Consider the following 44,053-nt stretch of genomic DNA (forward strand, 5'->3'; position numbering starts at 1 on the left):
TAGATATATCTAAAACGATAAATAATATATTAATTCAAATCTAATCACGCCCGTGTTACTTACATCAAATGATAAAAAATTCGTGAGATTGACTAAGCTGACAGGAACGACGGATCTAGTCGCAACCGGCTTCGTCGAGTTGTGGCCGGGGGGGCTCTTCTAGGTTGCCGGGCATGCACAGTGAGACCGATCATTTTTCTCGATCTCACCATGAGTTTTTAGCGTCAGCGCCCCGCCACCATCCCAAGGAGCGCCACGCCAGCAGCTGCTACGACGTTGCCCGAGCCACGCCAGGGCAGGGGCGCAAACAAGGCCACTAACCGTTCCGCCACCACAATCGGCAGCACGGCTTCCGGCTCCTCGGCCTTCCGGTCCGCATCGTTGCCCCCCATCCACACGACCTGACTGCCGTGGTGGTTCTCAGGGGCACCGAGGGTGGGTTCAGCGTCCCTGCTGTCCTCGGCATCGGCGTCGCCGTCCATGCGGTCAAGAATGGCGAGGAGGCTGTCGGCGGTGTCGAGGGCGGCTTGCGCTGCCTCCTCGATCATGCGGCGGGTCTCGGCCGGCGAGGGGGCCGGCGGGACGTGCGGTGCTATGGCGCGCGGGCGGAAGGTGACGATATCGCCCATCGGTCAAGCTTTCACGCGGAGGCCACCGGGGGCGCTTTTGGGGTCCGCGAGCCAGCCGCGAATTTCATCGGAGGTCACTTCAAGCCGCGGGATCGGCGAGAGCCCGGCCGCTGCGATCAGTCCGCGCAGGAGCGCCTGACAACGCAAATGGTCCAAGTCGTCCTCGCCTCCGTCCCAGATCGCAGCCGCATCGTGCTCTAGGATCTGAGCTTTGAGCCCGAAGCCGAGAAGCGTGGTTGCCGGAAGGGCCATGGCGTGACGGACAATGTCCTCCCGGCCTTGGTTCGTGAAATGGCGAACCCGATCGATTGCGTTGTACAAATCATCGGGAAGCGGCAAGCCGACCTCATCCTCACGGGTCACAGCCTCATCGCTGACGCGAGCGAACCCTTCATATTCCGCGACGAGGGCCGTCATCCTGTAGGCTTCGGCATACAGGCGTTCCCCGTAGGCTTGCGTATGCCTGTCGATCGCGGCCGACACGGCGTCAGCCAGGGGGGCGGAGGCGGGATTGGCGGCGGGGGAGGCCGGGCGGCCCTGGCTCGTCTCGGTCGCGAGACCCGCGGCCTTGGCCTTCATCGACGCGAACCGCTCGCGCAGGGTCGGCTTAAGATTGGTGGTCGGGAGCTTTAAGGGGTTGCGCATATCTAATCCTACGATGCTGTAATGCTACAATGCTGTCGTGCGTTAGCGGGATACCGTTGCTTGTCAGATCAGGGACGCGAGGCCCGTGAGGACGCAGCCGCCCCCGATGATCGCCACGGCGGCCAGGAATTCGCCGGCCGCGCTGATGAAGCGACGGGAGCGGACGAACGCGGTATCGGGACGGACGGCGGTCACGGCCTGCCAGGTCTCGTCCTCGCCGGGCAGGGCTTCGTTCGGCGGGGCAAGCGCGGCGTGCTGGCTGTAGCGATCGACGCCCGGCAGCAGGCGGCCCGAGGGGAAGGCGGACGAGATCGCGACGGGCGGCAGGTTCGTGCCCAGGAACAGCGTGAGGTCGGCGACGCGGGCCTGAACGATGCCGAAGCCGGGCTGATGCGCGGCTGAGAACTCGGCTTCCTCGCCCAGCCACCAGCGCAGGTGCCCGAGCAGGGCGAGCGCGCCGAAGCGAGAAGCGCAGGGCGTCGTCGTCAGGGCGTCGGTCGCGGCGTCGTAGTCGTCGCTCGCGATCACGGAAGCCTTGCCCTCGGGGGCGACCTGATAAGCTTCGTAGGCGGCGCGGTGGCGCTGGATCGCGGCGTGGATCGGGTCGGCGGCGGTGTCGAGGGCGAGGATACGGGCGTGCGTCATCGGTCGGGCTTCAGAGGGCTCGGGGAGGAAATCAGGGAAAGCGGAGGGGGAAGGGGCGCCGGTTAGGTCGGCCGGGGCGGAAGCGCGGCACCCGGCCGGGCGAACGCCTTGCGGAGCCGGCGGCGGGCAGCTCGTCGGGCGCCTGCGCTACCGGCCCGCTCGCCGCGCGCGGTGTGGTAGGCGGCCAGGGCTGCGGCGGTCTCGGGCGTGGTCGGCGTCAGGGCGTAGAGGTCGAGGCGAGCCAGCCGGCGCACGCGGGCTAGAGAAGCGCGGTAGGCACGCCAGCCGGAAGGCATCGGCAGGCCGGCGGCGGCGAGATCCGCAGTGACACGCCCCGAGGCGGAGTAGGCGGCATCGGCTTTCTCGGCCCAGCGGATCGCCGGCAGCACACGGTCGGAAGCCATGGCCGGCACCCGCGAGGACACGAGAACGAGGAAGGCGCCGAGGACGCCGCGGCGGGACAGGGCGGCCATCAGCGCCCCTCGCTCAGTTCGGCGGCGACGAGGCGCCAGCGGCGGGCGTTGCCGAGCGCCCAGGCATGGGCCTCGCGTTGATCGGTCTCGCCGGCCGCGATGCGCTGCCGGTAGGAAGCCGCCAGGCGGAGGCAGGTCGCGTGATCCTGCCGGGCGTGGAGCAGGCGAACGACGGGCGGGCGGATGAGGGTGGCGGCCATCGGTCTGGCCCTCAGTGCGCGCGGTAGGGGCGGGAAGCCTTGGCAGCGGCCCAGGCGCCCTTGAGCGCGTAGGACATGCACACGCCCCAGGCGTCGCCGGTCACTTCCATGCGGGCCTGAGCGGAGAAGATCGCGGCGCGCATGATGGCGGAGCGGTCGAACGTGCCGTCGCGATTGACGAGGGGAACGGTGCGGTTGAAGCGCTTGGCGCTCTGGGTCGAGGCGACGACGGCGGCCTTCGTGGTGATGAAGGCGCGGCGGGCGTCTGCGGTCAGGCGGGGGTCGGCGCTGCGGGCGATATGCGAGGCGGGGATGAGATTGGCGTAGCGCATCGGGGCGGGCCTTGGCTTGAAGTAACCTTGCCCTTTTGATATAACCTCCCCATCTTGTAGTCAACTCCAAAAGCGCAAGGTTTCCAAAAAATGGTAATGACACGGGACCAGTGCCGTGCCGCCCGCGCACTTTTGGAATGGACCCAGGACCGCCTTGCGGAAGTCTCCTCCGTCTCGAAAAAGACGATCGCTGATTTCGAGGCAGGAAAGCGGACGCCCTACGACCGGACGTTGGCTGATATTCAGCGCACGCTTGAGACCGCCGGCCTCGAATTCATCCCCGAGAACGGGGGCGGGGCCGGCATCCGCTTCCGAGAGCGCAAGGCATGACCTCCTCGCCCGAGCGCCTATCTGAAGTCTCGCGCCTCGCTGGCCTCCTTGCCGATCAGGTGCTGGACGCACAGATCATGAGCCGGCCGGTCCCGGAGCAACACATCCGGGCGCTACTCAGCGCCGCCTTCCTCCTGGACGAGTACGGCGTTCCGCTTCCCTCATTGTTGCAGCAGATCGTTCATGAGGTCGACAAGGGGACAGACCAGATGGCGGCGGATGAGGTTGAGCAGGCTGATGTGGAGGGATGGCTTGGCTGCTTCGGCCCTTCCAGGGGCGGAAAGAGCCCTAGTGGCGCAGGGTTGGAACGATCGCGCCTAGATTGGTTTCCTTCCGGCAATACGATCCGGAGGAAACATGACCAAGCTTGCAACCCTTTCAGGCGCTGCTGCCATCCTGATGCTGACGGCTGGCGCATCTTTCGCCGCTCCGTGCGCGGTGGGTACGACCACCAACATGGAAGGCAAAGCATCCTCGGGCGATAAAAGCTCGATGGTCGATGGTACATCAGCTGCCCCCAAGAGCCCTGGCGCCAAAGCCGAGTCTCCCGGAACTGTCGGCGCGCTGAACAACGTCGGCGCCGGCACCAAGGCCGCCGACGGCGAGAAGAAGCCTACCGAGGGTCAGGTGATGAAGCCCGGCAGCAACGACTGCTGAGGTTTTTCGGGATCTGATGCTCGGTATCCGAGAGCCGGCAACGCCAAGCTGTTGACGTCCGAGTAACCGATCGCGGGCAGCTTGCCCCCAAGCCGGGCTCAGGACCGGTTCGCTGGTGACACATGCGAAGAACCCGTCCTCCGTGTTCAGAGCGGAGGACGGGTCTGCGTCCCTCGGCTACGCTTGCGGGGAACTTGTCAGATCAGCCCGCCTGGCATCCGCCGCGGCGTGCTTTTTCGTGTCATGCATCCCGATATTGATACCGCACATGTGAACTCGAAGGCCGCCCTGCCGTTTGTGTTCCTTATTTGCGCGAGAGCGTCCTGCCCTCGACACACCGGAAGTACCCCATGAAGAAGCTTTTGTTTGCCGGCGTCGTGCTGTTCGCAGCTGCTCCGGCGTTCGGTCAGACCGAAGCGCCTCGCCAGCCCGGTACGAGCGGCACGGTCATTCAGAACCAGCCGAACACCACAGGCAATGACGGCGCCACGTCTGTTTCTCGCGGCGCTACCGGTGCAGAAACGGTGACGAAGGACTCGGCGGCTGGTGGCAATGCCGGAAAGCCTGAGCAAGCGGTCCCGAACGGCAGCGCCGGCAGTGGCGGTAGCCAGTAGGCGGGCGTCTCTCGGCGGGTGGAACAACCGTTCGCGCTCGCCGCCTTGTCCACTAGGGAACTCGTCAGATCAGCCCGGCCGGAGAGATCCGCGCGGGGCTTTTTCGTGCCTGCACTACCCCTCGCCGGGGCAGGCCCCGGTCGCTCGCCATATCCGGATCCGCAGCAACCGGATCTGTGCCCGGCGAAGGACCGAGTGTGCGTAGTCCCGAAGGAACGGCTCGCTCGTCAGTCGCAGGATCTTTCGGTTGTTTCGGCAGGTCCGAATGGCTCGGCGGCGATGCCAAGCGATCTGCTCCGCCAGTGAGGCGCGGTCGTACCAGCAGTGGAAACCCTCGACGATCTCGCGGATCTCGGGGTCCGGTTCGTCCGTGAGGTCGGGCCTCTCCATCCTCATCGCGGCTTCCCCTGCGATCTCGGCTGGTACACTCGCTCAGCGAGCCTCCCCGCGCCAGCGGCGCACGGCGAAACCTTCCAAGAGGATGAACGTAGTTGGCTTGAGGAGCTCGTTCGGCAGGCAGCAGAGGTAGCCTTCCAGATCACGGGAGAAGCTGATGGATGGCAGCACGAAAAACGAGGAGGCCGAAGCGATGCGGCTCGGCTCGGAGGCCGGAAAAGTCGAGAAGCACTTCGCGGGCGAATGTCCGTACGACTACTCGGCGTTCGGCCTTCGGTTTGCGTGGCTGGACGGCTTCTCGAAGGGCCGCGCCGAGTTGCAGAAGGCGACGGGGACCGAGCCGGCAACCCGGGTTGAGAGCTGTCAATGATCGTGGGACGTAGATCGCTTAGCGTCTCGTGTGAAGCGTTTCGGCCTGACGCTTCCCTACCCGAGATCACTTCGACCAACCCGGCACTGCCGCGGCGGGTTGTTCCATTTGGGGCGTGATCTCGGCCCAAGGAACGATAGCATCGTGCCCGTGGTTTCACGCCGTCGCGCCAATCCGGTGCGGCAGCAAGGACCCGCCACCGATGACCAAGACCCGTCTCACAGCCTCTGCGATCGTGGCCGCGGCCTTCGGCGCCGTCCTGATGTCGGCCGGCGCCGTCTCCGCCGCGACGCCGGCGCCCGCGCCGAGCCTCGTTCAACCCGAGGCCCCGACCGTGCAGGTGCGGATGACGCGCCGCTCGATGATGCGCCACCACACCATGCGGCGCCACATGATGCGCCGTGGTAGCGGTCGGACCATTGGTACGAAGAAGGGGCTCTAACCAACAGTTCGTTGGTACACTTCGTCGCTAGCTTTTTTACGAGGACTCATCAGAAAAGCCCGCCCGGGACTCGCCGCGGCGGCCTTTCCCTGTCGTTATGGGACAACCGTGCTGAGGAGCGTGCGACCTACGTTCTTGAACGATACCCCAATCTCGTCCGACAGGTTACGGCGATATAAATCGTTGTAGCAATCAAAAGATAATCCAGCCCAATCAAATGTGCGCTTTAGTCGCACAATGACAGATTATCCGCCCTCAGACGCCCCGGGATCCAGTTTCTATAGACGACTCTCTCGAGACGCCCTTAGCCAGAACCACTCCCAAGACGGCGTCAGCGATCTCAGCCAAGACAGTCGTGATCTGCTCATGCTCATTCGATTATGGACTGCCATCACTGAGCAGCCGGCGAAGGCCCGCGTCCTCAGTACTGCGCGACAGGAAGCGGAGAGATCAGGCTACCGTGAGTAATGCGTCTGAGCGGTCACGACGGAGCACATAATCGTTCCATACTCTTGTGGGCGGTGATTGTTATCGAACGCCAGATGCTGGCACCCAGGTAGCTCCCGCAGCCTCGGTACGGGTGGCCGCCTCAGGTGACAAGCTTCGGAAGGAGTCTGCGCCAATGATATGTGTCGCGCCCCCACTGGATGCGGCCTTCACGCCATGGCTCTCAAGCCATCCCCGCATTTGTACGATCTCGCGCTGTTGCTCCACTATGATCGACTCTGCGAGCTGGCGGCTCCAGGGGTTCTTGGCGCGGCGCATCGCGGCCTTCGCCATATCGATTGCACCCTGATGGTGGGGGATCATCTGAAGGCGGAAATCCACGTCCGGGTCGCCCGTGTAGGGTACAGCCATATTCTTCATCATCTGCTCATGCGACGCCCTGAACTCGCGCGTAGCAGGCGCGTCGGCAGCGCCGCCCTTGGCGGTATGATCCATGTGCATGTGGTCATGGCTTTGGGACATCGCGCTTCCGGCTACTACCACTGCGAGCGCTGTTCCTGCCAACCAAACGATATGCCGCATATCGCTCTCCCCGCATGACATCACGCTAGTGAAATCGGGCCTAAGCCTTCCAACGATAGGAAGGTCAAGAACGGTATGGATCGGATCGGTGCAGGTGATGCCGTGGGTCTCGCCGGATGTGGGCCTGCGGGGATTGGAGCGTGCGCGGGGCGGCGCAACGCGGTGTCCGGCCGCCAGCGGCATTCGATGGGCTACCCGTGATCCCCGCCTCCCGCCACGGTTAATAGCTCTCGCCCGGTGTGAGTGATGAACCACGCCCGTTCGAGCGGCTCTGCGCCGAGCCACCGTGCCTGCCGTTCCTCGACGTAGCCGAGCTCAGCGAGGGCCCGCATCGCCTTCGGGTGAGCCGTAAGCCGCATGCCGAGCGGGTACAGCGCGACGGCGCGCAGGGCTTCGAGTGCTCGCCCACCGATGGACGGGCCCTTATCTCCGGTACTCACTGAATGGTCGCCGAGCTGGGTACGAGGCCCAACAGCGCAGCGAGCTTCATCGAGCCAGCGTCGCTCATCTCCTCACCGTCCACGAGCCACAGGCTCAGGTCGTCGCCAGTTGGCTCGACGTACAGGCCGAGCGCGCGAAGGGCTTCGACGGCTTCGTGGAACGGGTCGTCGCTCACGGTGCCGTCAGTCGGCCCAGCAGGATCGCGGTCCGCGCGGCCAATCGCCGAGCGCCATCCTTCGCCGTGGGTTCGGACAGAGTGGCACTGGCATGGCGGCTGGCTTTCACCGTGGCAGCAAGGTCCAGCGTGTGGCCGCTCGCGAACCCAAACAGGCCCACCGCGCCACCCTTCAGGAACGCCTCCACCGCAGCGTTCACTTCGTCGGAGGCGATCGTCTTGGCCTTGATGAGGTCGCCGGTCGTTAAGTCAGTCATGGGGTGCGTATCCGAGCATCCCGATTTGATCGACGGGTTTGCCGAGGGGCAACAGATTGGAGCACCACTTGCCGCTTGAGAAGGCGGTGCGTTGCCTCCTTATCTCGCCTGCGCCTCGCCGAGCCCTTACCGTTGACTTAACCGTGCCTGCCGGCCGACATGCCATGTCCGGCTATGGCGCGCCCTGTGGCGAGTCGTGAGCCGGCATCAGGAGAGATCGCCGCGAGATAGACCCCTGAAAAGCCAACAGCCCCTTCCCGGCAAGGAAGAGGCTGCTGAAAACCCAGAGGCGCTGTGAGGCGCGAGTCGCTTCCCCTCACAAGCCACATGCTCCCGGTGGGAGTCAAGACGGAACGTGTTTCCGTCAACGGGAAGGCTTTGCCTGGACCCTAGCCGCGGCCCGTGAGGGACCGGGTTCGATGAACTATGCCTATGAGATCCGCCGTCAGGCGGAGGCGGCTCCGCGCGCCGCATTGCCGGCTGTCGCGTCCGCGCTGTGGAAGGCGTTCGGCGAGGGGTACCTGTCAGAGGTCGAGGCGGAGGCGTTGGCCGCCGTCATCGAGGCGCGGCAGGCCGATGTTGGAACTCACACCCCAAAGCCCACAGGAAGCCCCAGGAGCGGCGCCGGCTCCCGCCCGCGCACGGATGCCTCGATGGAGCGCCGTCGCCGCTGGGCGGCCTCTGGGCGGCTTCCGCCGGGCCTTGCGGCGCGGTTCACGCTCGCCGAACAGGCGGTGCTCTCGCTCGTCGCGGCCGAGACGGTCCGGCGCAAGGATTGCCGCCTCGCCGTGGAGCACCTGGCCGCGATCGTCGGTGTGTGCCGGTCCACCGTGAAGAACGCGATCCGCGAGGCCCGCAAGCTCGGGCTCGTGACGGTCGAGGAACGCCCCGTGACAGGCTTCCGCAACCTGCCGAACGTGGTCCGCATCGTCTCGGCCGAGTGGACGGCCTGGCTGCGGTTGACGCGAAAGGGGGGAGCGGATCGCGCCCCCGTTGCCGAAGGGAGAGGGGTCAAATCTGCAACCCGCACGCCTACTGATGTTTCATACCCTGTGAAATCAGGGGCTCGGAACCCTCGAAAGGGCTGCCGACAAGCAGCGGGCGACCCTGCCGTCAGAGCCTCTCCCCAAATCCGGGAGGCAGGTAGAGCCGGTCGAGCCATGCGGTAGCCGCAGGCAGGCGTTCTGCATGGCGGACGAGGCAACTCCATCCTTGCAAGAGGTCGATCGGCTACGCGCGCCACTTTGGCGTAGGGATGCCTGTCCTCAGCCTGCTATCGACCTCTGCCGCAAATCGAGGGAGGGGGGCGTAGGGGGACGCAGGATGAGCGACAACAGGGCCAACCTGATCCTGTCGCTTACAGCAGTATGTCCAATATATCATAATTTAATATCCCAATACACACCCAAATTTCCAATAGGAACGGAAGTTCGATTTACAGCTGTATGTTATTCAATGTCTAAAACGATACGGTTTGTAATAACGCGTTTTGATTTGGAATACTGTCGGCTACTTAATAAGGAGTATTAGATTATATTATAAACCATTCATAATTTATTAATATGACAAACCTAATAATAGATCTGTATTAGCTCTGATACTCATACAGAGTAGAGTAAAAATGTCTGATAGACGCCGTATCCAGCGACAAGCCTGCAACCTTTCAGCAAGGATATTTGTTCCTCGAACAAATACTGTAATAATGTGCGAGGTTACAGACATATCCAGCTATGGGTGTTTTGTCAAAACACCAGAGTATGAGTTAGTTCCTCCAAACTTCGATCTTTCCATTGGTATGAGCAACTTGCCGCGCGCCTGCCGCATTGCGCGTCGCGAAGCCAATGGCTTTGGCGTCGAGTTTCTTGACCCGGTGCGCCAGGAAATTGAGGGAATTCTGATTGAGCATGCCTTCAAGGAAGAACTAGTTTTCGAAGCGCTCGACCCCGCGTTAGAGGGCACGGTGAGCATTACTGAGGTGCGACTTCACCAGACAGTAAGTGCGATAATGGAATTGATCGAGCGTCGCAATGCCATGATTTGGCAGCATACTGCCACAAACGAAACCCCACCCGGGAATGTAAGGGCTTCTGCTACCCCAATGCCGGTGCGATACAGCCATACGCCGCTCAAGGATCTTTTAAAGTCTGCTTAGTGTCGGGTAATCTGATGTTAATACGCATGGCCAACAAGTACATCATATATATCTAGCGCTAAGTACAAAGCTACAACAAGGCCTAATTGCCTCGTTGTAGCTTTGATCATGAACTACAGGCGGATTTGGTGGAGGCACGAGCTGAGCGTGATACGTGGCGGATCGAAGCTGGCCAACGACGAGAGCCGATGCTGCGAAGTGGCCGACGGTCTGCTATGCCGCCGGCCTCTCGACGCATGCGCGTCGGCGGCGGTCGCGAACGCCGTCAGGCCGCCCAGCATCGAGAGCACGCGATGATAGGTCGGTGCGGGCCAGTTCCCTGCACCGTGCCCGTGAAGCCTTGGGTCGGGTGGTTGCGTGAAGGTCGGTGCTGCGGGGAACAGGAACCGCCGACGCCGGCTTATGGCCCGCTTGAAGCCTCGAAGAGGTGGTGGCCCTGCTTGAAGGGGCAAACAGGGCCACCGCAACAGATCGGGCGACCTGCTGGCCGCTGATGCAGCGCCTAGCACGTTGCAGCATCCAGGTTGCCGAAGGATGACCTTCAGGTCCAGGTCGCGACACTGCGGGCTGAGCGAACTGCTCAAGCTCGTCTGTTGCGGGCCAGACACGGCACGAGGGAGGGCTTGCCACTATGCTCGAAGACCTACCTGCCCCACTCCGAGGATCGCAAGATGCCGATCCGTCCCGAGCACCGCTTCTTCTACCCGATCGACTGGCGCGAACTGTCGGCCATGGTCCGGTTCCGGCGCGCTGGTGGCGCATGCGAGGGCTGCGGCCGGCCGCACGGGCGCATGATCTATCATCTCGGTGATGGGCGTTGGTGGGACGCCGAAATCAGCGCCTGGCGTGATGGAAGGGGCAAGAGCCTCGCCGAGCTGCCGACCTTGGACGACCTGACTGAAAGGCTACGAACGACACGGGTGGTGCTTGCGACGGCCCATCGGGATCACGACACGGCCAACAACGCCGATGCCAACCTCGCCGCCTTTTGCCAGCGGTGCCACGTGAACCACGATCGGCCCGAGCATCAGCGGCGGCGATGGCGAACGCTGTTCCGCCGCAAGGCGCTGGGGGATCTGTTTGGGGGCTATCCGCCATGACGGGAGCTGGGCAGATGCCAAACATCAGCGACCCCTACGCTCACCCGCCTCAGGGCCTCGATCTCGCTGCCAAAGCGCCCCGCGCGGCCGGCGCCGGCGGGGCGAAGGTGGTTCGGGAGGAGACGCACAACGGGTCATCTCAGATCATAACCCGTGAGCGATCGAAACGACCTGAGCAAAGCCGTCGCGACGACCCTACGAGGCAAATTCTGAGCATAGGCGCCTTATAATATGATGTAATAAATCCACTATTGCCTCTTATTAAAATTCGGTGCGAATAAATATGCTTCTGATTTGATCTTTTGATGAATTTGCAATTGTAGACCTATGCAACGTTCTGTCGTCGTCGCTGCCAGTCGGTAACTTCGGCACGCCCGCGCTGGCGGAATTTTCCCCCGATCGGCTGGCGCGGGCGCCAACTGCTGGAGGGCACGCGATGGCTTACAGTGTCAGGGTGCAGCAGATAGGTTCAGCCGGCACACCCAGCGGAAAAACTTTGCTCTACGAAGCCGAGAGCGAAATCGAAGCTGTCACAATCGCGGCTTACGAAGTGGACGCCCACAGGTCCACCAAGCGGCGCATCGCAATGGTGTGGAACCCCGCCGGGCACCTTATGCTCTCTTACACAGGTCGCGCGAGGGCCAGGTCTGATGCAGACCGAGGCTGAGCGGCTGGCTCAGATCATCCATGATCGCGATGCGAAAATACTGATCAGCGCCCTGCTCACTTTACAGGTCATGATGCTCGGGGTGCTGCTCTGGTTATGAGGGAGGGCTCGCTTTGGGCACACTTACCTCCGCCGACTCCGTTCCTCGTCAGCTACCGCCTCTACTGCCGCGATAGCGTTTTCAAGCTCCGCAATCCGCTTCAACGTGCTATCGGCCGGCATCGTATCGTACTGAGCGGCCTCCATGATGAGGTCGCGCTGGCGGGTCTTGAGACGATCCAGAAGGGCTACGAGCTTGTCCATGGCGCGCTGTAACGAGGCGTGCCTTCCTCGACAACATGGCGTTGCGAGCCGGTAGTAGGTCAGTTCAAAATCCTGCCGAAGTTGCCCCGGCCATAATGGGCCCGCACCGGCGTGGCATGACCCAGGCATGTCAAATGTTACGAAAAGGCGACCATGTGATCTCGGTGTTCCCGAGCGAGCAACAACCGGACTCCTATCGGTGGAGCATTACGGCTCTGTCTACCACATCGGTAACTCAGTCACCCTACGCCTTCGCGACAGCGTTAGGAGCCAGGATGTCAGCCGAATGCTGGTTGCGCGTGATCGTGGAGAGGGGCAGCGAATGACCTTGTCGTCGCTGATCATTGAGGAGCGGATGGACCAAGGTCTGGCCTGAGCCAGCCCTCCCACTTGCCCCCAGCGACATGTCTGGGAAACAACCGTTTTACCGACACCCACGACTGCTTGCGGCACAGTCCGAGAAGGGTGGATTGCTGACGTTCCGCCGCTGGGCAGATCTTGTGGCGAAACGGACCTCGCAGCCGGAGCCATTCACAACCGTTCCAGATAGTTGGAAAGGTCGACCCTGAGTGAACCCCACAAGCCCGGACTATCGCTCGCAGAGCCGAAGAGATCCTGAGTTGGACCCGGCGTTCGCCCGCCGCGTTGGCCATTGTGGTCGCTCGCATCAACCGAACGGCTCGAGTGGTCAGGTCTGCCAAACAGACATTGAGCCAAGAACGGCGAACACGAGGCGTGAAACGATGTCAGGGAACCGGCGACTTTTCGAGGACGGGTTACATCTGCTCTACGAAGCGCATCGGCAGGGGGCGGCACAGGCTGCACGCAACGACAAGACGTCGACGCTGCCAAAGCTCAAACAGATGCTGGAGGCCGGATCCAAGCAGAACATCGTTCAGCAGAAGCGGTTGGACGAAGTATTTGATCTGATCGGCATCAGGACCGATCCCAAAAAAGATCCAGCCATGCAGGGCATCTGCGATCTTAACGAAGCAGAAATAGCCAAGCACAGGAACGCCGTCGACCGCGATCTCATCAACATTGAGTACGGTCAAGTTGCGGCGCATTTCTACATCGCCCGGTATGGGACGCTACGTAGTGCTGCGCACGCGCTCGGGCACGCCAAAGCCGCCAAGCTTTTAGATCGTACGCTTGTCGAGACCCGCGCGATCGATCAGGCCTTCACACAGCTCTACGATCATCTACTGACACGCCGCACCTCGACCCGCTATCCGGACGAGACCGCGCTCGCCACCACGGCGTACATGCACCCCCGCCTTACGGTTGGGCTAGCGCTTGGCGGTATGTTGGTTGCGGTCGCGCTCTCGGAAGCCGGGCGATCCAAGCGACGCTGACGGGTGGACGCAGCATGCCTCTTATGTGGGGCCTGCTGCCGTCTTCTTCAGGGGACGGGCGAATATATCTCGAATGGCCGGGTTGGGTCGGGGGCGGAACGTCCGCTTCAAGACGAAGGGTCAGGGTCCGCTCACCACCCAAAGGTGACGCTCCTGAACGTTCCCAACCGCCGCCCGTTCTCATGGGTGACGCTGGACAAGGAAGGCGTGTGCTCTCGATCTTCGATCTCGCCGCCCTTCTCCTGACACTGTCGGCCCTATTCGGCTGGATCAACCGGCGCTTCGTCCACATGCCGCACGGCATCGGCCTGCTGGTGATGGGGCTTGTCGCATCACTGTTGCTGGTGCTCCTCGACGTCGCCTTCCCCGGCCAAAACCTCTACGGCGCCCTAAGTGACGTGCTGAGGCAGATCGACTTCACCGACGTGGTGATGAACGGGATGCTGGCGTTCCTGCTGTTCGCGGGCGCCATGACCCTCGACCTCGGCGCCCTGCGCGACCGGGCCTGGCCGGTCGCCACGCTCGCGCTGGTCGGTACCGTCATCTCGACGGCCGTGGTGGGCGGCGCCTTCTGGGCCGTGGCGCAGGGCATCGGCCTTCCGGTCACCCTGCCATGGGCGCTGGTGTTTGGTTCGCTGATCAGCCCAACCGATCCGGTGGCGGTACTGGCTACCTTGAAGAACGTGAAGGTGCCCCTCGCCTTAGAGATCGAGATGCAGGGTGAAGCGCTGTTCAACGATGGCGTCGGCATCGTCCTGTTCACCGTTCTCCTCGGCTTCGCGGCCGGCATCGGCGGTGAAGCATCCGGCCCGACGGGGATCGCGCGCCTGCTGGTGCAGGAGGCGGGTGGCGGCCTCTTCCTCGGCGTCGTGACCGGCTACGTCGCCTACCGCGCCATGCGCACCATCGACGACTTCCCCGTCGAGGTCCTGATCACCCTGGCCCTCGTGACGGGCACCTACGCCCTGGCCCAGAAGCTCCACACCAGCGGCCCCCTTGCGGTGGTCGCGGCCGGGCTGCTCGTCGGCGACAGGGCTCCGCGTGATGCCATGAGCGAGCGCACTCAGGGCTATGTCTCGTCCCTGTGGACCCTGATCGATGAGGTGCTGAACTCGGTGCTGTTCCTGCTGATCGGCCTGGAGGTGCTGGTCCTTCGCTTCAGGCCCGACACCCTCGTCCTCGCCGCGGCGGCCGTCCCCATCGTGCTCGTCGCCCGCCTACTGGCGGTCTCGGCGCCCTTGCTGGTGTTCCGCTGGGGCGGGAACCTGTCGGCCAAGAACGTGCCCTTCCTAACCTGGGCCGGCGTACGCGGTGGCATCTCGGTGGCGCTGGCCCTCTCGATCCCGGAGAGCGACGCCAAGCCCGTCATCCTCGCGGCGACCTACGCCGTGGTGCTGTTCGCCATCATCGTGCAGGGCTCGACGCTCGGCGTGGTGGCCAAACGTACCGTGGCGAGACCCGCGCCGGAAGAACCCGACCGATAGACCAGGGGGTAACGCGCTGCCTTCCCTGCTGATGAGGGTGCGGGTGCCCTCGGCGCCCCCCGGTATGCCGGTCGCATGCGGAACGTCTGCTTCCGAATGGAGTGCGAAGGTCCGCTTCCCACCCTGAACGGACATTCCAAGTCGCCCCTGTACCGGTATGCCTCACAGGCGCCTTGTGCGCACTCAGCGCATAGCTCAGCGGTGTCAGGTATCCGACCGTTTTGCCGACATTTGCGACTGCTTGCGGCAAAGTCGGAGAGAGTGGGAAGCGGCTGTTCGGTCCTTGCGTTGTGAACGTCTGGAATGCGAACGATCCGGACGTGCAGCTGCCAATCAAACATCAAACTGGGTGTCGGGCTTGTTCGTGCTGCGCTGCGTTTGGGCCGCGATGTTCAGTATTCGAGAGAGCTGCTCGACCGAGTACGGCTTCTGCAGCAACTCGAAACCGTGGGTTCCCTCCCTTGCCAGCACGTGGCTGTAGCCCGAGGTCAGGATCACAGGCAGATCGGGATACAACCGTCGGATCTCTATGGCGAGGTCGACGCCGTTCATCCCTGGCATCACCACGTCGGAGAACACCACGTCGAAGCCGTCAGCGTCTTTCGTAAGTTCGGTTAGGGCCTCCTCGGCGTTTGCGGCGAGGATCGGCAGGTAGCCTAACTCAATGAGCGCCTGAACCGAGAAGCTGCCCACGTCCGCGTTGTCTTCGACCACCAGAACACGCGTGTCGTGGCCTACGATCAGGACATCGGGCATCTCAGCCTTGACTGGCTTACGCGATGCGCCGTGGACACGCGGCAAATACAACGTGAACGTCGTGCCCTCGCCGACCTCACTCTCGACTGTCACCTCGCCGCCCGATTGCTTGGCGAACCCTAACACCTGTGACAAGCCAAGGCCGGTGCCCTTGCCGACCTCCTTCGTCGTGAAGAATGGCTCAAAGATGTGGTCCAGCCGCTCCGGCGGGATCCCGCTGCCGGTATCGTTGAGTGAGACCGCTACGTAGGGACCTTTGATGGTCGGGTGGGTCCGCACCGCCGGGATCGCCTCAACCGGCGCGACGCGGATCGTGATTGCCCCCTCGCCCGACATCGCGTCGCGGGCGTTGACCGCCATGTTGACCAGCGCCGTATCGAACTGGCTCGGGTCGACATCGATGTAGCAGCGCCGCGCTGGCAACTCGGTTGTGAGCCTAATCCGGGCGCCGGTCAGCGTCCCCACCATCTCGTTGATCGCTCGGACCCCATCGCAGGCGGCGAACACCTCAGGTTTGAGCGCCTGCCGGCGTGCGAAGGCGAGGAGCTGAGCGGTGAGCCGCGCGGCGCGATCCACCGTGTCGGAGATCGCATCGACGTAACGGATGCGGCGTTCCTCGGGGAGGTTCGGCCGCTTCAGCAGGTCGGTGGACGACTTGATGACCGTGAGCAGGTTGTTGAAGTCGTGCGCGACGCCACCGGTGAGCTGGCCGATGGCCTCAAGTTTCTGCGACTGACGCAGGGCGTCTTCGGCTTGCAGAAGGTTCTGTGCCTGCTCGATCTCCAGCGTGACGTCGCGCCCGTAGCAGAAGATCAGGCCGTCCTCAGGCGTCGTGACCCAAGCGATCCAACGGTGGCCGCCGTCCTTGTGCCGGTAGCGGTTGCGATGCAGAGGCAGCGACTCGTGCGCGGCTTGGCGCAGCGCCGCCCGCGAGGCGGCGTGGCCCTCTGGATCGGTGAACGCGAACAAGCTGCGGCCGACCATCTCCTCGGGCGCCCAACCAAGCAACCGCGTGGCAGATGGACTGACGGCGCGGAACACGCCGTCCGCATCGACGACGACCTGTAGATCCTGGGCGTTGCGCCAGACTCGGTCGAGATCGGCGCTGCGTTGGGCGACCTGTCGTTCGAGCGTCTCGTTCAGCTCGTGCAAGTCCGCCTCGGCGCGCTTGCGCGCCGTGATGTCGGAGGCAGCGCCGAGCCAGCCGGTGATACGACCCTCGGCGTCGAGCTGCGGCACGGCGCGAGACAGCGCCCAGCCGACCGTCCCGCCTACTAGATTGACCCGGTGTTCGAGCTGGTAGGTTGAACGGGTCTTGATCGCCCGGTCGTATTCCGCGCGCACGGCCTCACGGTCCTCCAGCGGGATGTACTCGGTCAGCCAGTTCGGATTGGCCGTAGCATTGTCGGCGATGAAATTACCGCCTGCGAGCTGATAAAGCTCGCTCCAATCCGCACTAAGCGCGTAGCGGACCTCTGACGAGGAACGAACCAAGGCATCGAGGTGCTGCCGCGCGCTCACCCCGGCCGTGGTTTCGACCACGGCGCAGAACAAGCCCTGGATCGTACCGGCTTCCTCGCGCAGTGGCGCGAAGGAGAACGTGAAGTACGCCTGTTCGACGCCCGCGCCGCGCTGCACCTTCAGGGGCAGGTCGACAATCTGGACCGGATCGCCAGCGAGGCTGCGTGCCACGAGTGGTTGCACCTCTGCCCAGATCTCGGCCCAGACCTCGGCCATGGGGCGCCCCAGCGCCATCGGGTGCTTGCTGCCGAGCATGGACACGTAAGCGTCGTTGTACAGGAACGTCAGCTCCGGCCCCCAGACCAACCAAGTCGGCCCGATGCTGTCCAACACGAGCGTCAGCGCCGCACGAAGGGGCGCCGGCCATACCTCCGGCGAACCGAACAATGACGTAGTCCAGTCGTGCGCGCGGATGGCGCCACGCATCGTGCTATCACCAATGGGAAAGATGGCGGCTCGTGATGTCCGGTCAGGCACGCCCACCCTCATGCTGTGAACCAGAAGCTCGAATGGCTGCGACCGCGGCGGCTTCGTCGCGCTCCAACAAGCGCAGAGCAGCCCGCATCGCCTCGCTGATGCTCCGGTAGCGGCCGGATCGCAGAAGGGTGTTGAGCAGCGCATCCTGCTCGGGCGTGATCGAGACGGTGACGGTGCGGCGCGCGGACATGGCTAAGCTGTACGCCTTAAGAATTGTTCTTACAACCAGCTGCTCTGTCTGGCCTGCTTTCTGAGAAGTGCTCCTCCCCCAAGCTATGGATTTTCGACCACAGTCATGCGGATTTGTCGCTCGCAGGGGAACAGCCCTCGACGGTCACGGATTGCGGTCGATGGAATTGTGCATCTGCACAAGCCTAGCTAAGGCAGCATGCCCGACATTGCCGGCCGTGAGGTGCCGTGTGCGGGTCAACGTCCAACCCGTTTGAAGGGTCGCACCTGTGCCGAACTCCCGGCAGCCACTCCAGTCCGTTTCTGCTGCGATTGCCCCCTTATCGACGCTGCGCCGGGGGGATCAGCTGTTCGAGACGGAACGGCGCCTCAACGCGGTGCTGAACAACGCCTCGGTGGCGATCTTCCTGATGGATGACCGACAGCACTGCATCTACATGAACCGCGCCGCCGAGCAGCTCACCGGCTGGACGCTGGAAGAGGTGCTGGCTCGCGACTGCCCGCTGCACGACATCGTCCACCACACCTATCCGAACGGTCGCCCGTTCCCACTCGCCGAATGCGCCATCGACCGGGCTTTCCCGGAGAACAACCAAGAGCGGGGCGAGGAGGTGTTCGTCCACCGGGACGGGCATTTCTATCCGGTAGGGTTCACCGCGAGCCCGATCCGCGACGACGCAGCCAACATCATCGGCACGATCATCGAGGTACGCGACATCAGCGAGGAGAAGGCGGCGGCCGAGCGCCAGCGCCTGTTGCTTAACGAGCTGAACCATCGGGTGAAAAACACCCTGGCCACCGTTCAGTCGATCGCTGCGCAGACGTTCCGCGGACGAACCGACCCTGATGTTCGAGCAATCTTCGACGCGCGCATGGCAGCTTTGTCCGACGCCCACAACGTGCTGGTGGCGGACAACTGGGAGAGCGCCAGCCTGTGCGCTGTAGTCGAGCGCGCGCTGGCACCGTACCTGCTGGCCGAGGTCGATGTTAACCGGTTCCAGTTAGATGGACCGGACGCGCGGTTGCACCCAAAGGTAGCGGTTACGCTGGCGATGACGCTACACGAGCTGATGACCAACGCGGCCAAGTACGGCGCCCTCTCGATCCCTGAGGGACAGGTTGGCGTGATCTGGTCTCTGCGCGAACTTGACGACGGTCGGCAACGGCTTGACCTCACCTGGACGGAGTGCGGCGGTCCTCCGGTTACCCCGCCGACGCGCAAGGGGTTCGGCTCGCGGCTGATCGAGCGGCAACTGCCGCTAGAGTTCGATGGTAGCGCCGAAATCGACTACCGCCCCGCAGGGGTGGTGTGCCAGCTGCAGATCCCGCTCACAACGTTGGGCTGGGTGGGCCAGGATGCGATCGAAGGGCACCCGGCTTGATGAGCATCTTGGGGGGGCGCCGGGTCCTGTTGGTCGAAGACGAGAGCCTCGTAGCGATGCTGGCTGAGGACATGCTGCTCGACCTCGGTTGCGAGGTCATGGTGGCGATGCGCTTGGACAAGGGGCTCGCCGCCGCGCACGCGGAGCGGTTCGACGTAGCAGTGCTCGATGTGAACCTCGGCGATGCGCGCAGCTATCCAATCGCAGACCTTTTGTTCGAGCGCTGCACACCGTTCCTGTTCGCCACCGGTTATGGACAGCAGGGGTTGGAAGATGCCTATGGGGCAGTGCCGGTGATGCAAAAACCCTATCAGGCGACGCAACTGGAGCACCTGCTGATCCGCCTATTGACCGGCGAGTTGCCCGACCGGCAGCGGAGCGTGCTGCAGCATCGCTCTCATTGCAGCTGTTGCGGAGGTGGCAGCTCCCTAAAGGTTGGTCGGTCTCGGCCCGAAACCCTGAGCTAGGGACTGGCGGAGAGTACCAACCGCAATCTGTCAGGTCGAGGCAAAGGGTTTGTCGGCTAAGAACGCCCACGCGGCCGCCTCCTCCTCCAGATCGAACGTCTTGGCCTCGACCGGCAACAGCAGGCCCGAGAGGTTGATCATCGCCTTGGCCAGCGTCGGTGCCCCAACGACCACGTAGCGGTTGATATGGGCCACCGAGCGTGCCTTGACGCTGTTGGCATAACCGTCGAAGCTCGCGCCCAACTCCGAGCCTTCGTAGTTCGACATGATGATGAGCATATCGATCTTGTCATGCTCTTTCATCGCCCGATCAGTGACCGACGACATCCATTCGATATCGTCCTTGGTTACTTTGTGACGGATCTCGAACGCGATCAGATCGGGGCGGGGCGAGGTACGCTGAACAACCGATCCTTCCGGGGCACCAGCTATGATTTGAGTTTCCATGGACGTTTCCCTCCCGCGACGTGGCTGTCGATCCCTGTTCAGCCCGCCGGGGAAACCCCTCGTCGCGACAAGCGTTGCCGAGGTCCTGCAAACTCCCCAACGAAGAGACATCGCCATGCTGGACCGACTTATGCTGTCTGCCGGGCTGCTCGCCCTGTCGGCCGGGTTCGCTGCCGCTCAAAGCACCCCACCGGCCGTTGGCACGCAGACGCTGATGCCGGCCACGCATGCGGATGACAACATGAAGGAGTGGCAGGTCGCCAAGACTGCCAAGGTCAGTCTGCCGCAGGCGATCAGTACTGCCGAGATGCAGGGGGACGAGAAAGGCGGTCGTGCCATCGACGCCGACTTCGAGAAGGCTGACAGCAAGGACCCAGCACACTACAGCGTCAAGGTTGTCTACCCGAGCGGCAAGTTAGTCGAGTACGGCATCAACGCTGACACGGGCGCGCTGTACAAGACCGAGAACCAGCCGATCGAGCGCTACTTCACCTTCCTGAAGCCAGCCAACTTTAACGAGGCCAAGACCTCGCTCAAGGAGGCTCTCGCGATTGCCGAGCAAAAGGCGGGCGGCGGCAAGGCCTACGAGGCGTCCGTTTCGAAGGACGGTAAGGCGGTGCAGTACCAGATCAAGGTCGCGGGCATGGACAAGGAGCAGACCATCAACGTCGGGGCGGACGGCAAAGTCATCGACTGAACGATCGAGCGGCCCCGGTACGCGCCGGGGCCGGCCACGTGCGCTCACCTATGATGGTGGGCGTGCTGTTCTCCGCCATGCTGCTGGGCATGGTCGTGGCCTCCGTGGCCGTGCTGCATCGGATGCTTCCGGCTGACCCACCACAAGTAGGCGCCAAGCGTACCGAATACGAGGTTGAGCCAGAAAGTGTAATTCATCGAGAAATGGGTCAGGTGCGCGCGTACGTCGGTGTCATGCGACGGCACCAATCCTAGCCCCGTGAACGACAGATCTATGACCAACGAGGCGATCACCATCGTCGCGTAGAACACCCCGCCGATGTAGGCCGCCATGCGCCAGCCGAAGTAGCGGCGGTAGGTGTCGAGCAGCGGCAGCACGATCAGGTCGGCGTAGAGGAACGCCAGCACCCCGCCGAAGCTCGCCCCCCCGCCCCACAGCACCGCCGCGAGCGGCACATTGCCGATCGAGCAGACGAAGGTCAGCACGGCAATCACCGGCCCGAGCAGCGCGTTGAGCGGTATCTTCACCCAGGGCGAGGCGTCGGTGAAGAACAGGGCCTTCCAGAACGCATCCGGCACGAAGGCTGAGAGGAACCCACCGACCAGAAAGCCGATGGCGAGGTCCTTCCACAGCATCGTCCATTCCATGGCGAAGTTCTGTGCTACGCGCACACGGGTCTCAGGATTGGTGAGCCGTTGACCAAGCGTATCGCCCTCAACGGTCATGCTCATGTGGTTGTGTCCGCCGGACGCCTCCTCGTGCTGGCGCGCCTCCTTGGCAAGCCGTTTTGGGTAGGTCAGTTTCACTAGTACGCTCATCACCGCAACCAGCACGATCCCGCCGATCCACTCGCCGGCCATGAACTGCCAGCCCAGCAGCAGGTAGAGGATGATGCCGAGTTCGAGCACGAGGTTGGTAGAGGCAAACATAAAGGCGAGCGAGGTCGCCAGCGCGGCGCCTTTCTTGAATAGGGTGCGCATGATCGCCGCCGAGGCGTAGGAGCACGAGGACGATGCTGCGCCGGCCAGCGAGGCCAGTACTAGTTCCTTCGGTCCGCTTCGGCCGAGCGCCCGCTTCATTTGCTCGGTCGAAACGATGGATTGCAGCAACGCTGAAATTGTGAAGCCGAGCACCAGTGTCCAGCCAGTCTGCCACGCCATGCCGGCTGCCATCAGCAGCGCTTGGCCAAATTTATCGATGATATCTGGCACGTTCGCTTCACTCCTACCCAAGCGAAAAGCACAAGGTAATCGTGCTGTTCCTCGTCGCTTCCTTGATGTCTGGGAAGGGACCGTTTGCCGACACCCACGACTGCTTGCGTTAAAGTCTGAGAGAGGGAAACAGACACTCGCATGCCAGCGGTCGAACGTCAGCCGTTACCTACATGCGGACAATGGATCGGTCGGTCACCTTCTCGTGGCAGGGTCAGCCATCTGTGGCATAAGGCGTGTCAGTCATTCACATCAGATCCACAGGCCCGCAAACCCGAATGTCGGCCTGGGATCAACGCCGGGTGAACGGGTGGCCGTGGAACAGACCGACTGCACAGCGCAACGCCAAGCGGCGCTTGCCGCCTACGACATTCTGGACACGCCGACTGAGGCCGAGTTCGACGGCATCGTGAGAGTGGCGTCCGAGACCTGCGGCATGCCGGTGTCCCTGATCTCCCTGCTCGACGGCGAGCGCCAGTGGTTCAAGGCCGAGACCGGCTTCGGTCAGAGCGAGACCCCGATCTCGCAGTCCATCTGCGCTTACGCCGCCCAGCAGCACGACGTGTTCGAGATCCCCGATCTCACCCTTGATCCGCGCACTGCCGACAATCCCCTCGTGACCGGCGGGCCAGAGGTGCGGTTCTACGCCGGCGTGCCGCTGAAGACGGCGGATGGTGTCGCTCTCGGCGCCCTGTGCGTCCTCGACACCAAGCCCAACCGGCTGAGCCCGTCGCAGGCGTTCACCCTGCGCACACTCGCCCAGCAGGTCATCACCAACCTGGAGCTGCGACGTGTCCTTAAGGAGCGTCGCGAGAGCGACCGGCGCAACAAGGCGATCCTGGAGAGCGCGATCGACTACGGCATCATCGCGATGGATCTGAACGGCCGCGTCACGAGCTGGAACGTGGGGGCCGAGCAGATCCTCGGATGGACCGAGGCCGAAATGCTCGGACGGCACGCCAACGTCTTCTTCACCGAGGAGGACGAGCGCGAGCAGATCGCCGAGAGAGAGATGGGCGCGGCCCTGTTGCACGGGCGCGGCACCGACGAACGTTGGCACTTGCGCAAAGACGGCAGCAGGTTCTGGGCGAACGGCGAGATGATGCCGCTCAAGGATGAGGACGGGCGCCCCGAGGGCTTCATCAAAATCCTGCGCGACCGTACCGAGCAGCGCAACGCCGCCGCCCGGCAGCAAGCCGAAGCCAAGTTCATGCGCGGCGTGCTCGCCTCGTCGGCCGACTGCATCAAGGTGCTCGACCTTGACGGCGGTTTGACCTTCATGAGTGAGGGCGGCATGCGGGTGATGGAGGTCAGCGATTTTAACTTCATCCGCGGGTGCCCGTGGCCGGACTTCTGGACGGGCCAGGGTCATGACGATGCCGTCGCGGCCTTCGCAGCCGCCAAGGCCGGAGGCGTCGGCCACTTCCAGGGACCGGCCGATACCTATCTCGGCACCCCGAAGTGGTGGGACGTGCAGGTGACGCCGATCCTCGGCTCGGATGGGCAGCCGGAGAAGGTCTTGTCGGTCTCGCGCGACATCACCGATCAGAAGTCCGTCGAGCGCCAACTCGCGGTGAGTGAGGAACGCTGGCGCGGGCTGTTCACCGGAATGCAGGAGGGCTTTCTCAGCGCTGTGTTGATCCGGGATGAGGCCGGACACCCCGTGGATTTTCGGTTCCTGGAGGTCAATCCAGCATTCGCCGGACTGACCGGGCTACCGGCTGACACTGCTGGACACACCATGCGCGAACTTGTACCGGCCATCCCCCAGTGGTTGATCGACACCTACGCCCGCACCGTCGATACCGGCCAGCCTGAGAAGTTCGAGATCCACGTCCCTGAGCTGCACCGTACGTTCGAGGTCCGGGCACACAAGCAGAGCGGCCAGCAGTTTGCGGCGCTGTTCCTGGAAATCTCGGACCGCAAACGGACCGAGGCTCGCCGTGCGGCCATGACCGAACTGGGCGACCGGCTGCGCGATGTGGGCGATAAGGGCGAGATCAGCCGGGTCGCTGCTGAGGTTATGGGGCGCACGCTCGAACTGAGCCACGCGGGCTACGGACAGGTCGATCCCGACGCCGAAACGGTCTTAGTGGAGCAAGGGTGGACTGCACCGGGCCTCGCCAGCATCGCCGGATTGCACCGTTTCCGCGCCTACGGCTCGTACATCCGAGACCTGAAGGGCGGGCGCGATGTCGTCATTGACGACATTGGCAGTGACCCTCGGACCGCGGACGATGCTGAGGCATTGGCAGCCATCAGTACGCGCGCGCTACTCAACCTGCCCGTGCTGGAGCACGGCCGGTTTGTGGCCTTGTTCTACGCCGTGAGGGCGGAACCGGGGGAGTGGACGCAAGAAGACATCGCCTTCGTACGCAACGTCGCCGACCGCACTCGGGCAGCCATCGCGCGCGTCGAGGCCGAGGCAAAGCAGCATTTGCTCAACCACGAGCTGAGCCACCGCATGAAGAACATGCTGGCGATGGTGCAGTCCATCGCCACGCAGACGATGCGCGGAGCTGCCGATCTCGTCACCGCTCGGGATGTGCTGGCCAACCGCCTGATTGCCCTAGGCAAATCGCACGACCTCCTGCTCGGCGGCTCGTTGTCGCAAGCCCCGCTGACGAGCGTGATCGAGAGCGCGCTCGACATCCACCGCGACCGCCCAGACCGGTTCACGCTCGATGGCCCGACTATAATGGTCGGTTCCAAGGCAGCGCTGTCGTTGTCGTTGATGCTGCACGAGCTGGCAACCAACGCCGCCAAGTACGGCGCGCTCTCGAACGCGGACGGTCGGGTTACGATCACCTGGCGCATCGAAGGCGACGGTGACGAAGCTCCGGTCACCTTGCGTTGGATCGAGGCAGGCGGTCCGCCGGTGGTGGCGCCAAAGCGGACCGGGTTCGGCACCCGGTTGATCGAGCGTGGTCTTGCTGGAAGTTTCAATGGGGAGGTGGAACTGAGCTATCCGTCCTCCGGTGTGGTCTGCACGATCGTCGCGCCGCGACGCGGGCTCATGACGAGCTAACTCCCAGATACCATCGACGGCAGCATGTTGGACGATCAGTCCGTCCCACCAGCCGCATCCAACTGTGCCAGGAGTTGGTTCAGGCGGTCCGGCGGTGGCGTTGTAGGGATCTGAGCGTACATGCCCTGTAGCTTGCGTCCAAGGTGGTGCTGGATCGCGTGGGGTGATCCCGGCTGCATCCATATGACGGCCCTCTCGGGGAGAGGTTGTCCGTTCTCGTCAGTGATAGAGTCAATCCCAGCCTCAGAGGCACGTTCATTCACCTAACAGCCTCACTGGCTCCAGATCGCACAATAAGGGTGCAAACGGCCCATTTGGATTAGGTTCCTGTTAGGACGCTGAGTAATCGACACAATGCCATTGGCGCCACACCAACATGGCTCGCACCGACCACAGCATCTTCTGCTGCTCGAATGCAGACCTTAGGCTGGTTCTAATTTTTGTCCGAGAAGGGTCGATAGCAACCTGAACGACATGTCGGGTATCCGACCGTTTTCCCGACGGTCGGCATGATCGCGTCGTGGGCAGTCGGAAACAGCCTCGTTTCTGTCGGAAAACTATGACCGGTTTTCTATTGCGGATAAAACGTTCCTGTAGCACTATCCCGACATGCTCGTCGGATATGCCCGCGTTTCCACTCTCGACCAGAACCTCGACCTGCAGCGCGACGCGCTGAAAGGCGCCGGGTGCGAGAAGCTGTTTGAGGAGAAGAAATCCGGCAAGGCCGGGACCAAGCGTCCGGAGTTCGAGGCGGCGCTCGCCTACCTGCGACCCACCGACGTGCTCGTGGTGTGGAAGCTCGATCGGCTCGGCCGGTCGCTCGTCGAGATGATGCGCACCATCGATAGCCTGCGATTGAAGGAGATCCACTTCCGGTCGCTGACCGAGCAGTTCGACAGCGATACCGCTCACGGGCGTTTTGCCCTGCAGATGCACGGCGCGATGGCGGAGTACTTCCTCGACCTCAACCGCGAGCGCACGATGGAAGGGCTCAAGGCGGCCCTGGCCCGCGGGCGCAAGGGTGGCCGGCCGAAGAAGCTGACCGAGGCCGACATCGAGGTCGGTCGGGCCCTGCTGCAGTCGGGCACCATCTCGATCGCGGCGATCGCCAAGCGCCTTGGGGTGAGCCGGGACACGTTCTACAGCTACTTCCCGCAGGCCCGGGCACGCAGCCAAGCCTCGGCCGTTGGCAAGACAGGCTGAGCCGATGCCGATCCGTCCCGAGCACCGCTTCTTCTACCCGATCGGCTGGCTCCAGCTCTCAGCCACGATCCGCTTCGGACGGGCCGGTGGCGCTTGCGAAGGTTGCGGACGCCCACATGGGCGGACGGTCTACTGCTTGAGCGATGGCCGCTGGTGGGATGCTGCTGCCGGCACCTGGCGTGATGGGAAGGGACGGACACTCCCTGCCCTGCCGACGATCGAAGATCTCGGTGCGATCCGTTCGACCCACGTCGTGCTCGCCACGGCCCATCGGGACCACGACACGGCCAATAACGCAGCCGCGAACCTCACCGCGTTCTGCCAGCGCTGCCACATCAACCACGACCGGCCCGAGCACCGCCGCCGGCGCTGGCGAACCCTGTTCCGTCGGCGGGCAATGGGGGACCTGTTCCGGGGGACATATGCGCCCTGAGTTTCTGGCACGGGTCGCCGCCTCTACCAGCGCTCCTTTTTTATAGACGGGAAATAGTCCCTCCGACCGAGCCGGCAGCCGCGAGGATTTGGAGCGCCCAGAGCAGGCACCATAAACGCGGAAGTGGCCTATGGACTCCGCACCCAAGCCGCGCCAACTCTCGTTGGACTTGGAGGTCCGATGAACCGCCGGCCGCCCCTCGATCACCCCGACCTATTCCAGCAGCTAGACCAATGGGACCGCCTCCACGCCCAAGTGGCGGGCGAGGCCGAGGCCAGAGGCAGGGCTATCAGCCGAGCTCTAGAACACGAACGGCAGGCCGGACGGACGAAGCGGCCACATGGCACCTGCAAGCGCTGGAACATCAACAGGCAGCGGATCGCGGAGATCGGGAAAATCATTCGGAGCCGCCACGACGGCCCCTGCGATACCGACGATGCCGAACTCTATCTCCAAGTGGCGCTGCCCCATTTTTTGAAACTGCACTCCATCGCGGCCGACCTTCGCGTTGCCGTCGATGCCTGGACTGCTACGCTCCTGCCGGGCCTAGCGCGACACCGCGTAGTGGAGATGGTGGATGAGAGCGAAGCTCGGGAATGGCGCTTCGCTACCCATGACCAAGTGGCCCGTCTTCTCAATGTCGTGCTGACAGAACGGTCCAACCTCGGCCTTAGGACCATAGGCGCGATCGACCGCACGAAGGCGCAGAGGGCTAAGGATCGCAAGGCTCAGAACGCCAAGCACCAGCGTGCGAAGCGCACGTTAAACGGAGCCACGCCCCGCTCGAAATCCAAGGCTGCGATGAAGCCTTGGGAGGCCGATGGGGTCAGCCGATCGACATTCTATGCCCGCCAGAAAGCGGCGATGGAGGCACCGTCCATCGCACATGTCACGGAGGGCTGGACTGTTTCGTCAGCACTAGTGCGTAGCACTTACCTAGTGGTGACGGATCAGTCCGACGCAGCGGAACAGAACGATCAGGGTCCAGCGAGATCCGCCCGCCCGAGACGCAGCGTCAGCGCTGACGGGCCTTCGCCCGGTGCCAAGATGAGGGCTGTTCCCCCTGGACGTGCCGTCCCGCTGCCGCTGCCGATCGACGGTGTTTCCGAGCATCCTGATCTGATTGGCGGGTTGGGCGAGTGGCGACAGGTTGGGGCGCCACTTGCCGCCTACGAGGGCGGTGTGCTGCCTCCCGAGCTTGCCCGAGCCGTCCGCGAAGCGTTGCGGGTTCGGATGCTGACGCAGCAGGCGTTGGCGAACCAAATCGGCGTCAGCCGCCCTCAGATCGTCAACGTCCTGCGGGGTCGGTTCGGTCTGAGCCGAAGCGCGGCCTCGAACCTGATGCAGTGGCTGGCAGCGTGACCTCGGCAACTTCGGCGCCATGGCTGCGCATCGAACGTGACGAACTACGAAGGTGATGGCGTGCTGACCGATCCGTGGAGGCTTCGGTTCAGATCGTCCGTCGGATTTTGGTCTAGACGACTTCCTCGGCGCTCCGCTGCATGGCCCTGATCCAGGCACTGAGTTCGCGTCGCTCCGCCAGGGCCTCGTTCGTATAGCGCCCGTGCCTGTACATCCCGTTCGCCTTGCCTTTCGGGGCACCGGGTGAGGAACCACCGTGCATCCGACAGCGGCCATTCGGCATCGCCGGTGAACGGCATGGGCTTCCGCTTCGCGTCTTCGCTCCACAGCGAGGGCTAAGGTGCATTGAAAGAACGTTTTGCATGGGGTTGCCTTTGATTTCCTCCTGGTGCCCCACCCCCACCCATCGATGCCTCGACAGACCCGACGACGGCTTGGCCGCCCGAGTGGACGTGGACGTGCTTGACCGTGACCTTCTGCTGGCTGACCTTGCCGCGATGGCGGTTCAGTGCCTCCAGAAGCGTGACGTAGGTCCGTGAGAGTTTGTTGGCCTGGGTGAGGTTTTCCTTGCGCCCCTCGAAGGACTGCTCCGGGAGCATGGCGCGGCGGTAGCACTCCATGGCGGCAGCGTTGGCAGCGACGAGCTGCCCGGCGAGCATGCCTTCGAGTTCGTCCTGGGGCCCGATGCCGGTGAGGGCGGCGGCCATGGCAGAGACCTGCCGGTCGTGGCCCTCGGGGTCGGCGTTCTTGAGCCAGAGGGTCCCAAGGACCGAGTTGGCCAGCGTGTTGTTGAAGGCATCAGAGGCGGAGCCACCGATGGATTTGAGGCGGCCTGCGCGGTCCGCGGGATCGTCCATCACCACCGTCGTCACCTGGGTCTTCGTCATGGCCTACCTTGCTCTGAACGGAAGGCGGATAAATCCGGGCACTTGTACTAGTCTCTGATTTTTTTAGGGCCGGTCTTCTCGACCCCTCAAATCGATAAATCCTTTTTGTAGCTCGCGTTTCCGAGCACGGCTAAACAAGGTGCCTGGGGTATCCGAATAAAAAATCAGCTCCTTTTAGAAGTGCCGCCTCGTCAGGCGACAAGCGCCGAGGCTGATGTGTCTTTGGGTAGAGTGATGCGGTACCGCTCGCGGGCGGCGCGGCTGAGGTTCTCCGTTACCCCGCAGCGCTTGCCATGAACGCGCCCCTGCGGCTGGGGCCTGATGGCGAGCAGTCCGTCGCATTCCATCAGGCGGGCTGCTCCCGGCGCGGTAGACTTGAGGAGGTAGGCGAGGGCGCCGTGACGTGCCGGCATGGTCCAGCCGATCTGGTCGACGACGATGGCTTTACGGCCTAGCGGGAATGCGGATCGAGGAAGCAAGTCAGCGGCGGCGGCCGGCAGGCGTTCGGCAAGGTCGGCCGGGACGTGCAAGTGAATGTGGTCGTTTGGCTTTGCTGACGCACCTGCCGGCCGCTCGCGGACGTAGATGGCGTATAGCGCGTGCCGACCCTGGTCCGGGCTTCGCAGCCAGCGGGCGATCCGGTTGCGGTAAGCGGCTGCTGCGGACCCGTCGGCGTCGTCCTCCAGTGCGGTGCGGCTCCAATTCAAATGGATGCGGTAGAGCAGTGGGCGCCCGATCTTACCTGCGAAGGCATCCGCCGCGTAAAGCTCGCGCGCCTGACGGCCTGAGATGAAGTCCGACCAGCCACGTCGCGGACCGTAAGGCATCGAATGCCCTCCTCTCTACTGCCACCGTGTGGGCCTACATTTACGATCATAGCACGCGCGCGCGAGGACTGCACGGACCTGATTGTGACTAACCCCAGGCAGCGAAAAGGGTTTCGGCGTTGTCCGTTCGCGATTTGGGCTAATTAGGAATGTTGAAGTTTGTGATGGTACTTCAACCCTGATCCTCCCCGATCGTCCTTCAGGCGTCGGACCCAACATCCGTGTCGAGGACTGGCAGGCATGGATCGCCAATGGCCTCGGTATCGTCACGAACGGCGTGCTCTGCGTAACCGGGCCGGTGCTGACGGCAGACGAGTAGGCGGCACGGCACGTCAGGGAGCACTGAAGAAAATGACCCTCTTAAACTTGATAAGGCGCTCCTACTGCATCTTGTCCGCCAGCATCGGTCTGGCGATTGTCGAGCTTGCGCAGCTCGGTGGCAATGTCCTGTAGACTAGTGTCGCCCTTGCGCAGCACCTGATCCGCTTCGGACAGACGGTCACGCTCGGCCGCGGTGACGTCGCGCGCGCTCAGCACCACCACGGGGACTTCGGCGCAGCCGGGCAGGTCCCGCAGCCGATCGAGGAACGAGAACCCGTCCATGACCGGCATGGTCAGGTCGAGCAGCACGAGGCGCGGCACCCCATGCCGGACCTGGTCGAGCGCCTCGCTGCCGTCCCCGGCCTCGCGAACGGTCCAGCCATTGCGTTCCAGCACCGTCCGCAGCCGGTGGCGCATGTCGGCATCGTCGTCGACCACGAGCACGTCGCCGTCCGCCGCCCGGAACTGGTCCAGGATCGTTCGCAGCCGGGCCCAGTCGACGGGCTTGGGCACCGCCTCAACTGCCCCAAGCGAGGCACTCAGCGCCGCGTCGGCGACGAAGCTGACCATGACCACCGGGATGCCGGCGGTCTCCGGGTCGGCCTTTAGGGCGGCCAGCACCGACCATCCGTCCATCTCGGGCATCATCACGTCGAGGAGGATTGCACGTGGCCTAAGCGACTTGGCGAGGTCGAGCCCGGTGCGCCCGTCCCCCGCGGTGCGGACCGCGAAGCGCTGACGTTCGAGGAACCGGGTCATCAGCTCGCGCTGGTTGGCCTCGTCGTCGATGACCAGCACGAGGTCGCCCACCATCATCTGGCTCTCGGGTGCCACCGGTGCCGCCTCGACGGCCTGCTCGGGGGCCACCGCCGGGACACGTAGGGTGAAGCTCGTCCCCTCGCCCTCGACGCTGTTGACGGTGATGTCGCCACCGAGCAACTGGGCGAAGGCGCGGCTCAGCGCCAGCCCGAGGCCGGTGCCACCATAGTTGCGGGTGGTGCTCTCGTCGGCCTGGGTGAAGCGCTCGAACAGGCGCCCGACCTGCTCCGCGTTCATGCCGATGCCGGTGTCCTGCACCGTGAACCGAAGGCAGTCGCCGGCCATGTTGACCTCCCGGACCGCCGTCAGCGTGATGGTGCCGCCCTCGGTGAACTTGGCGGCGTTCGAGAGCAGGTTGAACACGCATTGGCGCAGCTTGGTCGCGTCCGTGCGCGCTTGGCCGACGTCACTGGCGACGTCCAGGACAAGGACGTTGCCCTTCTTGGCGACCAGCGCTTCCACCGTACCGGCGGCGTCCGTGACGAAGGCGGCGACGTCGATGTCCTCGGGGTAGAGTTCCATCTTCTCTGCCTCGACCTTCGATAGGTCGAGGACGTCGTTGATTAGCCCGAGCAGGTGCTGGGCGTTCGACTTGATCTTGCCGAGGTCCTTCAGGAGGCTGTCCTGGCCGAGTTCCTCCGCCTCCTCTTCGAGCATCTCTGAATAGCCGATCACTGCGGACAGCGGCGTGCGCAACTCGTGGCTCATATTGGCCAGGAACCGGCTCTTAGCGCGGCTGTGCTCCTCGGCAGCCTCTTTCGCGGCCTCGGCCCGAGCATTAGCAGCGGTCAATTCCGACTGGTTGCTAACCAGGGTGCGGTTCGCACCGTCAAGGCGCTCCAGCGTCGCCTCGTTCTGCACAACGGACCGACGCAACGAGTCGCAGATCCAGATCATGATGGTGCCAACTAACGCGTACTGACACAGGAGTGAGACATCGATACCGTCGAGGCTCCCATCCCGCGTGTAGAACCAGGTGGCGATCAGGGTGGAGAGGGTGAGGACCAGCACTCCGGCTCCTCGGCCAAAGGCGAGGCTCACAGCCAGAAGAACGGGAATGTAAAGGAGGAAGGGGGCGATATAAGCCGGCGCCAGGAAGCGCACGAACGTCGTGATCGCGACGAGCAGCAACGACACGCCGTAGCGGATGCCCGGCGATGGGCGGTGTCGGGCGATGGTTCCGATCAGTCTATGCAAGCTGCTCATCGCTGAGGAGTGTCACGACACGTCCGTATCGCAAAGCCATTGCATCGACGGCACGAAAATCGAGTGGGTTCATGTGGACCGCCACGCGATGGTCCTATTCTATCTCGTTGGATCTAAACGCTGTTGGACCAAACCCATCTGCATCGTTGAGCGCCAAAGCCGGGAGCCGGAGCGCGGCGGCTATCGTGCGGTGCAAGGCGGATCAGGTTCGTGGCAGGCAACATGAAGCTTGTGGATTGACGCTTCAGCTCGCCATAGCCCGCATCTCGGGCTCACCTTCACGAAGCACGTAGCCGCGGCCCCAGACGGTCTCGATGTAGTTCTTGCCCCCGCTTGCGTTGGCGAGCTTTTTTCGCATTTTGCAAATGAACACGTCGATGATCTTCACCTCCGGCTCGTCCATGCCGCCGTAGAGATGGTTGAGGAACATCTCCTTGGTGATCGCCGTCCCCTTCCGCAGAGCAAGGAGTTCCAGCATCTGGTACTCCTTGGTCGTGAGATTGATCGAGGTTCCAGCGATCTGGACGAACTTTTTGTCGATGTTGACCGTGAGATCATCGATCGTGACGACGGCCTCTGCATGCCCCTGCGACCGGCGCACGATCGCGTGGATGCGAGCCACGAGCTCGTCCTTGTGGAACGGCTTGGTGAGGTAATCGTCGGCACCAAAGCCGAGGCCCTTCACCTTGTCCTCGATGCTGGCCATGCCCGACAGGATCAGGATCGGCGTCTTGACCCTGGCGAGGCGGAGCTTCCTGAGCACCTCGTACCCCGACATGTCGGGCAGGTTCAGATCGAGCAGGATGATGTCGTAATCGTAGAGCTTGCCGAGATCGACACCTTCGTCACCGAGATCGGTGGTGTAAGTCACGAACCGCTCGGATTTGAGCATCAGTTCGATGCTCTCCGCCACCGACGCATCATCCTCGACCAACAGAACGCGCATCGTCCAACCCCGAAAAATCTAAGAAACTCCTAATGCGATATCCCTAACAAAAGCTTGACGCTTGATTTGGCAAATCGTTATGCAGAGCGATAGGTAATCCAAGGGTAATAACATGGCTGATGGTGCGATGCTCGTTTCGGGGCGCAATGAGCTTGAAATGACGGCCGACCTCGTCGCCGCTTACGTCTCGAACAACAACGTGCCTGTCGCCGAACTGGCGGCCCTGATTGCCAGGGTTCATACCGCGCTTACCGGGCTCAGCAAGGAAACCGTGCCAGAGCTGACTGGTCCCGAGAAGCCGACGCCTGCACAGATCCGCAAATCAATCACCCCCGACGGCATGGTCAGCTTCGAGGATGGCAAGACCTACAAGACGATGAAGCGCCACCTCACGCTTCGCGGGCTCACACCGGAGAGCTACCGTGCGAAGTATGGCCTGCCGTCTGACTACCCCATCGTATCGGCCGCCTACTCCGCCAAGCGGTCCGAGCTGGCGCGCTCACTCGGCCTTGGCCAGCTGCGGCGCAAGGCAGCCGCTTAGGCTGTTGATACGGGAGAAACGATCCCCGAGGCGTCCAAGACCCGTAGTCGGAAGCCCAAGGCCGTAAAAGCCTTTGAGGCGGCTCCGAAGGCCCGCGGCCGGAAGAAGGTCGCCGAGACGGCCTGAGGCCGCTCAGCGCCCCGTTTCGGCACACCGCGGCATCCAACGCGGTGATGTGCTTCTAACCGAGTCCTGCCATCCTACCCCCGGGCCGAGTTGCGTATCGGCCTTGCTGGTGAGAACCGGGGGGCCTCTCGTCCCGTAAACAGATCAGGGCGGTGCCGAACCGCTACCAGCCTCAGCTACCTCGCTAGCTCTTGGCGAAGTCGTCTGGCATCTCACCGAACGGCCCGAGGATCGTCGCGTTTTCCAGCTCACCGGTCTCATCGTCGGCGACGATCTTGAGCGCGGCGGTGTCAGGCATCAAACCAGCTATGGTCTCGGTCCGCCTGTAAAGCTACGGCTAAGGCAACGTTCCTTTAACCACGTCCCGCCAGGTTGCCCTCAGCGACCGGCTAATGGCCGAGCGCCGGCAGAGCAGCACCGCCTGGGGGGGCACGGTGCGGCCTCGCCGGCGCCGTCGCGAACCACTCAGCGCCGAGCCGAATTACCTTCGCTCTCGTTTTGAGCGAAGAGCCCAGCATGGCCAACGATCCAGAGGGCACAGAGACCGGTGAAGGCGTAGCGTGGCGGTCGTCCTACCTGGGCGTCCTGTCTCTCGATGATGACCAATCGAGCATCGTCACCATTGACGCCCCCAACGATGAGGACGCGCTCGCGCTTATGAATTGGATCGCTGAGGGCCGTGCGTTCGAGCTTTGGAACGGTCGCGCATGGATTGGCCAGTCCCCCCTACGATAGCCCTCCGACCTCAAGCAGAGCGACGGTGCTTAGGCTTCGGATTATCGACAAGTGACGTGCGTCGTCACGGTCAGGTCGCCGCGTTGGGATGCGGTGAAGATGTACCGCAGTAGGCTCTTGGGATCAGCGGGCATCCAGTGTGCATCCGTCGATGCGTCAGCCTGTGCTTCACAGGAGTCGTGTAGCGCCCCATGATCGACACTGCCCCATGGCAGATCGGGCATCGTTTCGGAGCCAAACGGTACTTTCCCCTTGCATCAGCAAGGCTCATAGGCATCCAGACGCCGTCGATCTTGGCCTCGCATTTCGGTTCGACAGTCTTCGGCATCTCGTTGTCGTGCCACGGCAGTTGCCAGCCCGCCAGTACACCTACTGCGCATCGTCCGCGCCTACCATCAGCACGGTCGCGCCAAGCCGGCTCCGGTCGAGACGCTACGCGGTGGAGCGCTTATCTACTTGGGCAACGCGCATCTAGACTTCAAATGAAAGTTCTGTCCAAGCGAGCACAGGTCACAGGGCATCGGCTCTGCGCTGCTGTCGAGATAAACCTCATTCGCCGCGGTTGCCTGCCCCCTGCGTTCAAACGAGCCAGCGCCCGCCGCGTGGCGGAGATCGCGTCGGCGAGATCGTTTGAAAGCTCGCCGCGAGGGGTACACCTTGACTATAAAACAGGCGCTTTGAGGAGGAAGCCGGTCAGGCTGAGATCGAGACGGAGGATCAGGAGGCCCTGCTCATCCATGACCTCCATGTGCCACGGCTTTCCACCCAACAGCTGCTCTGCCTTTGCTTTGAAGAGTTCCCCGGCAAAGCGAATTGCTTCGACGCCAGCAACGCGCATGCTCACCAGCTCAATCCCCTCGTTGTCTAGACTGTCGACGCCATCGTAAACGTTAAAATAATACCGAGGCATTCCACCCTCCGCAGGTTCGGGCGGAAGCGAATTGCGCTCACGATCGCCAAGGAGTTGAGCGTATCAGATAAGGTTGACGATCAACATACCAAAATGATTGATTATTTCATTTCATTATCACATGCCTGATTGGCAGGTAGTCCTATACGTGGAGCATTGAAGGGTTGATAAAAGGCCATTTTTTGGAACTTAATCTTATAAATTATCAAATGATGAAACGCAAGGTACGGTTTGGATATATGTTTGTCCCGATCGAACCCACGTCGAGGCGTGATGCACCATGCACTGACCCGGAAGCTGAAAGGCTTCGAGGACTTGTCGGATGAGGATTGCCGGGCCCTGGATGGCCTGGTGCCACGCATCCGGCAGGTCGGTGCACGGGTCGATCTGATCCAGGAGGGTGACGAACCCGAGAACGTTCATCTGATCCTCGATGGCCTTGCTTGCCGCTACAAAGTGCTGCCGGGCGGCAAACGCCAGATCATGAGCCTCATGGTTCCAGGGGACTTCTGCGATCTGAACGTGTTCATTCTCGATCAGATGGACCACAACATCGGTACGATCTCCGCGTGTCAGGTCGTAGACATACCCCGTCGGGCCATCGAGGAGATCACCGAGTCCCATCCGCAGATCACGCGGGCCTTCTGGTGGTGCGCCCTCGTCGATGAGGCAGTGCTGCGCGAATGGCTGGTCAACCTCGGTGGCCGTGCCCCGGAGCAGCGTATCGCACACCTCCTCTGCGAACTGCTGGTCCGTCTCGATGCGGTCGGTAAGGTCACGAACGACAGCTACGCCTTCCCCTTCACGCAGGCCGAGCTTGCCGACGCGATGGGCCTTTCTGCTGTCCACGTGCACCGCACGCTGCGAGAGCTTCGTGACCTCGGCATGATCACGATCAAACAGCGCGTTCTGACGATCCACGACCCTGAGAAGCTGAAGGCATTCTGCCGGTTCACGCCGAACTACCTCCACCTCAAGAACACCCGCTGGGGCGCACGCCGGAGCGAGCCATGGCTGAACCAGCTCCGGGGAGGTTAGGCATGCATACGCACGACAACGTCGAGACGTTGCTCGTGCTGCAGCCGATCGCTGTCGACACTGGCAGTCCGGATCAGGAGGGACGGCTGGTTCTGGCCAACGGCCTGCTGATTGCCGTGCTGGTGCGCCTCGATACCCCCGACCACGAGGTAGGCAGCGGCTGGTTCGTGGAGGCTTCCTTCGGCCGGCTTTTTGGGATCTCGGCGCCGATCTTCGCCACGCTGGAGGAGGCAACGCGATGGCTGCGCCAGCACCGGAAAGCATGACCGAGGCAGAGACGTCGCAAGCCCGCCTTCTCTCGGATGACGCGATCCTGTTCCCGGCGAGCCGACGCACAACCTCGAACCCGCTGATCCTCAAACTCGAACACGCCTGCGTTCTTGACGAGACCGACAGAGCCACGCTGCTGAACCTGTCGGCTACGCCCCAGCAGGTCGAGGCGGATTGCGATCTCTGTCGTGAGGGAGATCGCCCTGAGACCGTGCATCTCGTGGTCGAAGGCCTTGCGTATCGCTACAAGATCCTGCCCGACGGCAAGCGCCAAATCCTGAGCCTGCTGCTCCCGGGGGACTTCTGCGACCTGCACGTGGCGATCCTGGCGCGGCGCGACCACAGCATCGGCACGTTCACACCCTGCGAGGTGGCGGCGATCCCCCGCGCGACGATTGTCGACCTGATCACGACACGGCCTCATATCGCACACGCCTTCTGGTGGGCCACCCTCGTTGACGAGGGGATCATGCGCGAGTGGATGGCCAGCATGGGCCAGCGACAAGCGGCCAAGATGGTGGCGCATCTCTTTTGCGAACTGCTGGTCCGCCTGCAGGCTATCGGGCGTGCGACGGCGAACAGCTACGAGCTACGGATGACGCAGAACGAGCTTGCAGACGTGTTCGGGATTACAGTCGTGCATCTCAACCGAACGCTGCGCGATCTGCGCGCCCAAGAGCTGATCGTGCTGAAAAGTGGGCGGCTAGACATCCCTGACGTCGCGCGTCTCAAAGCCTTCTGCTGCTTCAACTCGAACTACTTGCACTTGGATCTTCGTCCGCCGGAGGCCTAACAGGCTGCGCCGTGATCGGCGTTGAGGGCAGCGACCGATGCACGGACTTACGATCGCGGATTGGACAGGCGCACGGTACCGACATGTGCAACTTTTTCAGCCTCGACAAGGGCCAGGGCGAGATCCGCATCAATGACCGCGGATGGTCGGCGGAAACGCTCTGAGAGCGGCAGTGCCCGCAATCCGACGTACCCGTGATATGACCAAGCAGGAAGCTTCGTCTGCCCCCTCCCGCTCTGCGTCCATCTCCAACTCAACCAAGCGGTTGAACAAAAGCGCGTCCTGCGTGATAGCTGCTGACGATGCGTCCTCGGAGAGGACAACGATAAGCTTGCGCATAAAGCGGCAAGAAATCGATGGCGACCAGGCTGCCATTGAAATACCCGATATTCGCCCGCTGAAGTGAGCAACATAATCAGTAATTGTTATAATTCGCCATCATTTGATGACTTTTCCTCGTTGCGATCGTGATCGTCTCTGAATATTGTTTTTACATAGGGCATGCCGCGCCATGCATGGGAGTCTTCCGCAAGGTCGAGTGATGTTTCGTGGCCGTGGCCAAGCCTTCGTCTACGGCACACGGATCGTCGTGAAGCTCTGTCCGATCTGCTCTCGGTGGAACGCACCGAAGGCGGCAGAAAATGGCCATTGTGGGTGGTGCGCCTACGTTCCCCTACACTCAGATGTGGTGCCAGTCGCAAGGACGGGACCCAGCAAGTTTTGACGCCGCATGGGCATCTTCTGCTTCGCGGCAGCTTCTGTAACTCAAGGAACGATTGGTCTCAGGGAAGGCTGTGTTTTCATCTGAACGCTTGCCTATAGGAACCCGCTCCCCGAGTGCACCTCAAAGCGTTTGCCCGCCTCAGACCCCTAGGAACCGAGCCGAGCTTTCCGAGGGGCGGGCATGTAGGTAGCGCCCCGTCGTCGCTACGCTGGCGTGCCCGAGCGTCGCTTGAACGAGATGGATCGGCGCCCCGCGGTCTAGGCTGTGCGATGCGTGTGCGTGCCGAAGCCAATGCGCCGAGACCTCAGCCGGCAACCCGGCCCGAGCTACAGCCGCCTTAACCACGCGATGCACGGCGCTCGGGTCGAGAGCCCCACCCTTCCGCGACAGGAACACAGGGGCGTCCGGTCCAGCCCCGCCACGCAGGGCGGCCAGTATCTTCCACGTCGCGGCCGACAGCAGCACCGCCCGTGTCTTGCCGCCCTTGCCGAAGATCGTCGCTTGCCCGGCCTCGTCGCGCGCCGAGAGGTCGCGCCAGCGCAGCCCGCACACTTCCGAGATCCGTAGGCCCCCGCCGTAGAGCACCGTCAGGAGCACGCGGTTCCGCATGTCCGGTTCCTGCCGGATCATCAGTAGCGCGTCGGCTTCCGACATGATGCGCTCAGCCAGCGTGTTCTTGATCGGCGGCACCTTCACAGCTGCACCGATGTTGAACCGGAGGAACCCGACCTCCTGGGCGAACGTGAACAGGCTCTTGAGCGCCGAGGCCGCGAGAGCGACGGTTGCCGACGATCCGTCCCGGCTGGCAACGTAATCCTGTAGGTCGCCGATCCGAACCGACCCGAGTGGCTTGCCGACGTGCGCCAGGAAGCGCCGGGCCTCCCGCTCATAATTCCGGCGGGTGTTCGGGCTCGCGGATCGCGCCAGCCAGAGCCGGACCATCTGCGCGTCGTCGTCGGCTTGCGTCGGAGGCAGCGTCGGCGAGACAGGCTCGATGACCGGGATGAGGGCCGTACTCATGCCTGAGACCTCTAACGCAAGATAATGTCACTTGTCTTGCGTTCGTAGACCATGCCCGAATGCCGCGTCGCACACAACCTTGAAATGCTATAATGCTGCAATGCTACAGCGCTGTAATCCGGTGACGCTAAAGCGCTTTCATGCGACGGCGCTACGCCTACCGCTTCCGTTCTGGCTTCAACGCATCGACCGATGGGTGGCCGTGACGCTGCAAGGCCGCGTCGATCCCTTCCATGATGACATCATGCACCTTCACGTCGCGGGTGAACGCGATCTCGCGCAGGCGCCGATGGACCTCCTTCGGGAGGTAGACAGACGTATGCACCACGTCGGGCCGTGGCTTCCGACCGACGGATGGACTCTCAGCTTCTGCCGCCGTGTCGGAGACAGGGGCGGCAGACGAGGCGCCGGGGAGGCTCAGGCCGCCGATCAGCGAGGGTCGCTTGCTCATGCCTTGCCACCCTTCATCTTGCGATCGGCCCAGCTCCAAAGGGCGCGGATCTCGTCGGCCGCTTTTCCCTCGGGCGCGAATTCGGTCACGCCCTGCCCCGCTGCAATCGCGTCCTGATGGTCGGCGCGCTGCGTTAGTGTCGGCTCTGCCAACACGCCGAAGATCCCCAAGCCGTTTGCAGCCTCGGTTGCACGGGTCGATCGTCCTGCGGGGCACTGGTTCAGGACGAAGGCGAACCGCTCGCGCATCCCTAAGCGCATCAAGGTCTCAATTGTCGGCATCGTGGCTTGAAGGTCGAGCCGCGACGGACGCGCCGGCACCAAGGCGAGGTCGGCCGCCTGCATGGCGAGGTTCCCGCCTGTCGAGGACACGCCAGCCGTGTCGAGGATCGCAAGCGTGAAGCCTTGAGCCTTTAACGCCGCAAGGATTGCCGGCAACTCGCCGAGCCGATCGGGTCCGAGCTTATCGACGGCTGGCGCATCTGCGGTGCGGGTGTCGCCCCAGGCCGCAAGAGAGCCTTGCGGATCGAGGTCGAGGGCAACGACACGTTCTCCGGCCTCACTCGCGGTGACGGCCAGGGATGCGCCGATCGTCGTTTTGCCGACGCCGCCTTTTTGGGTAACGAGGGTGATCGTTCGCATGTCCGACTCGCGTTGCAAAAACGCCGTAGCAGGAAAGCGCTACAGTTCGAAAGCGCGATCCTGCTATCACGCCAGAGCATCGAAGCAGTGTAGCGCTACAGCATCATAGGGGCGTCATGCTGCTGGTGAGGCGAGAGCTTGCGCTTTGGGCCTAGCGGATGCCTGCGTCGCGATAAGTGCCATGCTACTGCGAGCCGGGCGCAGTCGTAGGGGCCCGCACCGCGACGGGATTGAAGTGTGACGGACCAGAGCCACCCCTACGTCGTTCGAGGCGTTTCGAACAACGGCACCGTCACCTACAATTGCTCGACGCCCGAATGGGCCGTGCGCAAGCTCCGCGACATGATCGAGAGTAAATTATCTGACGTGACGATCACGGGACCGGACGGACAAGCGCTAAGCCTGACAGACCTTGAAGCCCTATCGAACGAGGCGGCCGTTCCCAAGCCTAGCGCCCAAGCCTCCCGAGCCTGATTGCAGCCAGCCAGCTACATCGCACTCAGTTCCGCAACCCTAGGGGGGAAGAGGGGGTGATACTGCCCTCGAATTGCTTATTCTCGCCGCGATGCCACGTCCTTCCTGCCAGCACTCTACCAACTGTCAGGCCGTCGGTCGCGGCGGCCCCTGTCGCCGATGCGATGCCGATACAATCGCCCGGCGGGCCGTAGCGCTTCGCGAGCGTATCCAGGCGAACCGCGCCGAGGGCTTGCCGCTGTACGCTCTGCGTGTCGCGATCACTCCAGAGGATCACCAGGAGCATCGAGTCTCAACGGCATCATTGACCCGCTACCATGTCGAGTAACCCCGCACCGGCAGCGTGTAGCATCAGCGCTGAGCCCAGCCGGAGCACTGCTGTCGCTTCCCAACCCTGGATGCCACCAGCCTCATTTCCCCGCAGCTATCGCCTGCACACGTGCTAGAATTCTGCGACGTTCCTCGGGATCAGAAATGCTCAGGAATGCGTGGAGAAGCGCCGCGCATTCGCCGTCTTGGCTGCCATGATCCTCTGTCTGCCCCACGGGCTTGGCCGCCTTGATGGCGTTCTGCGGCTGATACAGAGCGGCCGGGGGCACCTGAAGCGCGTCGGCGATGCGCTGCAGGGATGTGATCTTGGTCGCGTGACCCGCTGACAGAGGATGCCCGACGGCATCACCCTCTTGCAGGTCGGCGTTTAACGGCTTGTCGGGAGGCGGCGACTTCGATCCCATGGCTCTCCCCGTATGGGCGTTCGAGGTACCTTTTACGGCGCTGCTGATACAATTGCACCTTGAAGCAGAATTGCAAACACGCCACGGTTGTCGTCAAATGAGAAAATTGCCTTGAAGTTGTATCTGCAGCGCAGATACAAGGATGCGTTGTTGGGCTGGAAGGGGTATCTGCAGTGCCAAAACCCAAAGCTCCCTGCGGTCAGACCAGCCCGGAAGCCTTCCAGACCGCGTTGGACGCCCTGGATGTGATCGGACGCTGGGACTGGGACGCGACCACCGACCAGGTTCGCGTCGATGCGTTCGTGGCGCTGCTTTTCAATGTCGATCCAGAGGAGGCCAAGGAGGGTCTGCCGCTCTCGTTCTTCATTGACGGCGTCCACCCTGACGACCGAAATGGGGTTCTAGTTCTGATCCGTGACAGCGCACGCAAGAGCAGCGCATATCTAGCCGAATACAGAGTGATCTCCGTTGATGGTCGGACGCGCTGGGTGCTCGCGCGCGGTCGCTTCACTGGGGACCACCACGGCCGGCCGCAAGTCGGTTCCGGCATTCTCATCGACATCACGCAGATGCGGGTGAGTGAGGGCACATTCGGCGGCGCCGATAGCCGGACCGAGGACACGCTGCTGGACCGTGCGGCCGGCCTTGCCATTGCGGCTCAGGAGGCGATCATTGACCTGCAGGACCCACAACTGAAGGTGTTCGCGGACGCCCTGCTGATGGAGCTGGGGCGCCGGCTGGCCCGCGAGGAGGTTCTCGACCGCCGCAAGCGCATGAACTGAGCTGGTCGTCTCAGACCCCGTTTCATAATGGGCAGAACAGCTTAGCTATTGGGTGAGCGGCCAGCATCGCGGGCGTTGGGAGAGTGTCTGACGCTCACCCAGGAACCCCGATGTGGACGCCCGCCGATCTGCGATCGGCCCGCCGCCCGCGCCGAGCTTGCGCGCGAGAGCCTGCCCTACGCAACCAATCTGAGCGATGCCGAGTGGGCGGTGCTTGCGCCGCTTCTGCCTGCGCCGTCCAGCACAGGCCGCCCATGGCGCCGGCCCCTGCGCGCGGTCTTCGACGGCATCCTGTACGTCCTGCGGACAGGATGCGCGTGGCGGCATCTGCCGCTGGACTTCCCGCCGTGGAGCACGGTGCATCGCTGGTTCTTGCGTCTCTCGCAGACAGGCGTGTTCGAGCGCCTCGCTTAGGAGCAGTGTCAGGCAGCCGCCTGTGAAGCTTGGCGCACCTGACGGGTTGCAACATCGACCTGCTCGCTCGCTCGGGCGATGTCTTCCATACTGCTGGCAATCGTCGTGACGCCGTGCGCAGCCGTCTGCATGCTGCCCGACATCTCCCGCGTCACCGCGGACTGTTCCTCGACTGCAGCGGCGATGGCACCCGACACCTCGTCGAGCGAGCGGATCGTTGCCTGGATCGAGCCGATGGCGTCCACGGCCTCGCGCGCAGCGGTCTGAGTTGCTGCAATCTGCCCGCGGATCTGATCGGTCGCCTTGGCCGTCTGCTCGGCCAGCGCCTTCACCTCGGACGCCACCACGGCGAAGCCTTTGCCGGCCATGCCGGCGCGTGCCGCCTCGATGGTGGCGTTGAGCGCTAAAAGGTTGGTTTGACCGGCAATGCCTTGGATCAGCGTCACGACATCGCCGATCTGCGCAGCCTGGTCGCTCAAGCCGGCGACGATGGTGCCCGTGCGCTGTGCCTGATCGACCGCCTGTCCCGCCATCCGCGCGGCATGGCTGACCTGTTGGCTGATCTCGCCGACCGAGGCCGACAGCTCTTCGGCGCCCGAGGCGACAGACTGAATGTCGTTCGATACCTGCCCAACCGTGCCGGCGGCCTCCACCGTCTGGCGGGTTACGTTCTCGACCGCCTGACCGATCGCGTCGAGGTCGGTGCCAATCGCGTGCTGCGCTTCGACTCGACGCTGCCGCTCATGCACCTGAGCCGTGATGTCGGTCGCGAACTTCACCACCTTGAATGGGATGCCATCCCGGTCACTGATCGGATTGTAGGTGGCTTGGATCCAGATTTCCCGACCGCCCTTGGCGATCCGTCGGAACTCGCCCGATTTGAACTTGCCCTGTCCAAGCTCGGCCCAGAAGCCGCGATAGGCTTCCCCCGTCCGCTCGTTGGCATCAACGAACAGGCTGTGATGACGCCCGCGGATCTCGTCGAGCCGGTAGCCTACTGCAGCGAGGAAGTTGACGTTGGCCGTCAGGACAGTGCCGTCGAGGGCGAACTCGATGACCGCTTGCGAACGATCGAGGGCAGCAAGTTGGCCCTCCTGGTCAATCGCATGCTGGACCTGCGCCGTGATGTCTGATGCGAATTTGACGATCTTACTGACGCGGCCGGCGCGGTTGAGAACCGGGCTGTAGGTTGCCCGGATCCATACCTCACGGCCGTCCTTGGCAACGCGCTTGAACTCGTGGGTCTGCGCCTCACCCCGGCGCAACGCGTCCCAGAACGCACGATAGGCCGGCGCGTCGCGTTCCGTCGGAGTTACGAGGCTGCGGTGGTTCTGGCCCTTCAACTCGCCAAGCGTGTAGCCGACAAGGTCAAGGAACTTGACGTTGGCCTCCAGAATGGTGCCGTCGGGGGCGAACGCGATGCGAGCGTGCGAACGATCGATGCTGTCGAACAACGCACGTAGAGGGGTAGCGAACAAACTCACAGGCAAGTTCCTAACTAGCAGATTATCAGCATCTATTTCAA

46 protein-coding genes and 4 pseudogenes are annotated in these 44,053 nt (G+C 63.0%); 23 read left to right on the forward strand and 27 right to left on the reverse strand.

The genetic code is table 11. The annotated features are described in order from the left end of the window. Positions 1–224 precede the first annotated feature (224 nt). From ACFZ8E_RS27110 to ACFZ8E_RS27135, 6 genes are all read right to left on the reverse strand, one after another. Positions 225–629 (reverse strand): hypothetical protein, encoded by a 405-nt coding sequence (locus tag ACFZ8E_RS27110; RefSeq protein WP_405044560.1) that lies wholly within the window; start codon positions 627–629, stop codon positions 225–227. 3 nt (positions 630–632) lie between these two features. After that, positions 633–1,274: a hypothetical protein gene (locus ACFZ8E_RS27115; protein WP_405044561.1), complete on the reverse strand. Its 642-nt coding sequence runs from the start codon at positions 1,272–1,274 to the stop codon at positions 633–635. A gap of 63 nt (positions 1,275–1,337) precedes the next feature. Next, on the reverse strand, positions 1,338–1,919 hold the full coding sequence (locus ACFZ8E_RS27120; protein ID WP_405044562.1) for a hypothetical protein: 582 nt from the start codon (positions 1,917–1,919) through the stop codon (positions 1,338–1,340). Positions 1,920–1,981: 62 nt separating this feature from the next. After that, on the reverse strand, positions 1,982–2,392 hold the full coding sequence (locus ACFZ8E_RS27125) for a penicillin-binding protein (RefSeq protein WP_405044563.1): 411 nt from the start codon (positions 2,390–2,392) through the stop codon (positions 1,982–1,984). Beyond that, positions 2,392–2,592: a hypothetical protein gene (locus tag ACFZ8E_RS27130; protein ID WP_405044564.1), complete on the reverse strand. Its 201-nt coding sequence runs from the start codon at positions 2,590–2,592 to the stop codon at positions 2,392–2,394. Before ACFZ8E_RS27130 ends, ACFZ8E_RS27125 begins: the two co-directional genes overlap by 1 nt. An 11-nt stretch (positions 2,593–2,603) precedes the next feature. After that, a complete protein-coding gene (locus ACFZ8E_RS27135) occupies positions 2,604–2,924 on the reverse strand; it encodes a hypothetical protein (protein ID WP_405044565.1) in 321 nt (106 codons plus the stop codon). 96 nt (positions 2,925–3,020) lie between these two features. Between ACFZ8E_RS27135 and ACFZ8E_RS27140 the strand changes: the two genes are divergently transcribed. The 5 genes from ACFZ8E_RS27140 to ACFZ8E_RS27160 all read left to right on the forward strand — a co-directional run bounded on the left by ACFZ8E_RS27140 (position 3,021) and on the right by ACFZ8E_RS27160 (position 5,733). Continuing rightward, on the forward strand, positions 3,021–3,254 hold the full coding sequence (locus ACFZ8E_RS27140; protein WP_405044566.1) for a helix-turn-helix transcriptional regulator: 234 nt from the start codon (positions 3,021–3,023) through the stop codon (positions 3,252–3,254). A gap of 357 nt (positions 3,255–3,611) precedes the next feature. Further along, entirely contained in the window at positions 3,612–3,911 is a 300-nt protein-coding gene (locus ACFZ8E_RS27145) for a hypothetical protein (protein ID WP_405044567.1), read from the forward strand. 350 nt (positions 3,912–4,261) lie between these two features. Then, entirely contained in the window at positions 4,262–4,525 is a 264-nt protein-coding gene (locus ACFZ8E_RS27150; RefSeq protein ID WP_405044568.1) for a hypothetical protein, read from the forward strand. A 553-nt stretch (positions 4,526–5,078) separates the two neighbouring features. Next, the gene (locus ACFZ8E_RS27155; protein WP_405044569.1) at positions 5,079–5,291 is read left to right on the forward strand and encodes a hypothetical protein; all 213 of its coding nucleotides are present in this window, start codon (positions 5,079–5,081) and stop codon (positions 5,289–5,291) included. A 202-nt stretch (positions 5,292–5,493) separates the two neighbouring features. Then, a complete protein-coding gene (locus ACFZ8E_RS27160) occupies positions 5,494–5,733 on the forward strand; it encodes a hypothetical protein (protein WP_405044570.1) in 240 nt (79 codons plus the stop codon). Positions 5,734–6,261: 528 nt separating this feature from the next. Here ACFZ8E_RS27160 and ACFZ8E_RS27165 read toward each other — a convergent pair. From ACFZ8E_RS27165 to ACFZ8E_RS27175, 3 genes are all read right to left on the reverse strand, one after another. Further along, positions 6,262–6,702, reverse strand: coding sequence for a DUF305 domain-containing protein (locus tag ACFZ8E_RS27165; protein WP_405044571.1), 441 nt, complete (start codon positions 6,700–6,702; stop codon positions 6,262–6,264). 496 nt (positions 6,703–7,198) lie between these two features. Next, positions 7,199–7,378 (reverse strand): hypothetical protein, encoded by a 180-nt coding sequence (locus ACFZ8E_RS27170; RefSeq protein ID WP_405044572.1) that lies wholly within the window; start codon positions 7,376–7,378, stop codon positions 7,199–7,201. After that, a complete protein-coding gene (locus ACFZ8E_RS27175; RefSeq protein WP_405044573.1) occupies positions 7,375–7,635 on the reverse strand; it encodes a hypothetical protein in 261 nt (86 codons plus the stop codon). Before ACFZ8E_RS27175 ends, ACFZ8E_RS27170 begins: the two co-directional genes overlap by 4 nt. 419 nt (positions 7,636–8,054) lie before the next feature. Between ACFZ8E_RS27175 and ACFZ8E_RS27180 the strand changes: the two genes are divergently transcribed. The 5 genes from ACFZ8E_RS27180 to ACFZ8E_RS27200 all read left to right on the forward strand — a co-directional run bounded on the left by ACFZ8E_RS27180 (position 8,055) and on the right by ACFZ8E_RS27200 (position 14,696). Next, the gene (locus tag ACFZ8E_RS27180; protein ID WP_405044574.1) at positions 8,055–8,804 is read left to right on the forward strand and encodes a helix-turn-helix domain-containing protein; all 750 of its coding nucleotides are present in this window, start codon (positions 8,055–8,057) and stop codon (positions 8,802–8,804) included. A gap of 452 nt (positions 8,805–9,256) precedes the next feature. Next, a complete protein-coding gene (locus tag ACFZ8E_RS27185; RefSeq protein ID WP_405044575.1) occupies positions 9,257–9,787 on the forward strand; it encodes a PilZ domain-containing protein in 531 nt (176 codons plus the stop codon). A 671-nt stretch (positions 9,788–10,458) separates the two neighbouring features. Beyond that, positions 10,459–10,887, forward strand: a complete 429-nt coding sequence (locus ACFZ8E_RS27190; RefSeq protein WP_405044576.1) for a hypothetical protein — start codon at positions 10,459–10,461, stop codon at positions 10,885–10,887. 1,713 nt (positions 10,888–12,600) lie between these two features. Then, positions 12,601–13,212: a DUF892 family protein gene (locus tag ACFZ8E_RS27195; RefSeq protein WP_405044577.1), complete on the forward strand. Its 612-nt coding sequence runs from the start codon at positions 12,601–12,603 to the stop codon at positions 13,210–13,212. A 209-nt stretch (positions 13,213–13,421) separates the two neighbouring features. Beyond that, positions 13,422–14,696, forward strand: a complete 1,275-nt coding sequence (locus tag ACFZ8E_RS27200) for a cation:proton antiporter (protein WP_405044578.1) — start codon at positions 13,422–13,424, stop codon at positions 14,694–14,696. Between the two features lie 333 nt (positions 14,697–15,029). On the opposite strand, the gene ACFZ8E_RS27205 is transcribed toward ACFZ8E_RS27200, so the two are convergent. Both ACFZ8E_RS27205 and ACFZ8E_RS27210 read right to left on the reverse strand, forming a co-directional pair. After that, positions 15,030–17,399, reverse strand: coding sequence for a PAS domain-containing protein (locus ACFZ8E_RS27205; protein WP_405044579.1), 2,370 nt, complete (start codon positions 17,397–17,399; stop codon positions 15,030–15,032). Between the two features lie 43 nt (positions 17,400–17,442). Further along, entirely contained in the window at positions 17,443–17,640 is a 198-nt protein-coding gene (locus ACFZ8E_RS27210; protein WP_405044580.1) for a type II toxin-antitoxin system ParD family antitoxin, read from the reverse strand. A gap of 268 nt (positions 17,641–17,908) precedes the next feature. On the opposite strand from ACFZ8E_RS27210, the gene ACFZ8E_RS27215 reads away from it, so the two are divergent. Together ACFZ8E_RS27215 and ACFZ8E_RS27220 are read left to right on the forward strand one after the other, a co-directional pair. Beyond that, on the forward strand, positions 17,909–19,021 hold the full coding sequence (locus ACFZ8E_RS27215) for a sensor histidine kinase (protein WP_405044581.1): 1,113 nt from the start codon (positions 17,909–17,911) through the stop codon (positions 19,019–19,021). Then, a complete protein-coding gene (locus tag ACFZ8E_RS27220; protein WP_405044604.1) occupies positions 19,021–19,488 on the forward strand; it encodes a response regulator in 468 nt (155 codons plus the stop codon). The genes ACFZ8E_RS27215 and ACFZ8E_RS27220 overlap by 1 nt, the downstream gene beginning before the upstream one ends. A gap of 30 nt (positions 19,489–19,518) precedes the next feature. On the opposite strand, the gene ACFZ8E_RS27225 is transcribed toward ACFZ8E_RS27220, so the two are convergent. Continuing rightward, on the reverse strand, positions 19,519–19,935 hold the full coding sequence (locus tag ACFZ8E_RS27225) for an STAS/SEC14 domain-containing protein (protein ID WP_405044582.1): 417 nt from the start codon (positions 19,933–19,935) through the stop codon (positions 19,519–19,521). Between the two features lie 115 nt (positions 19,936–20,050). On the opposite strand from ACFZ8E_RS27225, the gene ACFZ8E_RS27230 reads away from it, so the two are divergent. Next, complete coding sequence (locus ACFZ8E_RS27230; RefSeq protein ID WP_405044583.1) at positions 20,051–20,632, forward strand: PepSY domain-containing protein; 582 nt, start codon at positions 20,051–20,053, stop codon at positions 20,630–20,632. 44 nt (positions 20,633–20,676) lie between these two features. Here ACFZ8E_RS27230 and ACFZ8E_RS27235 read toward each other — a convergent pair whose 3' ends face one another. Continuing rightward, positions 20,677–21,843: a permease gene (locus tag ACFZ8E_RS27235; protein WP_405044584.1), complete on the reverse strand. Its 1,167-nt coding sequence runs from the start codon at positions 21,841–21,843 to the stop codon at positions 20,677–20,679. Between the two features lie 316 nt (positions 21,844–22,159). Here ACFZ8E_RS27235 and ACFZ8E_RS27240 point away from each other — a divergent pair, with 316 nt between their 5' ends. After that, a complete protein-coding gene (locus tag ACFZ8E_RS27240) occupies positions 22,160–24,871 on the forward strand; it encodes a PAS domain-containing protein (protein WP_405044585.1) in 2,712 nt (903 codons plus the stop codon). A 35-nt stretch (positions 24,872–24,906) separates the two neighbouring features. On the opposite strand, the gene ACFZ8E_RS27245 is transcribed toward ACFZ8E_RS27240, so the two are convergent. Next, positions 24,907–25,050, reverse strand: a complete 144-nt coding sequence (locus ACFZ8E_RS27245; RefSeq protein WP_405044586.1) for a NepR family anti-sigma factor — start codon at positions 25,048–25,050, stop codon at positions 24,907–24,909. Positions 25,051–25,480: 430 nt separating this feature from the next. Between ACFZ8E_RS27245 and ACFZ8E_RS27250 the strand changes: the two genes are divergently transcribed. From ACFZ8E_RS27250 to ACFZ8E_RS27260, 3 genes are all read left to right on the forward strand, one after another. Continuing rightward, positions 25,481–26,074, forward strand: coding sequence for a recombinase family protein (locus tag ACFZ8E_RS27250; RefSeq protein WP_405044587.1), 594 nt, complete (start codon positions 25,481–25,483; stop codon positions 26,072–26,074). 4 nt (positions 26,075–26,078) lie between these two features. Beyond that, entirely contained in the window at positions 26,079–26,507 is a 429-nt protein-coding gene (locus tag ACFZ8E_RS27255) for a hypothetical protein (protein ID WP_405044588.1), read from the forward strand. Between the two features lie 180 nt (positions 26,508–26,687). Next, entirely contained in the window at positions 26,688–27,869 is a 1,182-nt protein-coding gene (locus tag ACFZ8E_RS27260; RefSeq protein ID WP_405044589.1) for a transcriptional regulator, read from the forward strand. Positions 27,870–27,981: 112 nt separating this feature from the next. Here the strand turns inward: ACFZ8E_RS27260 and ACFZ8E_RS27265 are convergent, their stop codons facing one another. From ACFZ8E_RS27265 to ctrA, 5 genes are all read right to left on the reverse strand, one after another. Further along, positions 27,982–28,233 (reverse strand): HGGxSTG domain-containing protein, encoded by a 252-nt coding sequence (locus ACFZ8E_RS27265; RefSeq protein WP_405044590.1) that lies wholly within the window; start codon positions 28,231–28,233, stop codon positions 27,982–27,984. Continuing rightward, a complete protein-coding gene (locus ACFZ8E_RS27270; protein WP_405044591.1) occupies positions 28,205–28,756 on the reverse strand; it encodes a hypothetical protein in 552 nt (183 codons plus the stop codon). Before ACFZ8E_RS27270 ends, ACFZ8E_RS27265 begins: the two co-directional genes overlap by 29 nt. A 191-nt stretch (positions 28,757–28,947) precedes the next feature. Next, positions 28,948–29,583: a hypothetical protein gene (locus tag ACFZ8E_RS27275; protein ID WP_405044592.1), complete on the reverse strand. Its 636-nt coding sequence runs from the start codon at positions 29,581–29,583 to the stop codon at positions 28,948–28,950. Between the two features lie 360 nt (positions 29,584–29,943). Beyond that, on the reverse strand, positions 29,944–31,860 hold the full coding sequence (locus ACFZ8E_RS27280; RefSeq protein WP_405044593.1) for a response regulator: 1,917 nt from the start codon (positions 31,858–31,860) through the stop codon (positions 29,944–29,946). Between the two features lie 313 nt (positions 31,861–32,173). Beyond that, the gene (ctrA, locus tag ACFZ8E_RS27285; RefSeq protein ID WP_405044594.1) at positions 32,174–32,875 is read right to left on the reverse strand and encodes a response regulator transcription factor CtrA; all 702 of its coding nucleotides are present in this window, start codon (positions 32,873–32,875) and stop codon (positions 32,174–32,176) included. 127 nt (positions 32,876–33,002) lie between these two features. Between ctrA and ACFZ8E_RS27290 the strand changes: the two are divergent. Continuing rightward, positions 33,003–33,542: pseudogene (locus tag ACFZ8E_RS27290) on the forward strand (MucR family transcriptional regulator). Between the two features lie 1,396 nt (positions 33,543–34,938). Here ACFZ8E_RS27290 and ACFZ8E_RS27295 read toward each other — a convergent pair. Then, positions 34,939–35,187: a DUF6894 family protein gene (locus ACFZ8E_RS27295; protein WP_405044595.1), complete on the reverse strand. Its 249-nt coding sequence runs from the start codon at positions 35,185–35,187 to the stop codon at positions 34,939–34,941. Between the two features lie 273 nt (positions 35,188–35,460). Between ACFZ8E_RS27295 and ACFZ8E_RS27300 the strand changes: the two genes are divergently transcribed. From ACFZ8E_RS27300 to ACFZ8E_RS27310, 3 genes are read left to right on the forward strand one after another with little or no spacing between them, the layout of a single operon-like run. After that, a complete protein-coding gene (locus tag ACFZ8E_RS27300) occupies positions 35,461–36,225 on the forward strand; it encodes a Crp/Fnr family transcriptional regulator (RefSeq protein ID WP_405044596.1) in 765 nt (254 codons plus the stop codon). Positions 36,226–36,227: 2 nt separating this feature from the next. After that, positions 36,228–36,491, forward strand: a complete 264-nt coding sequence (locus ACFZ8E_RS27305) for a hypothetical protein (protein WP_405044597.1) — start codon at positions 36,228–36,230, stop codon at positions 36,489–36,491. Beyond that, on the forward strand, positions 36,488–37,288 hold the full coding sequence (locus tag ACFZ8E_RS27310; protein ID WP_405044598.1) for a Crp/Fnr family transcriptional regulator: 801 nt from the start codon (positions 36,488–36,490) through the stop codon (positions 37,286–37,288). The genes ACFZ8E_RS27305 and ACFZ8E_RS27310 overlap by 4 nt, the downstream gene beginning before the upstream one ends. Before the next feature lie 904 nt (positions 37,289–38,192). Here ACFZ8E_RS27310 and ACFZ8E_RS27315 read toward each other — a convergent pair. From ACFZ8E_RS27315 to ACFZ8E_RS27340, 6 genes and pseudogenes are all read right to left on the reverse strand, one after another. Continuing rightward, positions 38,193–38,666: pseudogene (locus ACFZ8E_RS27315) on the reverse strand (tyrosine-type recombinase/integrase); the annotation flags it as partial. Positions 38,667–38,759: 93 nt separating this feature from the next. Next, positions 38,760–39,032: pseudogene (locus tag ACFZ8E_RS27320) on the reverse strand (site-specific integrase); the annotation flags it as partial. 157 nt (positions 39,033–39,189) lie between these two features. Continuing rightward, entirely contained in the window at positions 39,190–39,483 is a 294-nt protein-coding gene (locus ACFZ8E_RS27325; protein ID WP_405044599.1) for a hypothetical protein, read from the reverse strand. Further along, a complete protein-coding gene (locus tag ACFZ8E_RS27330) occupies positions 39,480–40,124 on the reverse strand; it encodes an AAA family ATPase (protein ID WP_405044600.1) in 645 nt (214 codons plus the stop codon). Before ACFZ8E_RS27330 ends, ACFZ8E_RS27325 begins: the two co-directional genes overlap by 4 nt. A gap of 499 nt (positions 40,125–40,623) precedes the next feature. Further along, complete coding sequence (locus ACFZ8E_RS27335) at positions 40,624–40,884, reverse strand: hypothetical protein (protein WP_405044601.1); 261 nt, start codon at positions 40,882–40,884, stop codon at positions 40,624–40,626. A 124-nt stretch (positions 40,885–41,008) separates the two neighbouring features. Further along, positions 41,009–41,332, reverse strand: a complete 324-nt coding sequence (locus ACFZ8E_RS27340) for a hypothetical protein (protein WP_405044602.1) — start codon at positions 41,330–41,332, stop codon at positions 41,009–41,011. 230 nt (positions 41,333–41,562) lie between these two features. Between ACFZ8E_RS27340 and ACFZ8E_RS27345 the strand changes: the two genes are divergently transcribed. Further along, positions 41,563–42,114: a PAS domain-containing protein gene (locus ACFZ8E_RS27345; RefSeq protein ID WP_405044603.1), complete on the forward strand. Its 552-nt coding sequence runs from the start codon at positions 41,563–41,565 to the stop codon at positions 42,112–42,114. A gap of 126 nt (positions 42,115–42,240) precedes the next feature. Continuing rightward, a pseudogene (locus ACFZ8E_RS27350) lies at positions 42,241–42,525 on the forward strand (transposase); the annotation flags it as partial. Between the two features lie 11 nt (positions 42,526–42,536). On the opposite strand, the gene ACFZ8E_RS27355 reads toward ACFZ8E_RS27350, so the two are convergent. Continuing rightward, the gene (locus tag ACFZ8E_RS27355; protein ID WP_405044605.1) at positions 42,537–44,012 is read right to left on the reverse strand and encodes a PAS domain S-box protein; all 1,476 of its coding nucleotides are present in this window, start codon (positions 44,010–44,012) and stop codon (positions 42,537–42,539) included. Positions 44,013–44,053 lie beyond the last annotated feature (41 nt).

The sequence above is a fragment of the Methylobacterium sp. HMF5984 genome (assembly GCF_045033435.1).
Classification (GTDB): Bacteria; Pseudomonadota; Alphaproteobacteria; order Rhizobiales; family Beijerinckiaceae; genus Methylobacterium.

What these genes read in the sequence shown, in the direction of transcription:
- ACFZ8E_RS27110 (WP_405044560.1), bottom strand. Translation starts at nt 629, where the DNA reads ATGGGCGATATCGTCACCTTCCGCCCGCGCGCCATAGCACCGCACGTC.
- ACFZ8E_RS27115 (WP_405044561.1), bottom strand. Translation starts at nt 1,274, where the DNA reads ATGCGCAACCCCTTAAAGCTCCCGACCACCAATCTTAAGCCGACCCTG.
- ACFZ8E_RS27120 (WP_405044562.1), bottom strand. Translation starts at nt 1,919, where the DNA reads ATGACGCACGCCCGTATCCTCGCCCTCGACACCGCCGCCGACCCGATC.
- ACFZ8E_RS27125 (WP_405044563.1), bottom strand. Translation starts at nt 2,392, where the DNA reads ATGGCCGCCCTGTCCCGCCGCGGCGTCCTCGGCGCCTTCCTCGTTCTC.
- ACFZ8E_RS27130 (WP_405044564.1), bottom strand. Translation starts at nt 2,592, where the DNA reads ATGGCCGCCACCCTCATCCGCCCGCCCGTCGTTCGCCTGCTCCACGCC.
- ACFZ8E_RS27135 (WP_405044565.1), bottom strand. Translation starts at nt 2,924, where the DNA reads ATGCGCTACGCCAATCTCATCCCCGCCTCGCATATCGCCCGCAGCGCC.
- ACFZ8E_RS27140 (WP_405044566.1), top strand. Translation starts at nt 3,021, where the DNA reads ATGACACGGGACCAGTGCCGTGCCGCCCGCGCACTTTTGGAATGGACC.
- ACFZ8E_RS27145 (WP_405044567.1), top strand. Translation starts at nt 3,612, where the DNA reads ATGACCAAGCTTGCAACCCTTTCAGGCGCTGCTGCCATCCTGATGCTG.
- ACFZ8E_RS27150 (WP_405044568.1), top strand. Translation starts at nt 4,262, where the DNA reads ATGAAGAAGCTTTTGTTTGCCGGCGTCGTGCTGTTCGCAGCTGCTCCG.
- ACFZ8E_RS27155 (WP_405044569.1), top strand. Translation starts at nt 5,079, where the DNA reads ATGGATGGCAGCACGAAAAACGAGGAGGCCGAAGCGATGCGGCTCGGC.
- ACFZ8E_RS27160 (WP_405044570.1), top strand. Translation starts at nt 5,494, where the DNA reads ATGACCAAGACCCGTCTCACAGCCTCTGCGATCGTGGCCGCGGCCTTC.
- ACFZ8E_RS27165 (WP_405044571.1), bottom strand. Translation starts at nt 6,702, where the DNA reads ATGTCCCAAAGCCATGACCACATGCACATGGATCATACCGCCAAGGGC.
- ACFZ8E_RS27175 (WP_405044573.1), bottom strand. Translation starts at nt 7,635, where the DNA reads ATGACTGACTTAACGACCGGCGACCTCATCAAGGCCAAGACGATCGCC.
- ACFZ8E_RS27180 (WP_405044574.1), top strand. Translation starts at nt 8,055, where the DNA reads ATGAACTATGCCTATGAGATCCGCCGTCAGGCGGAGGCGGCTCCGCGC.
- ACFZ8E_RS27185 (WP_405044575.1), top strand. Translation starts at nt 9,257, where the DNA reads ATGTCTGATAGACGCCGTATCCAGCGACAAGCCTGCAACCTTTCAGCA.
- ACFZ8E_RS27190 (WP_405044576.1), top strand. Translation starts at nt 10,459, where the DNA reads ATGCCGATCCGTCCCGAGCACCGCTTCTTCTACCCGATCGACTGGCGC.
- ACFZ8E_RS27195 (WP_405044577.1), top strand. Translation starts at nt 12,601, where the DNA reads ATGTCAGGGAACCGGCGACTTTTCGAGGACGGGTTACATCTGCTCTAC.
- ACFZ8E_RS27205 (WP_405044579.1), bottom strand. Translation starts at nt 17,399, where the DNA reads ATGCGTGGCGCCATCCGCGCGCACGACTGGACTACGTCATTGTTCGGT.
- ACFZ8E_RS27210 (WP_405044580.1), bottom strand. Translation starts at nt 17,640, where the DNA reads ATGTCCGCGCGCCGCACCGTCACCGTCTCGATCACGCCCGAGCAGGAT.
- ACFZ8E_RS27220 (WP_405044604.1), top strand. Translation starts at nt 19,021, where the DNA reads ATGAGCATCTTGGGGGGGCGCCGGGTCCTGTTGGTCGAAGACGAGAGC.
- ACFZ8E_RS27225 (WP_405044582.1), bottom strand. Translation starts at nt 19,935, where the DNA reads ATGGAAACTCAAATCATAGCTGGTGCCCCGGAAGGATCGGTTGTTCAG.
- ACFZ8E_RS27230 (WP_405044583.1), top strand. Translation starts at nt 20,051, where the DNA reads ATGCTGGACCGACTTATGCTGTCTGCCGGGCTGCTCGCCCTGTCGGCC.
- ACFZ8E_RS27245 (WP_405044586.1), bottom strand. Translation starts at nt 25,050, where the DNA reads ATGCAGCCGGGATCACCCCACGCGATCCAGCACCACCTTGGACGCAAG.
- ACFZ8E_RS27250 (WP_405044587.1), top strand. Translation starts at nt 25,481, where the DNA reads ATGCTCGTCGGATATGCCCGCGTTTCCACTCTCGACCAGAACCTCGAC.
- ACFZ8E_RS27255 (WP_405044588.1), top strand. Translation starts at nt 26,079, where the DNA reads ATGCCGATCCGTCCCGAGCACCGCTTCTTCTACCCGATCGGCTGGCTC.
- ACFZ8E_RS27260 (WP_405044589.1), top strand. Translation starts at nt 26,688, where the DNA reads ATGAACCGCCGGCCGCCCCTCGATCACCCCGACCTATTCCAGCAGCTA.
- ACFZ8E_RS27265 (WP_405044590.1), bottom strand. Translation starts at nt 28,233, where the DNA reads ATGCAAAACGTTCTTTCAATGCACCTTAGCCCTCGCTGTGGAGCGAAG.
- ACFZ8E_RS27270 (WP_405044591.1), bottom strand. Translation starts at nt 28,756, where the DNA reads ATGACGAAGACCCAGGTGACGACGGTGGTGATGGACGATCCCGCGGAC.
- ACFZ8E_RS27275 (WP_405044592.1), bottom strand. Translation starts at nt 29,583, where the DNA reads ATGCCTTACGGTCCGCGACGTGGCTGGTCGGACTTCATCTCAGGCCGT.
- ctrA (WP_405044594.1), bottom strand. Translation starts at nt 32,875, where the DNA reads ATGCGCGTTCTGTTGGTCGAGGATGATGCGTCGGTGGCGGAGAGCATC.
- ACFZ8E_RS27295 (WP_405044595.1), bottom strand. Translation starts at nt 35,187, where the DNA reads ATGCCTCGGTATTATTTTAACGTTTACGATGGCGTCGACAGTCTAGAC.
- ACFZ8E_RS27300 (WP_405044596.1), top strand. Translation starts at nt 35,461, where the DNA reads ATGCACCATGCACTGACCCGGAAGCTGAAAGGCTTCGAGGACTTGTCG.
- ACFZ8E_RS27305 (WP_405044597.1), top strand. Translation starts at nt 36,228, where the DNA reads ATGCATACGCACGACAACGTCGAGACGTTGCTCGTGCTGCAGCCGATC.
- ACFZ8E_RS27310 (WP_405044598.1), top strand. Translation starts at nt 36,488, where the DNA reads ATGACCGAGGCAGAGACGTCGCAAGCCCGCCTTCTCTCGGATGACGCG.
- ACFZ8E_RS27325 (WP_405044599.1), bottom strand. Translation starts at nt 39,483, where the DNA reads ATGAGCAAGCGACCCTCGCTGATCGGCGGCCTGAGCCTCCCCGGCGCC.
- ACFZ8E_RS27330 (WP_405044600.1), bottom strand. Translation starts at nt 40,124, where the DNA reads ATGCGAACGATCACCCTCGTTACCCAAAAAGGCGGCGTCGGCAAAACG.
- ACFZ8E_RS27335 (WP_405044601.1), bottom strand. Translation starts at nt 40,884, where the DNA reads ATGCTCCTGGTGATCCTCTGGAGTGATCGCGACACGCAGAGCGTACAG.
- ACFZ8E_RS27340 (WP_405044602.1), bottom strand. Translation starts at nt 41,332, where the DNA reads ATGGGATCGAAGTCGCCGCCTCCCGACAAGCCGTTAAACGCCGACCTG.